Genomic DNA, 40540 nt, shown 5'->3' with positions numbered 1-40540 from the left:
GCCCGGCGGCTGCGCCGACCAACCAGACCCCCAGCCAACCCGCCAACCCGCACACGCGTTCACCGCCATCACAGCCGGCAGCGGCCATACGTGCGGGATCAGAGCCGACAACACCGTCGAATGCTGGGGCGCCAACTGGGAAGGGCAGGCGGACGCCCCCGCGGGCGCCTTCACCGCCATCGCAGCCGGCACCGCCCATTCGTGTGGGATCAGGGCCGACAGCACCGCCGAATGCTGGGGCCGCAACGACGACGGGCAGGCGGACGCCCCCGAAGGCGCCTTCACCGCCATCACAGCCGGCTGGAATAATTCGTGCGGGATCAGAGCCGACAACACCGTCGAATGCTGGGGCCACGTCGCCTGGAACTGGCACCACTACGGGCAGGCGGACGCCCCCGCGGGCGCCTTCACCGCCATCGCAACCGGCGACTTCCATTCGTGTGGGATCAGGGCCGACAGCACCGTCGAATGCCGGGGCGACATCTCCATCGGTGTTACCGAAGAATCCATAAGCGCCGGGGAGGAGGGCAAACACGAAGGCGCCTTCGCGGGCGCCTTCACCGCCATCACAGCCAGCACCAACCATGTGTGTGGGATCAGGGCCGACAGCACCGTCGAATGCTGGGCCGCCAGCCCCACCAGGGCGCTGGATGCCCCCGCAGGCGCCTTCACCGCCATCGCAGCCGGCCGCTACCATACGTGCGGGATCAGAGCCGACAGCACCGTCGAATGCTGGGGCGGCAACGACGACGGGCAGGCGGACGCCCCCGCAGGCGCCTTCACCGCCATCGCAACCGGCGAGAGGCATTCGTGCGGGATCAGAGCCGACGGCACCGTCGAATGCTGGGGCGGCAACAACTCCGGGCGGCTGGACGCCCCCGCAGGCGCCTTCACCGCCATCGCGGCCGGCGGCGACCACTCCTGTGGGATCAGGGCCGACAGCACCGTCGAATGCTGGGGCGCCATCGGCGGTTTCTGGCCGGCGGACGCCTTCGCGGGCACCTTCACCGCCATTGCGGCGGCCGGCGGCGCCAGCTTGTGTGGGATCAGAGCCGACAGCACCGTCGAATGCCGGGGCCAAACGGGCGACGCCCCCGCAGGCGCGTTCACCGCCATCGCAGCCGGCCAGTCCCATATGTGTGGGATCAGGGCCGACAGCACCGTCGAATGCCGGGGCCAAAGGCGCGACGCCCCCGCAGGCGCCTTCACCGCCATCGCAGCCGGCAGCTACCACACGTGTGGGATCAGGGCCGACAGCACCGCCGAATGCTGGGGCTCCAACTGGGAAGGGCAGACGGACGCCCCCGCAGGCGCCTTCACCGCCATCGCAGCCGGCGGCCGGTATTCGTGTGGGATCAGGGCCGACAGCACCGTCGAATGCTGGGGCCGCAACGACTACGGGCAGGCGGACGCCCCCGCAGGCGCCTTCACCGCCATCGCAGCCGGCGGCGGCCATACGTGCGGGATCAGAGCCGACGGCACCGTCGAATGCTGGGGCGCCATCGACAGCGTCGCCCCCGCGGGCGCGTTCACCGCCATCGCAGCCGGCGGCGGCCATACGTGCGGGATCAGAGCCGACAGCACCGCCGAATGCTGGGACTGGACGACGAGCCTTCCCGCCGGCGTCTCCTGGGCGTCCTGGAGCTGATCCCGGTGGCCAAGCCCGATCCCGGTGGCGTGGAACGCATCCAGGGCCGATCAGCCCAGCGTGTAGGCCCTGGAGCTGATTCCGTCGGCCAAGGCCGATCCAAGTGGCCGTGGAGCTGATGCCGGCCGGTCCACGTCGGCCACCTGGCGAATTGAGCCCAAGGGCATCGGCGCCCGCAAGATTCACATAACCGGATCGGCAAGCAGTCCACCCGAAAGCCCGGTACAGCTAGCCGCAGAGAGCGGGGCGCCGGTACCGTCGGCGCGAGCGCGAGAGCTTCTAGGCCGGAGGAGGTCCGGAGCGGAGGCAGAAGATGGCCCAAGCCATAACCAGAGTGAGCACGCCGCCTCCGGTGCGGTCGGAGCCCAAGGTGAGGCTCCCGTGGCCGCTCAACATCTACCAGACCGCGGTGGGCAAGAAATGGGTGATGGGCCTCACCGGGATTGCCCTCTTGGGCTTCATCGTGGTCCATATGATCGGCAACCTTCACCTGTACGAAGGGCCGCTGGAGATCCACGAGTACGCCGAGACGCTGCGGGATCTGGGCACCAAACTCCTGCCCCGCACCTGGCTGCTGTGGATCATGCGCATCGGGTTGATCATCGCCTTCGCCCTGCACATCCACTCGGCCTACTCGTTGAGCCGAATGAGCATTGCCGCTGATCAGCGCTATCCCGGCGGGCGGAACTACATCGCGGCCAACTTCGCCTCCCGCACCATGCGCTGGACCGGACCCATCATCGGGCTGTACCTCTTCTACCACCTGGCCGATCTCACCTGGGGCTGGTTCAACCCCGACTTCGTGCGGGGCGACCCCTACCACAACGTGTCGGAGAGCCTGAGCAGCATCCCGGTGGCGATCCTGTACATCGTGGCCAACACCGCGCTGGCCGTTCACATCTTCCACGGCACCTGGAGCATGTTCCAGAGCCTGGGGGTGAACAGCCCCCGCTACAACCACCTGCGCCGCTATCTGGCCGCCGGGTTGGCCGGGATCATCCTGGTGGGCAACCTGAGCTTCCCCATCTTCGTGCAGGCCGGGGTGATCGACGACAACGGCCGCTCGATCGTGGAAGAGCTCCAACACGGCACCGCCGAGGGGGAGGAGCACTGATGCTCGGCTCGCTCGACGCCCGCATTCCGGCCGGATCGCTGGACAGCAAGTGGACCGACCACAAGTTCTCCATGCGGCTGGTGAACCCCAACAACAAGCGCCGCTTCGACATCATCGTGGTGGGCTCGGGCCTGGCCGGGGCATCGGCCGCCGCCTCACTGGGCGAGCTGGGCTACCGGGTCAAGGTGCTCACCTACCACGACTCCCCTCGCCGGGCCCACAGCATTGCCGCCCAAGGGGGCATCAACGCGGCCAAGAACTACCAGAACGACGGCGACAGCGTTTACCGGCTGTTCTACGACACCATCAAGGGGGGCGACTACCGGGCCCGCGAGGCCAACGTGTACCGCCTGGCCGAGGTGTCGGTGGACATCATCGACCAGGCCACCGCCCAGGGCGTGCCCTTTGCCCGCGAGTACGGCGGGCTGCTCGACAACCGCTCCTTCGGCGGGGCCCAGGTGTCGCGCACGTTCTACGCCCGGGGCCAAACCGGCCAACAGCTCCTCCTGGGGGCGTATTCAGCGCTGATGCGCCAGGTGGCGGCTGGCACGGTGGAGCTGCACACTCGCTCGGAGATGCTGGAGCTGGTGATGCACGACGGCCGGGCGGTGGGTGTGGTGACCCGCGACCTCATCACCGGCGAGATCGTCTCGCACTCGGCTCATGCCGTGGTGCTGGCCACCGGCGGCTACGGAAACGTGTACTTCCTGTCGACCAACGCCAAGATGTGCAACGTGACCGCGGCGTGGCGGGCCCACCGCCAGGGGGCGCTGTTCGCCAACCCGTGCTACACCCAAATCCACCCCACCTGCATCCCGGCCAGCGACGACTTCCAGTCGAAGCTGACCCTGATGTCGGAATCGCTGCGAAACGACGGGCGCATCTGGGTGCCCCTGGCCCACGACGACGGTCGGGCGCCCGACCAGATCCCCGATGCCGACCGGGACTACTTCTTGGAGCGCAAGTACCCGGCCTTCGGCAACCTCGTGCCCCGCGATGTGGCCTCCCGCAACGCCAAGGGTGTGGTGGACGAGGGCCGGGGCGTGGGACCGCTGCGCAATGGCGTCTACCTGGACTTCTCCGGTGCCATGGCCCGCGACGGCGAGGAGGTGATCCGGGCCAAGTACGGGAACCTGTTCGACATGTACGAGCGCATCACCGGCGAGGATCCCTACCGGGTGCCCATGCGCATCTACCCGGCCACCCACTACACCATGGGCGGGCTGTGGGTGGACTACGAGCTGATGAGCAACGTGCCCGGCCTGTTCGTGATGGGCGAGGCCAACTTCAGCGACCACGGGGCCAACCGGCTGGGCGCCTCGGCGCTCATGCAGGGTTTGGCCGACGGCTACTTCATCCTGCCCTACACCATCGGCAACTACCTGTCGGACTTCTTGGGCGACCCGGCGCTGGGCACCTCTGAGCCAGCGTTCGCCGCCGCCGAGCAGGCGGTGGCCGACGAGATGAACCGCTGGCTGTCGACCGGCGGCACCCGCTCGGTGGACCACTACCACCGGGAGCTGGGCAAACTGGTGTGGGACTACATCGGCATGGCCCGCAACAAGACCGGCTTGGAGAAGGCCCTGTCGGAGATCCCCGCCCTGCGCGAGGAGTACCACCGCAACGTGCGGGTGCTGGGCTCGGCCGACACCCTCAACCAGTCGCTGGAGAAGGCCGGCCGGGTGGCCGACCTGTTCGAGCTGGCCGAGCTCATGGCCCGAGACGCCCTGACTCGAGAAGAGTCCTGCGGAGGCCACTTCCGGGAGGAGCACCAGACCGAAGAGGGCGAGGCCATGCGGGACGATGAGAATTTCACCCACGTGGCCGCCTGGGAGTGGAACGGCGAGGGAACCCCCCAAACCCGCCACCGGGAGGAGTTGGAGTTTGAGAACGTGGAGCTGACCCAGAGGAGCTACAAATGAGCACCGAGATCAACCTCACGCTCAAGGTGTGGCGCCAGCCCGGACCGCTGACCGAGGGCCGCTTCGTGACCTATGAGGCCAGCGGCATCAGCACCGACGCCTCGTTCCTGGAGATGCTCGACATCGTCAACGAGCGGCTCATCGAAATGGGCGACGAGCCCATCGTGTTCGAGTCCGACTGCCGAGAGGGCATCTGCGGCACCTGCGGGCTGATGATCAACGGCCAGGCCCACGGCCCCCAGAAGGGCACAGCCACCTGCCAGCTCCACATGCGCAGCTTCAGCGACGGCGACCACATCGTGATCGAGCCGTGGCGGGCCACTTCGTTCCCCGTACTGCGGGACTTGGCGGTGGACCGCCGGGCCATGGACGCCATCATCGGCGCTGGCGGCTACATCTCGGTGAACACCGGCGCCGCCCCCGACGCCAACCTCACCCCCGTGCCCAAGGAGACGGCCGACACCGCCTTCGACGCCGCGGCTTGCATCGGCTGCGGGGCCTGCGTGGCCGCCTGTCCCAACAGCGCGGCCCAACTGTTCACCGCGGCCAAGGTGCAGCATCTGAACCTGCTCCCCCAGGGCCAGGCCCAGCGGTGGGCCCGCACCGAGGCCATGGTGGAGACCATGGAGGAGTTCTTCGGCTCCTGTACCAACCACGGCGAGTGCGAAGAGGCCTGCCCCAAGGAGATCCCCATCGACTTCATCGCCTGGACCAACCGCGACTACATCAAGGCCAAGGTCAAGAATCGCAAACTGGCCGGCTAGGGGTCCGTCTGCAAAGCGGTAGCCTCGCGGCTTGATGTGGGGTCGCGCCAACGAAACTGTCCGCCATGCGGTGCGGGGGGTGCTGATGGGAGCGGCCGACGTGGTGCCCGGGGTGTCGGGGGGCACAGTTGCCCTGCTGCTGGGGATCTATGAACGGCTGATCGACACCGTGCGGGCCGGAGCCGGTGTGGTGGGCGCCTTGCTGCGGGGGAACTGGCGAGGCGCGTGGGAACGTCTGCGGAGATTTGACTGGTGGTTCGCCGTGCCGCTGGTGGCGGGAATCGTGGTCGCCGTCGCGGCCCTGGCATCGGTGATCGACGAGCTTTTGGTCGACGAGCCCGAAGCGATGGCCGGGCTGTTCTTCGGCCTAGTGGCGGCGTCGGTGGTGGTGGCCTGGAACATGGTGGACAAGCCCGGTGCGGGATTGGCGGTGACGGCACTGGCCGTGGGTGGGCTGTTCTTCTGGTTGCTGGGACTCCAGTCGGGGCCGGTGGCCGACCAGACGGAGATCGCCCTATTCGGCTCAGGAATCGTGGCGGTGTGCGCGATGTTGCTGCCCGGCATCTCCGGGTCGTTCATCCTGTTGATGCTGGGGGTGTACCCGGCGGCGATCGCCGCGGTGGACGATTGGGTTTGGGCTGACCTGGCCGCGTTGGCCGCAGGAGCAGTACTGGGATTGGCCCTGTTCTCACACCTGATCGACCGGTTGCTCCACCGCTGGCACGACCCCACCCTGGCGGTGATGGTGGGGCTGCTGCTGGGCTCGCTACGGGTGCTGTGGCCGTGGCCCGCCGGAGTGGGCGTGATCAGCCGCCATGCCGATGAGACCATCGACGGCACCGGCCTAGGCTGGGCCCCTGCTACCGACCTGTGGCTCCCCGTCATCCTGGCCTTAGCCGCCGCCTCCCTGGTCCTCGTTCTATCCCGCCTAACCCGCGCCAACGCCTAATCACCGCAGAATGCAGCGCTTCTGTCGTTTTGAGCGATCCGGCAGCCGTTGGCTAATCGCTGGTGTGGGGTTGGTCGGGCTCATTGCCGTCTTGAAGGCTGGATGACGTTGAATTCGCAGTTGGGTCCCGGAGCATTCGCCATTCTGGCGTCGGCGGTCAGAAGGGGGCAGTCGAGCATCTCGGCGAGTGCCGCATAGGCGGCGTCGTAGGGCGTGAGATTGGCGCGAAGTTCGTAGGCGCGAGACATGAGCGGCAGAGTGGGATAGCGGACAACATCCAGTGCGGTCAGGTTCGCGATGGCTTCTCGCATGTTCTCATCGCTCAAGTGTCCCTTTTGCCACCACTTGCGGAGCACAGACACGACTTCCACGTTTATGAGATCAGGGGCGGCAAGGTCGGGATCTGCCAGCAGAGCGGCCCGCGCCTGGTCGCCATCGGACGTGTTGTCGGCTAGGGCGTTCACCGCCACCGACGCGTCCACCACCATCATCGCTTTTGGCGCTCCTCGGCCAGATATTCGGCAGCTTCGGCGAGGCCGATCCGCCCACCACTCTGCTGGTTGGCCCGTTCCAGCACCTCTTGAACTGATGGCCGTTCGGCGAGCCGTTGCAACTCAGCCGCCAAGAACTGTTGGAGCGATTTCCCCTCGCGGGCGGCGCGCTGCTGGAGCAGCACATGCACCTCATCGGGCAGGTTGCGAACCAGCACATTCACCATGCTTGCATTATGCTATCGCCAGGAAGCCGCATGCAACAGGGCAGGCTGAGATTCGAGGTCGTTGCCTCAACTTGGTCTTAGCAGGGAATTCTGTTCAGACCAGGCGGAATCCGTGTGAGTAGCGACCAAGGTGCGCTCGAGGCGGGTGCGCTGGGCGGTGTCGGGATGGTCGACGGGGAGGGGGGCGGAGGCAATCTCGGTGCCGTCGGTCGGGCCGTTGGTCCATTCCCGGTCCCACCAGGCGGGCAGGCCTTCCCAGTGGAAGCGACGACCTCGGCCGTCCAGCTCGATTACCTCGTCGCCCACCAGCACTTGGCCGTGGACCACGTCCATCGACCCGGCCTCAGCCTCCCACTCCAGTTCCAGGCCGTAGGGAACCCGGTCGCCCCAGCCCAGCCCGAACACCTCTTCGGGATCGTCGAGGGCCACCGCGAACGCCTCCAAGTCCACGGTGAAGTGCTCGTCGGGGATCTGCTCGATGAACTCGGTCCACAGTCCGGGGGCTCGCAGTTCCAAGGTGGACGGCCGGGGCAGCGGGGCGTCGGTCTCCACCAGATACACCGGCAGTCGGTCGGGACCGACCAGCGCCGACCAGAACCAACTCCTCCCCAGATTGGGCCACAGCGTGAGCTGCGCGTAGCCCCCTAGCGAGCCGTCGGGCGCGGCAAAATCGCCGTACCACGATTCGGCCCACAGTCGGTGTGTCGGTGCTGCTGCCATGAGGGACACTCAGTACCGTAGAGGTTTGGTGCTGGAGTACTTGAGCGACGAGTGGATCCAAGAGGCTGACGCTGCGCTGGCGGCATCGGGGCTGCGCGCTCCGGATGGCGAGCGATTCGCAGTGGAACAGCGGGTAGGCGAAGTGGTGTTCCACATGGTGTTCGACAGCAACGGCGCCCGTGTCCGCACCGGAGCGGCCACCGATCCGGCGGTGGTTTTCTGCCAGAGCCGGAACACTGCGGTGGCCATTGCCCAAGGGGATCTGTCGGCTGAGGAGGCTGTTTTGAACGGCGAAGTCTCCTTTGAGGGCAACCCCATGGCCCTGTTATCCCACCGTCGACTGCTGACCAGGGCCGAAGACGTGTTCGCCGACGTGCGGGTCCGCACCGTGTGGGACTCATGACCGGCGCAGAGCCACTATCACATCTATCTCAACCAACATGTCGGGCTTTGGAAGCCCGGTTTGCACCGTCGTTCGAGCCGGGTACGGCTGCTCGAAGAACTCGGCAAAGACTGTGTTCATCTCGGTGAAGTTCGCCATGTCGGTCAGGTAGACACCAACCCGCACGGCATCTCGCAGTGTCGCGCCGCTCGCCTGCGCGACAGCTTCCAGATTTCGCAGTGTTTGCCTTGTCTGGCTGGCAATGTCCTCACCCGCAAGCGTGCCCGTTGCGTCGTATGGCCCCTGCCCGGACAAGAACGCGAACCCCTGCGAGATCATCCCGGCCGAGTAGGGGCCCGCAGCTTCTGGCACCTCAGTGCTTGCCACAGCTTGTCGCCTAGTCATCATCAATCCTTTCGTGCCGGCCCTCGATTCGGCCGACCTATGGGGTTCCTCCTCAAGCGAAGCGTGAACTCATCATGAGTCGCGTCTCAGTATCTGGCCTGCCCGCACGCCGGTGAGCTCGCCATCCAACAGCGCCTGCTGCCCATTGACGAGAACATGGCGAATCCCGTTTGGATCGGAACGCGAGGTATATGTTCCGCAGTCGGCGATCGTGGTCGGGTCGAACACCACAACATCTGCTGCGAAGCCGGGGCGCAAGAGGCCTCGATCTCGGAGGCCGTATCGAGTGGCGGGCACAGAGGTCATCTTCTTGATCGCAGCACTTTGCGACAGCACCGCCCTGTCTCTGGTGTAGTAGCCGAGAACTCGAGGAAATGTGCCCTGAAGCCGGGGATGGGGCACTCCCTCCTGCTGGGGAATACCGTCGCTGCCGACCATCGCCACTGGATGGGAAAGCGCCTCCAGCATGTCGTCTTCGTGGATCTCGAAAATATTGCAGAGCGTTTCGCCTGCGTTCGGTGCCGTGACGAGCCGCCGGGTGAGATCGCGCAGCGAAATGCCCTCTTCGCGCGCGATGTCTGGGAGTCGCCGCCCCTCGAAGTGAGGGTAGTCATCACACCGGATGATCTGGACCAATCGAGCCCTGGCCACGTCTATGTCATCGGGGGGGAAGTAGGTCGCCAATGGCCCCGAACCGGCGATATAGGGGTATACGTCAAATCCGATGTCGATACCTTCGGCTCGGAACCTGTCGATCTCGTCCAGTGCGGCGCCCAAGCTGCCCCAATTGCGCTCACCGATGACTTTGAGATGAGAGATCTGGAGTGCCGCGCCGGTTTCTCGAGACACGGAGGCGACTTCGGCGATGGCATCGAGAAGGCCGTCAGATTCGTCGCGCACATGGGTGCTGTGCATGCCGCCATAGTCGGCCACGGTCGCAACGATCCGTGAGAGTGCCGCGGTCGATGTGTTGCGCCCTGGGCGGTAGATGAGGCCGGTGGATACACCGAGGGCGCCATCGTCCATCGCACGGCGGATGTTGTCACACACGCGCGAAAGCGCCTGGGCGCTCGGTTCGGTGCTGTCAATCCCCAGAAGCAGGCGTTGAACGGTGTTGTGGCCGACGAAGGCCGCGGCATTTGTGCCGATGCCGTGACCGGTCACCACCTCTTGGTACTCCCGGTAAGTCCGCCAACGGCCGTCGACCGACAAGAAGTCTGGCGAACGTTGCCCCGGCATATGAGGGAACGCGCTGAATCCGCAACTTCCGCAGATAACCGTCGTCACGCCTTGCCGGAGTTTCGACGGATTGTCAGGGTGGGAGTGGAGTTCCATGTCGTCGTGAGTGTGGGCGTCAACAAACCCGGGGGCTGCGACCATCCCCTCGGCATCGATCTCTGCTCGGGCCGCGCCCACCGTTCCCGTGGCCGCGATGTGACCGCCGTCGACTGCGATGTCTGCCACGACCGACTGCCGACCTGAGCCGTCCTCGATCAATGCGCCGCGAATGGCGAGGTCGTACACGCCACCTTTCCTTCAATGTGCAATAAGCGCACTCTTGATGTGGATATTGCACTCTGGTCTACCATTTGATCTTATGAGAGTCCAGAAAGACTTCGCTGACCCGAGGAGCACGATATGAACCACTCGACCAGCGAGGCGAACCACCCCAGGCCACCCCCAGACGTGGTTGCTCTGGGCGAGTCAATGCTGACTTTGCGGACCCACCCCAACCAGGCAGCCTTCGAATGGGAGGTAAGCGGCGCGGAGTCCAACGTGGCGCGCTATTGCGCGGCACTCGGCATCCAGACCTCGTGGGTCAGCCAGGTAGGCACTGACCTTGCCGGAGACTTGGTGCTCTCGGTGATCGAGGGCGCAGGCGTCGACGTGAGCAGGGTAGGTCGGCTTTCCGATCACCAGACCGGGCTCATGCTCAAAGAGGCCGCCGCCGACGCCCTGCGGGTCCGGTATTACCGGGCGAGTTCCGCAGCAGCCGCAATGGCCCCGCCGATCGGCGCCGAGGTGGGCCGTGGACCGAAAATCCTCCACCTGACCGGGATCACTTTGGGTCTGTCGTGTACCTGCAACGAACTCGTCCGATCTCTGATCGAGGACCGATCCCGATCGGCCCTCATTTCGTTTGACATCAACTGGCGCCCCTCGGTTTGGGCGCAAGGAGATCCTTCAAATGAACTGCGAGAAATCGCAGACCAATGCGACATTGTCTTTGTCGGGCTTGACGAAGCCAACGACCTCTGGGGGGCCAACACGGCCGACGATGTCCGCGCCCTGCTTCCCCACCCCGAAACCGTCGTCACCAAAGACGCCGACAACGGGGCCCATGCCGATCTCAGCGGCAGAACCTACTTCGTTCCCGCGCTCAACGGCCCCGTGGTCGAGCCGATCGGTGCAGGAGATGCATTCGCGGCGGGATTCCTCGTCGGAGTGCTCCGATACGACAACGTGGAAATCGCTCTGCGGCTTGGCCACATCACGGCCATGAGCGCGCTCTCCCAGCAGAACGATGTGGGCCCCATTGCTGATGACGCCACGATTCAACGCCTGCTCGACTTGTCATCCGAAGAATGGCTCTCTGCGAGCCTGGACCTGACGGCAACCCGCGATGTCGTACTTTGAGACCTATCTTCGCCGATGCCCGGTGGTAGCAATCCTTCGGGGACTCTCCCCCGGGGCCGCGGCGACCGCGGCCAGGACGCTGTGGGACATCGGGGTCGAACTCATCGAGGTGACCGTGCAAGACGACGATGGTTTCCGGACGCTCGAACTCGTCGCCGAGATTGCCGCTGAGAGCGACCGACCCTTGGGTGCGGGCAGCGTCACCTCTGTCGCAGACCTCCAGCAGGCCATGGATCTTGGCGCCACGTTCGCCATCTCCCCTGGCCTTGACCCTGAGATCGTGCATCAAGCGAATGAGCAGGGAATCCCCTATTTGCCCGGAGTGGCGACGCCCACCGAGATTCAGTTGGCGCAGGTCCATGGCATCTCGGAGCTGAAGCTCTTCCCTGCCCGGGAAGTCGGAGGAACATGCTTTCTCGCGGCCCTGTCGGGTCCATTCCCCGGTGTGTCCTTCGTCCCGACGGGCGGCGTTGCGGTCTCAGACATCGATGACTACCTTGACGCTGGCGCCCTCGGGGTTGGGATCGGCGCCGAGCTTGTCCGTTCCAACGGTGTCGATTCGCTGAGAGACTGGCTCACGGACAGACGGAAACTCCCACGATGACAGACCAGCTTCGATTCAGTTCCAAGGCAATCCCCACCGACCTGGTGGGGTCGACGACAGACGAGTTGATCGGTCGCAACATTTTCGATGGAACGTTTCTGTCTCCCCTCGTCATTCTGCGTGCCGCTGCGATTGAGCACAATCTCGCAACGATGCGTGACTTCTGCCTCGCCAACCGCGTCGAGCTGGCACCGCATGCCAAGACCACCATGGCGCCGAGCCTGATATCGCGTCAGATCGCGCACGGTGCATGGGCAATCACCGTCGCCAACGCCGTGCAGGCGCGAATCCTCTTCGACAATGGCCTGCGACGCTTGCTGATCGCCAACCAGCTCGTCAACGAGGCGGCCATCGAATGGGCCTTTGAAGCCGCCGCACAGGGCCTGGAACTCTATTGCTTCGTAGACTCCCACGACGGCCTCGCTCGACTTGATCGTGACCATGCTGGGCAAGTGTCCGTGCTGGTAGAAATCGGCGGCAGCGGTGGCCGAAGCGGTGTGCGCGACATCGAACTGGCGCTCTCCCTGGCGGAAGCAGCAGCGGCCATGGAGACAGTGCGGTTTGCCGGTGTCGCCGGCTATGAAGGCGTGTTCCTCTCCGCCCGCAACCACGCCGAACGGCGGGGAGTGCGAGAGTACCTGCGGTTTCTCGGCGATGCGTTCGAGCGGATCGCAAGTTGCGGCCTCTGCGAACCGGCTGCCGGCCCAATCCTCACTGCGGGCGGCAGCGCCTGCTTCGACGATGTTGCCGACATCCTTGGCCCGGTGGCGGATGCCCACAATGCCAAACTGGTGCTGCGCAGCGGTTGCTACATCACCCACGACAGCGGGTTCTACCAGGAGGTCTCCCCGCTCCGAGACCACGCAGACCTCGCGGCGTTCCGACCCGCGCTCGAGGCGATTGCGCAGGTCATCTCCCGCCCTGAGCCGACCCTTGCGTTGCTCGACCTCGGAAAGCGGGACGTGTCTTTTGACGAAGGGCCACCGGTGCCGCTGTGGCGCTATGAGCAGAGCCGCCGACACCCCGCGCCTGATGTCTGGCAGGTTTCCCGACTCATGGATCAGCACACATTCCTTACCGTCGACGCGGCCGATGGGATAGCGGTGGGCGATTTCGTGTCCTTTGGGATAAGCCATCCCTGCACGACGTTCGACAAGTGGAAGCACATCCCCGAAGTAGACAACGATGGGACCGTCGTCGCCGTGGTCTCGACCGAGTTCTGACCGGGAGCCTTGCGGGTAGGCCCCGAGTCCCTAAGATCGACCAGAGGAACGATGAGCCAGACCGTGCAACGAGCCATCCAAGTGCTGGGACTGATCGGCGAAAAGCCATCGTCGATCGAACAGGTCGCGTCGTTCATGGGGACCCACCGCAGCACAGCCTTGCGAACCCTTCAGGTACTCGAGGCTGAACAGATGGTGGTCAGAGACAGCCACAATGTGTTCCGCCTCGGTCGTCGCATCATCAGCCTCGCCAACGCCGCACTGGAGAACATCGACCTCCGCTCGGTGGCGGCGCCGTTCCTCACCCAACTCAGCCATGAGGTAGAGCACACGATCCACCTCGCCATGCTCGAAGGCGACACCGTCGTATACATCGACAAGCGGGAGGCGAAGCAGGCCGTTCGCATGTACTCCCGGATCGGCAATACGGCGCCACTGCACTGCACCGGCGTCGCCAAGGCCATCATCGCGTTCCTTCCGCTCGGAGACCAACAGCGCATCGTGTCGGGCATCGACTTCGTGGCCCACACCGACAACACGCTGGCCAATGCCGACGCCTATCTCACGGAACTTCGAGCCACCGTCGAGCGCGGCTACGCGGTTGACCACCTCGAACATGAGCCTTGGGTCAACTGCATCGCCGCGCCGATCTTCGAGGCGTCAGGGCAAGTTGCCGGGTCGGTTTCAATCACCGCCACAACCCTGTCCTGTGACTACGAGACCCTGCTCACCATGGTGCCACAGCTTTTTGAAGCGAGTTTCGGCATATCCCGGGAGTTCGGGTGGACCGGCAACGGCCCCGGCAGCGGCCAGGAATGAGGCGAGTCCAGCCCCGCCCGCTGCCCCGCCCTTGATCACACCGCGGGGCTCTTCTCGATCAAGTCCACCCAGCTCTCATGCGCCCGGGTTTCGCCGACCGATGGGCAGAATTGGATCGCGCTTCCCTGATGCGGCGACTGAAGGGCAATGAGCTGATCGGTGTCGTCGAGCGTCACAAACAACGTACGCAGATCAGGCCCTCCGAAACACAGGTTGGTCGGGTCGCGCCCCGGAACGGCAATCGGATCGAGTTGCGTGCCGTCGGGCGCGAGAACACGGATGCACGCCGCGCCGAAATGGGCCACGTACAGATTGCCGTGGATGTCCCGCGCCATGCCGTCGGGGCCCTGCGTCTTGACCCCAGCCTGATGCGGCAGCTCAGCGAAGACCTCCGCTTCTCCTAGCTGCCCTCCGGCGAGGCGCCGATGCCGCCACAGCCGGCCCGTGCGCGTCTCCGCATACACCACCTCCTCTGGCGTGGCCACGATCCCGTTCGGAAACGCGAGACCGGATGCGACCTCTTCGAGAACCGCCGTTCCGGCGCGAAGCACATAAACCCCGCCAATCGCGTTGTGGATGCTGGAACCCCACGGATCGGTGAACCAGAGGTTCCCCTCCCGGTCGAAGCTGAGATCATTGGGCCCGTTCGGCGTCGGCGCGTACACCGACAGCACCCCCTGATCCGTGGCCCGCAGAATCGCCCGGTGGCCTTCGTCGGTGATGTAGAGGGCGCCGTCGGGCCCGAAGGCAAGCGCAGCAGGGATGCCCTCCACCCCGTTAGCGGACGTGTTGAACAGGCGCCGCGTGTCGCCCGGTCGATCGGGGTGCGTGGCCACAATGTCGCCACCAACGACGGCCGGGTTGCTGTCGCGGGTGAAGCTGCACACATTGAGAATCCACCTTCCCGGCCCAAGAGTCGGCCCTTCTGGAGCGGACACGCCGTTGGCGATCAGCTCCCAGCCCGCGGTCATCGCTCTCGTCGGCACACCGAAGCGCCGCAGATCCGCGCCCCCGCCTCGTCAAAGACATGGATGGCTCCCGGGTCGGCGTCCACGCGCACGGTGTCGCCGGGCCGCACCTCCGCATCAGCCTCCGCCCGCACCATGACCGATAGACCTTCTCCGAGGTCGACCTCGAGGTAGCTGTCGCTGCCGAGGTAGTCGCGTCGCTTCGCCTCGCCGACGAAGCAGGCGGATGCTGAGCTGGTTGTTCGCAGCGCGCTCGGCCGGAGGCCGACCGTGACCGATGCTCCCGGCGCCAGAGGGACATCGGCATCGCCGGTGAGGGTCACATCGGCAAACTGAAGGGTGCCGTCGTCGCGTACCTCCAAATCGTGGAGTGGCATGCGCGGGCTCCCGATGAACTGAGCCACGAATGTGTTCGCCGGGGCCGCGTACAGATCGCGAGGTCGTCCGATCTGCTGGATCCGGCCGGCATTGAGAACCACGACCCGGTCGGCCATCGTCATGGCCTCAATCTGGTCGTGAGTCACGTACAAGGTGGCCTTCTTGATGCGGGCGTGGACCTCCAAGAGGCTTGCCCGCATGTCCGCACGCAGCAGCGCGTCGAGATTGGACAGCGGCTCGTCCATGAGGAACACCGCTGGCTGGCGGATTATTGCTCGGGCCAAGGCGACTCGCTGCCGCTGCCCGCCGCTCAACTGCGCCGGCTTGCGGTCGAGGTAGGGCGTCAGGTCGACGATGTCGGCTGCCTCGACGGTGCGCGCCTCGATCACATCTCGCTTGAGTCGGGGCCGCCTGCTCATGGTGAGCGGAAACGCGATGTTGTCCCGCACCGTCATGTGCGGATACAGCGCGTAGTTCTGGAAGACCATTGCCACATCGCGGTCTCGAGGCCTGATGTAGTTGACGAGTTCACCTGCGACGTGAATCTCGCCGTGGCTGACCTCTTCGAGTCCTGCGATCATTTTCAGGATGGTGCTTTTTCCGCACCCCGAGGGGCCGAGGAGGACAACGAATTCGCCTTCGCCAACCTGGAAGTCGAATGGTTGCAGCACCTCGACGTCGCCGTAGGACTTGGCGACCTGGATCAGGCTCACGGCGACATCGGCCCGAGGTGACATGGCAGACATTTCCCCTATTCCTTGAGTGCGCCGGAGAGGTCGTTGAACACGAACGCCCTTTGCACGAGCAAGAACACGACCGTGATAGGGATGGCGGCGGCCAGCATGCCCGCCGAGAGCAGACCCCAGTCCTGCAAGAACGCGCTCTGAAGTCCAGAGATGCCCACGGCCAGCACTTGCCGGTCGGAGTCCTGGACAGCGATGAGGGGCCAGATGAACGAGGTGTACTGCAACATGAACGTGAACATGCCGAGCACCACCAAACCGGGCCGGACCAGAGGCAAGACGATCTTGCGATAGATCGTGAACTCTGAAGCGCCGTCGAGGCGTGCTGACGCCTCCAGATCGTCGGGGATCCCGACAATGAAGCTGCGGGCCATGAAGATCCCCAGCGGGTTCGCCAGCGGCGGCAGTATCAGCGCCCAGTAGGTGTTCAACAGCCCGAGGTAGCGCACCACGAAGAACATCGGAATGATCAACGCCGAGATGGGGATCGCAACCGACAGCAAGAGGAGGAGAGCGATGCCGCGCCGGCCGGCGAACTCCATCTTGGCCAATGCATAGCCCGCCATGGAATCGAACCACAGCTTCAAAGCGGTCACCGCGCCCGACACGAACAGGGTGTTGAAGGTCCACTGAGCAAACGGATGGTCGGCAAAAAGCGACCGGAAGTTGCCCCAAAAGACCGGTGACGGGATCCAGTCAGGCGGATAGCTGAACAGCGATGTCGATTCCTTGAACGAGGTGGACACGACGTACAAGAAGGGCACCAGGGCGATGGCCACGCCGACGAACAGGATCACGTACGACAGCGAGATCGCGGGCCGCGACCTTGGAAGGCCTGAGCGAGCCCTGCCCCTGGAAGTCTGAGCGCCGCGGGTCTTGTGCTCGGTTGTGCGCATCGCCGTCATTTGCGGTCTCGCAACAGGTAGGTCTGAAGTCCCGTCAGCAACAGCACAGTGATGACGAGCAGGAAGGACAGCGTCGCGCCGAAGCCGATGTCGCCGAACAGGAACAGACTCCGGTAGATGTACAGCGACACCGAGACCGTGCTATTGACCGGACCTCCATCGGTGAGCGCGAAAACAGAGTCGAAGAGTTGGAGGTTGACGATTGTGGCGAATATCACGGCGAAATAGAACGTCGGGCGCAGCAGGGGAAGCGTCAGGCGGATGAATCGCCGTATCGCGCCAGCCCCGTCAAGCTCGGCCGCGTGGTAGAGCTCGCCCGGCAGAGCCGTCAGGCCCGCGAGGAACATCATCGTCCAGAATCCGGTCCCGCGCCACACCTCGATCCCGGCGATCGTCGGAAGCGCGAGCGTCGTGTCGCCCAGAAAGTTGACCGGGTCGCCGCCGAGCCACCGAACGGCATAGTTGATGACCCCGAAGTCGGGATGCAGCACGAAGGTGAAGATGAACGCAGCCACGACCGCGGGCTGAAGCGTCGGGAGGTACAGGGCGACGCGGATCGGCGCACCGCCGCGGGGTATGGCATGCAGCGCCAGCGCGAGGATCATGGCGATGATGAACACGGCGGGAATCGCCATCGCGCTGTAGAGCACCGTGTTTCGGATACTCGTTCTGGCCAGCGGGTCAGAAAAGGTGTCGCGCCAGTTGTCGAGCCCGACGAACTCAGCAGGGCCAAGCACGCCCCCGGTCCTGAACGTGGACACGAGGAGCCATACGACCGGAATCAGGAGAAACACCACAAACGCCACAAGGTTCGGCCCCAAGAAGGCGTAAGCGGTGAGTGTGGTGCGTCGCCGGTAGCGCTTGGCGAGTCGGCGGTGTTCTTCCGGCGACAGCGTCATCTGCGCACCGGTGAGGCCTGCGTCGATGTGCGTCATTGCGTCCTGCCCCCTCGCCTTGAAGTTAGCCAATACCGGCGATTGCCCTTGAAAACAGCGAGTTCTGGTGCCCCGAATCCCATCTTCATGGGGCACCAGAACTCTTGAAGCGTTCGCCCACGGCCGCTACGGCGCTCTCCGAGGGGAGGGGAAATCCTCGGGGCCGCAGCGGTCCGTGGCGAACACGGCTTCCGCCTTTCCGCTATCCGGCGAGAACGCCGTCGATTGCCTCACACATCCCGGCGATGGCTTCCTCGCCGGTCCGGTTCCCGCGGAAGGCGTCTTCAACCACCGGCCAGGCGGCCTGGAGCGCTTCGAGGATCTGAGGGTGAGGCTGGAGCCCTTGGACTCGGGGCACCAACTCGGATTGCACCTTCTGCATCGCCGGATTGTCGGCGAAAAGATCGTCGATGATGTCAGTGCGGACAACTTGCAAACTCACCTGCTCCGCGAATCGTCCAACCTGCGGCGCAGATGCCCAATGCTTGATGAACTCCCAAGCCGCTTCTTTGTTGTCGCTCGCCTCCGCGATGCTCAAGATCCCGAAGTTGCCCATCACCGTATGGCCTTGCGGGCCGGGGGGTGCCGCGGCCACCGTCCACTCGAAGTCCGGCGGGTTCTCGTTCAGCGCTACGATGTTCGGCGTTTCGTGGTGGAGGATCGCGATGCGCCCTGCGGCGAACAGGTCGAACAGGCCCTGGTTGTCTACTGAACCGATTGCCGGCGTGACGCCCGCGGTGTGGATGTCGATCAGGAACTGCATAGCGTCGACGACGTCCTGGCCGACCAAGCCGCACTCAGTCCAATCGTCGGACAACACGTCACCGCCCGCATTGTGGATGTAGGGGTACCAATCCCACCAGGCAAAGTCAGCCGCGGAAGTGCGCGCCCCGAAGCCGAAGACCTCATCGGTTGTGAGCGCTTCGGCAGCAGCGAGCATCGACTCATAGGAGTCGTCCCAACTGTCGAGCAAACCCGCCTCTTCAAGAAGCGTCTCATTTATGAAGATGTTGTAGACCGCGCCGAGGGTGGGCACTCCCCACGTACCGCCTTGCTGTTCGGCGAGATCCCACGCGAACTGACTGATTTTGGCCCGCTCCTCGGCCCAGTCGGGATCGTTCACCAAGTCTGTCATGTCGTGCAAAACACCCTGTTCAGCGAACGCCGGATAGATGAGATCGACCAGATACTGCACGTCGGGCGGCGAGCCGCTCGCAAACAGCGTCGTCAGCTCAGCCACATGGACGGGCCAGTCATAGGTTGAGAACTCCACTTCGACGTCGGGCGCTACCTGGGCATTGAAGTCGGCGATGATCTGGTCGTTGAACTCCACCTCCATCGCCGAATGCGGTCCCTTGATAAAGCCGATCGTTCCAGACAGCTCTGGTTCCGGCTCAGCCGTCGGAGCGGGTGTCGAGCTGTCTTCTGCCATTCCATCAGAATCGCCAACCGGCTCAGACGAGCTGTCGCCAACCTCCGGTGCGGCCGGAACGGACGCGCCACCTGGATCGTCGTCGTTTCCACATGCGGCGGCGACGAGCGCGCACGCCAAAATAACCGCGATCACGCGCCAAAGGCGCCCTGAAGACGGTTGACGGTTGCTGTTACTGCTAGACATCAAAATCCCTCCGTTGTGCGTTATTTGCACAGTCAGTGCGAATACTACACAGTCACTCTATGGCCTAGTACTAGGGATGTCCAGAGCAAATGCAACAAGAAAGTCGGTCGCTTCGGCGCGCCGTAAACTGATTTCGAGTTACGCCTGACCGGGTTCGGGCAAGTCCGCCATGTCGGCCAGCGCCAGAGCTGCCGCTTGGACCAGGGGAAAGGCCAGACAGGCGCCGGTTCCCTCGCCTAACCGCAGGTTGAGGTCCAGCAGGGCATCCAGGCCCAGGTGGTCGAGGACGACGGACGCGGCCGGCTCGCTGGAGCGATGGCCGGCGATGGCACGGGCTGCGGTACCAGGGGCCAGAGCATCGGCGGCGCACAGGGCGGCCCCGGCGATCACCCCGTCCACGATGAAGGGAACCCGGTGCTCGGCGGCGGCGATGAACAGCCCGGCGAGGGCCGCAATCTCCAATCCCCCCACCGTGGCCAGCACCTCGAGGGGTTCAGTGCAGGCTTCGGCTCTCTCCATGGCAATGGCCACCAACCGACGCTTGTAGTCGAGCCCCCCGGCGGGAACTCCGGCGCCGACACCGGTGACTTCCTCGGCTGATCGGCCGGTGAATGCCCCGATTAGCGCGGCCGCCGCCGTGGTGTTGCCGATGCCCAAGTCGCCGCCGATGAGGCAGTCGGTGCCCGCTTCTATCTGCTCCGAGGCGATCCGCATGCCGATAGCGACGGCAGCCTCAGCTTGATTCGAAGTCATGGCCGCCCCCGAGGCGATGCTGGCGGTGCCGTCGGCCACCCGCTCGGTTCTCACACCGGGTAGGGGGCCGAATGTGGTCTTCACCCCGACATCAACGACCACCACATCTGCACCCACTGCCTCGGCAAACACCGAAATGGCGGCTCCGCCGTCGGCCACCGTGGCCACCATGGCCGCGGTGATCTCCGACGGCCACGCGCTGGCCCCGTCGGCCACCACACCGTGATCACCAGCGAACACAACCACGACCGGCCTGCATGGCGCGGGCGGCGGGCAAACCCCGGCAATCCCAGCCAAGTGGACGGCCACCTCTTGCAGGCGCCCCAGCGCCCCCGGAGGCATGGCCCGAGTGGCCCACCGGGCCCTCGCGTCTTCCATGGCCTGGACGTCCAGCAGGGGAACCGAAGGAAACGAGTGCGAGTCCACGTCAGCCACTGCCTTGGTCCAAGAGCCAGTCGACAAGCCCGGTAAGCACCAACAGTCCAACTGCGGCAATCTCTACCCGGTCGGCCAAGCGGACGGCGGCATCAATGTCATCGGGCTCTGGGCGGGAACCGCCGCCCAGAAACGGGCGCTCTTCAGCCACACCCTCGTAGCTGAGGGGTCCACCGAGTTTTCGATCCAGCGCGGCAGCCATGGCGGCCTCGGCAACACCGGCGTTGGGCGACGGGTGGGCAGGGGCGTCTCGGCGCACTGCATCGACAATCTGGCCCGCCCGTTCCTGATGCAGCACGGTAACCAGCGCCGCGAAGATTCGAGCCGGGATGTAGTTGGCGGCATCGTCAAGGCGGGCGGCGGCCCAGCCGAAGTTTGAGTACCGCTCATTGCGCCGACCGACCATGGCGTCCATGGTGTTGATCGCCCGATAGACCGCGGCACCGGGGGCACCGGCCACAGCCCCCCAGAACGCGGGAGCGATCACCGCGTCCACGCTGTTCTCCGCCACCGACTCAATGACCGCGGCGGCAATGCCGGAACCATCAAGTTCCGCGGGATCGCGCCCCACCAGGGTGGGCAGTTCGGCGCGGGCCGCGGGAAGATCACCACTGGCCACCGTCTTTCCAACGCGCATCGCTACCCGGCGCAGCTCCCGACCTGCGGTAGCAACCGCCACCGCTGTTGCGGTGGACTTCACCAGCCGGCCTCCGGCGACGCCGATGGCCACACCCACCGCGGCATAGGTCACTCCTGCCAAACGTCGGTCGGCCCAGAGTGCCTGCTCAACGCGTTTCATAGCCTTCCCAAACTCGGCTACCGGATGGGTGTCGGCGGGCGGCTCGCCCACCATTCGATCGATCACCAGGCCAGCGGCCGCACCCAGACAAGTCTGACTCAGCCGGCTCATGGATTGGCCACCAGGGTGAGTAGGGCGGCGGTTTCTGCCACCATGATCGCCGCGCCCAGCGCATCACCGGTGAATCCGCCCAGCCGACGCCACGCCAATGCCACCACACCACCGGATGCCACCACCATGACTCCGGCCGCTACCGCACCCGACACCCCTTCGATCAGCACCAGCGCGGCCACTGCGGGTGCCAACCACAACGCCAGCCACAACCGTGCCCCATCGAGAAACGGAGCAGCTAGCCCACCGGGCCGGGCGTAGGGGACGATGGCCGGGATCATGGCGACCACGGCACGGCTGCCAGCCCAGATCGGAATCAACGCTAACGACTCGATGCCGTCAATCGATAACGCCGCCCACCGGGCCGCCACCACAACCACAACCGCGGCAATGGCGAACGCTCCCACATCGGGTCGGGCCATCACCGCCAGCCGCCGATCCCTTTCCATGTGGGGCAGGAGGCCGTCGGCGCTGTCAGCCAGACCGTCGAGGTGCAGTCCGCCGGTGAGCACCAAGTCGGCGGCCACTACCAGGATCCCGACTACCAGCAGAGGCCACAGCTCACCCGCTCCCCAGTGGACGGCCGCCAGCACCCCACCAAGCCCGGCACCGACCAGCGGGAACCACCACAAGGCTCGGACTTGGGGGACCTGGCCGCGGCCAGCCACGGTCAAGAACGCCACCGCGCCCATCACCGCGGGCCGCTTCATTGCCCTCAAGCCGCCCCGTCGGAAGCGGGCAACTCAAGAATCCGCCCGGCCACCACCAGCAAGACTCGATCAGCCACAGCAGCAACCTGCTGGTTCAGCATCCCCAGCTCATCGGTAAAGCGACGGCCCAACTCGGTGGGAGCGTGGACCGAAAGCCCAACCTCTTCGGAAACGATGATCACAGGACCAGTCCGCCGGGCCAACGCGTCGAGGAGCCCGTCGGCCTCTACCGCCAGGTCGGGGTGACGGGCCACCCAAGTGCCCAGAGAGTCGACCAGAACCACGCCGTCGATATCCCCCAGAAAGCGGGGAAGATCTTCGGGTTCTTCGCATTCCACGGTGCTCCAATGTGTTGGGCGACGAGCCTGATGCGCGGCGACCCGGGCGGCGTGGTCCGCATCATCCGGGTTCACCGCAGCAGTGGCCACATAGGTGACGGCAGACCCCAAGGATTCGGCAATCGACTCCGCCACGCCCGACTTGCCCGAGCGGGTCCCGCCTAGCACCAACACGATCATGAAGAGCCGCCCGCAATCGACCCAGGCCCGCAGTCACCAGCCGTTATGCTCAATAATCGAGGCCCTTTTTGGCTCGGATCTGGCGATCAAAGGCGTGCTTGACCTTCACCATCTCGGTCACGGTGTCGGCCACCTCAACCACCTCGTCAGCCATATCTCGACCAGTCAGGATCACACTCACCGACTCGGGCCGAGACACAAGCGCCGAAGCCACGTCGGCGGCGTCAATCCAATCCCAAGTCATGGCGTAGCTGATCTCGTCCAAAACCACCAGCCGGTACTCGCCCCCTGCTATGAGCTGAGCGGAAAACTCCCAGGCGGCCACTGCCTTGGCCTTGGTCTCGTCGAGATCGTCGGATTCCCAGGTGAACCCATCGCCGGCCGAGAACCACTGCACGCCGAGCTCACGGCACACTTTCTCCTCACCGGTGTTCCAATTGCCGCTCTTGAGGAACTGCACCACCGCGGTGGGCCATCCTCGGGCGACGGCTCGAAGCACGGTGCCGAAAGCCGCGGTTGACTTGCCCTTGCCGTGACCGGTGTTGACCATCACCAGCGAGGGTGCCGACCTCAGTTCCGAAGTGTCGTAGGGGCGCTCTTCTCGAGGGGCGGATTCAGTGCTCATGATGTCTCCTCTAGAGGTTGAGCGCGACGTCGAGATGCGGGCAACACCACCAGCTCGCCGTTGATTGTTTGAACAGTAAGCGGTGTGCTGTACACCGCCGATAGCAGATCAGGCCTCAACACGTCGGCTGGGCTGCCTTGGGCCACAATCCGACCGTGATCGATGAGAATGAGGCGGTCGGCGAACCGGGCCGCCGCACTCAAGTCATGCATGGCGGCCAGCACGCTGAGTCCCTCGGTGCGGCGCAGATCGTCTACCAACTCAAGCACCGACACTTGATGGCCCAGATCGAGGGCGCTAGTGGGCTCGTCCAGCAGCAGTACCGGGCACTGCTGGGCCAATGCCCTGGCCACCACCACCTGCTGAGCCTCGCCGCCCGAGAGGGTGGACACAAAGCGTTCGGCAAAGGCCGAAAGCTCCAGCCTGTGCAGCACTGACGACACAATCTGCCGATCCCGCCGCGATTCACGGGCCAACCAGCCCAGGTGCGCGGTCCGCCCCAACAACACGTACTCGGCCACAGTCATTCCCTTGGGCATCACGGGGAACTGCGGCACCAAGGCCACATCTGCTGCCCCCGGTGCATGACCGCCGCCCAGATCGATTGTCCCGGAGTAGTCGGCCAGCCCCACAATCGATCGCAACAGGGTGGATTTGCCCGCCCCGTTGGGGCCGATGATTCCCAGCCATTCCCCCGGGTCCAACTCCAGATCGACGCCGCACACCACCTCGTGGTCGCGGAAGGAAACTCGGACATCCCGACACGACAGCGCGGGCAACGCCAGGGTTGACGATGGGGTCGAGGCCGCCAGAGCAGAACTCATGTTGTGCTCCACCGGTCGCGCCACAGCACCAAGGCGAAGAACGGCGCACCCACGAATGCGGTGATAACCCCAACCGGCAACTCCGATGGAGCAAGCAGAGTTCGGGCGCCGATGTCCACAAAGGCCAGGAACGCCGCCCCCACCAGCGCAGACAGCGGCACGATCACCCGGTAGCTGTGGCTGATGAGCAGGCGGACGATGTGAGGCACCACGAGGCCGACAAAGGCGATCAACCCGCTCACCGAAACGGCAGCCGCGGTCAAGAGAGAGGCGGCCCCGATTACCACGAGGCGGGAGCGAGCCGGATTCAGTCCCAACGAGCGTGCTTCGTCGTCGCCCACCCGCAATACATCGAGATGCCTGCGGTGGACGAAGAGCACTGCGCCGCACACTGCCGCGTAGGGCAAAAGCAGCCCAACCTGTTTCCAGCCGGTGGTGTTGAGCTGTCCGAACAGCCATGACAACACCTCTCGGGCTCGGGTTTCGTTCAATTGCTGTATAGCGTAGGTCTGCGCGGCGGAAAACAGAGCGGCCATGGCCACTCCGCCAAGCAGCAGCGTGGCCGGCGACGCACCCCCGCCCCGGGCGATGGCCATCGACGCCACTACGGCCACAAGCGCCCCCATGAACGCTGCTGCCGGCACGGTGTCGAACGGCCCCCAGCTCAAGTCGAGGCCGAATCCCAAGGCCAGCACCGCGCCGAAGCCGGCCCCCGCGGATACGCCCAGAAGGTAGGGGTCGGCCAGCGGGTTGCGAAAAACTCCCTGATAGGAAGCACCAGCCATGCCGAGGGAACCCCCTACCAGCATGCCGAGCGCCAGTCGGGGAAGCCGGATCTCGAACAGGATGTTCTCCTGGGTTGCCGACAGCGATGACTCGATGCCAATGAACGGGACCCAGTCGAACAAGGCGCCGAACACCCCGCCAACCGGCAGACCGGCGGCACCGCTGGAGGCGCTGAGCAAGCCCACCGCAACCAGCACCGCAATCCCGATGACGATGGCCCCGGCCGACATTCCGAATGCCCGTCGCACCGACATATGGGTGGCGTCGGGTTCCGATATTGCGGTCGTCGGGAGGGAGGCTTCAGCCATCGAAGTGCCTTGGAAACCTACGAAACCGGTGCAGCCACCGTTTGCAGGGCTTCAGCTACCGCGGCGATGAACTGGGGCAGTCGAGGCCCCCACCGGGATGCGATGTCGGCGTTCACCACCACGATGTTGCCGTTGCGCACTGCCGACACCTCGCCCCAACCGGGCCGGGCAGCCACGTCTTCGGCGGTGTAGGACACCTGATCGGTGATCACGATCAGTTCGGGGTCGGCTTCGACGATGTACTCCTCGGTGAGCTGGGGGAACCCGTAGCCGTCGACATCGGCTTCGTCGGCGATGTTGATGGCGCCCATGGCGGCGTAGACCGCCCCTATGAAGCTGTTGGAGCTGGCCGAGTAATGGGTCTCGCCCAACTCGTGGTACACCCGCACTTCCACATCAGGGGCCGCAGCCAGGGCGGCATCGATCTCCGCTCTCAGATCGGCCACCAGCGCAGCCGCCTCGTCCACTCGGCCAACGGCAATTCCCAATTCGGCGATTGAGGCATAGCCGCCCTCAAAATCCCCCGGTGCCGAATTCACATGCACTTCTACGCCGACAGCGTCCATGGCGGCCATAAGGTCGTTGGCGTCGTTGGAGATCACCACCATGTCAGGCTCATACGACAGCACGGCCTCCACGTTGGGGTCCCACCCCGACAAGTCGGTCACCGGAGTTTCCGGTGGGTAGTAGGAGTATTCGTCCACCGCTACCACCTGTTCTCCTGCGCCGATGGCAAACAAGATCTCAGTGGCAGTGGGCGAGAGCGACACGATCCGCTGGGGCCTGTCGGGGGCGGCTTCTGTCGGCTCCGGAGCAAGAGCAGGCGCTTCGGTTGGCGAGGGGGCAGTTTCAGTCGGTGCTGGCTCTGGCTCCGTCGGCATCTCGGTCGGAGCCGACTCAGGCTCAGGCGCCTCCGTGGACGCAGGTGCCGGTTGCGTTGGGGCCTCGGTTGGCGCTGGCTCAGGCGCCTCGGCCGCCTGGGGCGCGGGGGCATCGTCATCGTTGCCGCAAGCAGTCACCAGCAGGGCGAGGGCGAGCAGCATCGCAGTCAGAAGACGGAACTTACGTCGGGGCATCTAGCACCTCCTGTAGATCGAGGAACGGAAGCTCGATCGGCAGGAGCCCTGCCCTCGAGCCAACCCAACCCTCGGGGCTTTATGGCTCGTTTCGGCGCAAAGCTCGACCGGACTCGCTGGCTCAGGGCCAGTTCACCGTTGCGGGACAGTGCCGGAATCTAACCGGACTTCGCCTCCACGCCGCTCCGCAGCATAGCTGACTCCAACCGAGCCAGCCCATCAGAATCAGGCACACCAACCCGCGTGTATCCCAGCATGCCGAAGCTAGAGCAATCCCGCACCACCACCCCGTAGGGGGCCAAGCGCTCCCGCAATCCGGGGGCATGAACCAAGACCCAGGGTGCATCGGCCGCCTCCACCGTGAAGCCGAGGCGTCGAAACATCTCGGCCAAGTCCCTGCGGGCGGCGGCGATGGCCTCCGACCAAGCTGGCAAGTCGGCCAATTCCAGCAGCTCCGGCAGCACGGAAACCCCCAACGAGTTCACCGACCACTGCGGCTGATGACGGGCGAACCGCTCCACGTCGTCGGAGATGATGTAGCCGAGTCGTAGCCCGGGAGAGGCGAACACCTTGGTCAGCGACCCCACGACTACGCCGGACCGACCGGCCGTCCACCGTCCGGTGGCCAGCGGGTAGAACGCCTCATCCCACACATCAGCCGACTCTTCAGCCCCAGCCAAGTGACCACTGGGATTGTGCGGGTCGCTGCGCCAGATCGGCCCAGCGAGATTGCGGGGGTGCAGCCCGAACTCAGGCTCAGAGCGCACCCGCCCCCCTATCTCCCGAGCCGCCAGGGAGATCGCCTCGCTTCCCCCATTGGTAAGAATCAGTCGCTCGGCTTCTACTCCGATGGCGTCGGCCAATTCCCGGGCCACATCGGCTGTCTCGGGATACCGGCGTACCGAATCCAGATGGCCAGCCAACATCGAAACCACATCGGGGGCGAACGGGTTGGGGCTCTGCGACAGATCCAGAATGGTTCGGGGGTCGATGCCCAAAGCTCGGGCAATGCGGGGGCCGTCTCCGCCGTGACGACCGGCGGGAGGGATATCGGCCAACTAGATCAAGCCCAGATCGGCCACTGTGTCGCGCTCTTCGACCAGTTCGGCCACGGTGGCGTCGAGGCGGGCCCGGGAGAATTCGTTCAGGTCCACACCGTCCACAATCGACCACTGGCCGTCAGCGGTGGTGCAGGGGAACGACGAGATGAGGCCCTCGGGCACGCCGTAGGAACCGTCAGATGGCACGGCCATGCTCACCCAATCGCCCGGTGCAGTGCCGTGGACCCAGTCGTGGACGTGGTCGATGGCGGCGTTGGCGGCTGAGGCTGCGCTGGACAGGCCCCGGGCCTCGATGATGGCCGCTCCGCGTTGCTGTACGGCGGGAATGAACTCATCGGCGATCCACGCCTGATCGCCCACCGCGTCGGCGGCCGACTGACCGCCAACTTGGCAGTTGAACAGATCGGGGTACTGGGTGGCCGAGTGGTTGCCCCAGATGGTCATGCGGCTCACCTCGCCCACGGCCACCCCGAGCTTGGCCGAGAGCTGGGCCACCGCCCGGTTGTGGTCGAGCCGGGTCATGGCGGTGAACCGCTCGGCACCGATCCCCTGGGCGTTGTTCATGGCGATGAGGCAGTTGGTATTGGCCGGATTGCCTACCACCAGCACTCGCACATCGGATGCCGCACCGGCGGCCAGCGCCTTGCCCTGGGTGGTGAAGATGGCGCCGTTGGCCTCCAGCAGGTCGCGGCGCTCCATGCCCTTGCTCCGGGGCCGAGAGCCCACCAGCAGGGCATAGTCCACACCGTCGAACGCCTCATTGGGATCGTCGGTACACACCTTTCCGGCCAATAGTGGGAAAGCGCAGTCGTCCAATTCCATGGCCACGCCGGCCAGGGCGTCCATGGCCGGGGGGATTTCCAGCATCTGGATCACCACGGGCACGTCGGGGCCGAGCATCTGCCCGCTGGCGATGCGGAACAACAGGCTGTAGCCGATCTGGCCCGCCGGCCCGGTTACCGCCACTCGTTTGGGATCGCTCACCGACAGGTCTCCTTTGGTCTGAGTGCGGAACTGAGGAGTGTGGTTGTGTTCAGGCGGCTAGAGCCGGTCGACGATGGCCGACGCGAACTCCGAGCACTTCACCTCGGTGGCCCCGTCCATGAGGCGGGCGAAGTCGTAGGTCACGATCTTCTCGCCGATGGTGGCCTCCACGGCGTTGATGATGTCTTCAGCCGCATCGTCCCAGCCCAGGTGCTCGAACATCAGCACGCCCGACAACAGCACCGACGACGGGTTCACCTTGTCCTGTCCGGCGTATTTGGGGGCGGTGCCGTGGGTGGCCTCGAACACGCCGTGGCCGGTCACGTAGTTGATGTTGGCCCCCGGAGCGATGCCGATGCCCCCTACCTGGGCAGCTAGGGCGTCGGACAGGTAGTCGCCGTTGAGGTTCATGGTGGCGATCACGTCGAACTCAGCCGGGCGGGTGAGCACCTGCTGGAGGGCGATGTCGGCGATGGCGTCCTGCACCAGGATCTTGTCGCCAGCGTCGCCGCCGCAGTCGTCCCAGCCCACGGCCACGTCGGAGAACTCCTCGCGCACCAACTCGTATCCCCAGCCGCGGAAGGCCCCTTCGGTGAACTTCATGATGTTGCCCTTGTGGACCCAGTGGATCCGCTTGCGGTTCCGCCGGACGGCATAGTTCAGCGCGGCCCGCTGGAGGCGCTGCGACCCGGTCTTGGACACCGGCTTGACACCGATGCCGGCGTCTTCGGCGATGTCCCAGCCCAAGGCGTCGTGGAGCAGGTCGCGGAGCTTGGCCGCCTCGGGAGTAAAGGCCTCCACTTCGAGCCCGGCGTAGATGTCCTCGGTGTTCTCCCGGAAGATAACCATGTCCACCAACTGGGGGTTCTTCACCGGAGACGGCACATTGGTGAACCAGCGCACCGGGCGCAGGCACACGTACAGATCCATGATCTGGCGGATCGACACATTGAGGCTGCGGAAGCCGCCCCCCACCGGGGTGGTCAGAGGGCCCTTGATGCCGATGAGATACTCGGTGAACTTCTCAATGGTGTCCTGGGGAAGCCAGTCGCCGGTCTCGTTGAACGCCTTCTCGCCGGCCAGCACCTCTATCCAGTCGATCTTGCGCCCGTGCTTGCCCGCTGCGGCATCCAAAACGTGCTTGGCCGCCGGCCAGATGTCCACCCCGGTTCCGTCGCCCTCGATGAACGGGATAGTGGGATTGTCAGAGACATTGAGCTTGCCATCAGCTCCGATTGTGATCTTGTCGCCCATATAAGGCGAGCATACCGACGAGCCTTCGCACCCAACGAAGCCAAGAAACAAGTACCAGCAAGGGCTGGTGGGCAGCGGCAAACAATGCCGACTCACCAGGAACCGAGCCATACGCTGCTCCTTGATGACGCGGATTGTCGACTTGCTGGGTGCCCAGACCACGCTGTCGTTCGAGTTTTTCCCCCCGGCCGACGAGGTTGCCGCCAAGCAACTGGAGAAGACACTGGATGAGCTGGCTGGGTTGTCGCCCTCATTCGTGTCGGTGACCTGCGGGGTGGGGGGCGATGGCCACGACCGCACCCGCGACATCGTGACCGACATCTGCCGGGATCGGCCCTTCCCGGCCATGGCCCATCTGACCTGCGTGGGCCATACCAGACAGGGTGTCGCCGCCCTGCTGGACGACTATGCCGCCGCCGGGGTGGTAAACATCTTGGCCCTGGCCGGCGACCCGCCCGACGGGTCAGCCATCAGCGGCGACTTCCGCTACTCCTTCGAGCTGGTGGAGGTGATCCGGGAACATCCGGCTGACTTCAGCGTGGGAGTGGCCGCCCACCCCGAGGTCCACCCCCGGTCGACTGATCGAGCCTCCGACCGGGCGTTTCTGGCTAGCAAGTTGGGCCAGGCCGACTTCGCCATCACCCAGTTCTTCTTCGACCCCGCCGACTACACCCAGCTGCGCAACGAGCTGGCCGACTTGGGGTGCCATCGCCCAGTGATCCCCGGCGTCATGCCCGTGATCTGGCCCAAGAGCATCCACCGCTATGCCGCTATGAATGGCTCCACGGTTCCCGAGGATCTGTTCACCCGACTCGAATCGCTGCCCGCCCCCAACCGCATAACCGCCGCCGCCGAAGCCGCCGCCGAGCTAGCCCAATCGCTGCTAGACGCCGGCGCCCCCGGCATCCACCTCTACACGCTGAACCGGGCAGAAGCAACAACCCTGATTGCCGAGTTGCTCAGCCACTAGTGGCGGAAGTGGCGCTCGCCGGTGAACACCATTGACATGCCGTGCTCGTTGGCGGCGTCGATTACTTCTTGGTCGCGTACTGAGCCGCCGGGTTGGATGACGGCGGCGCAGTCGGCTTCGGCGGCGGCATCGAGGCCGTCGCGGAAGGGGAAGAAGGCGTCGCTGGCGCAGGCACCACCGGCGGCCCGGCCGGCGGCCTTCTCAGCCGCGATGCGCCCGGCGTCACGGCGGTTCTGCTGGCCCGCGCCGATGCCCACCGCCTGGCGGTCTTTGGCCAGCACAATGCAGTTGGATCCCACCCGGGCCGCCACCCGCCAGGCCAACTCCAAATCGGCCCACTGTTCGTCGGTAGGAGCCCGCTCGGTGACCACCTGCCAAAAAGAGCGGTCCATGGTGACGATGTCGGGGGTTTGCACCAGGGCAGTGCCCCCGAGGGTGCGGACTTCTAGCTCCGCAACCTCGGGCGGCGGGGCGTGGAGTACCCGCAAGTTCTTCTTCTTGCCCAGCAGGGCCAGCGCGGCCTCCTCGTATTCGGGGGCGATGAGCACCTCGGTGAACACGTCGGCCATGGCCTCAGCCATCTCGACAGTGACCGGGCGGTTCACGGCCACGATCCCCCCGAAGGCCGACACCGGATCGCACTCGTGGGCCCGCCGATAGGCGGTGGCGATGTCGTCGGCCACGACCGCCCCGCACGGGTTGGCATGCTTTATCACCGCGGCGGCCGGGTCGTCGCCCAGCGAGTGGGCCAAACGCCAGGCGGCATCGGCGTCGAACACGTTGAGGTACGACATGGCTTTGCCCTGAAGCTGGGTTGCCTCATCCCACCAGCTCGACTGGCCGGCGATCCGATAGCGGGCCCCGGCCTGGTGGGGGTTCTCGCCGTAGCGCAACACCTCTTGGCGCTCCAAGGTCAGCGCCACGGTGGGGGGAAGCTCCTCGTCGTCGGCGTCTGACAGCCAGTCGGTTATGGCCGCGTCGTAGGCGCTGGTGTGAGTGAACGCGATGCGGGCCAGCCGCCGCCGGGTCGCATCAGAGAGCGTGCCGTCAGTCTCCAATTCGTCGAGCACTGCTAGGTAGTCGTCGGGTCGTACCACTACGCCGACCCGCTCGTGGTTCTTGGCTGCGGCCCGGACCATGGCCGGTCCTCCGATGTCGATCTGCTCAACCGAGGGGTCGGAACCGAAGGGGTAGAGGTTGCTCACCACCAGATTGATGGGGACAATCCCCCGATTATCCATGTCCTCAACGTGACCGGGATTCGTCATGTCGGCCAACAGGCCCCCGTGGATCGCGGGATGGACGGTCTTGACCCGGCCGTCCATCATCTCGGGAGCCCCGGTCACTTCCTCCACCGGGATGACCGGGATCCCGGCGTCAGCCAGCGCTCGTGCGGTTCCACCGCTGGAGATGATCTCCCACCCCAGGGCCACCAGCCGCTGGGCCAGATTGATTACTCCGGTCTTGTCATACACCGACACCAACGCCCGAGGAGGGCGCTCAGCTCCCTGGCTCATAAGACATGCCCTCGGTTGATGATTTCCTGGATAGTGCGAATGTACAGGTCGCGTTCCACCGTTTTGATGCGCTCATGCAGCGTGTCCACCGTGTCGTCGGGCTCCACAGCAACGGGGTGCTGGGCCAGGATCGGCCCGGCGTCCACCTCCAGAGTGGCCACGTGTACCGTGCAGCCGGTGACCTTCACCCCGTACTCCAGGGCGTCCTCCACCGCGTGCCAACCCGGAAAGGCGGGCAACAGCGACGGGTGGGTATTGAGTATGCGCCCCCCATAGGCGTCCTGCATCGGCTGATCCAACACCGTCCCAAACCCCGCCATGGCCACCAACTCGATCCCCTCGGCCTGGAGGCGCTCGGTCACCCTCCGGGTGTAACCCACCCGGTCGAAATCAGCCTCAAAGCAATCCCGCTCCACCAACACACACATCAGCCCATGATCGGCGGCCACCTTCTCCGCCCCACAAGCCCGGTCCACCATCACCAACGAGATTGGCAGCCCCCTGCGGGCCATGGCATCAAGAATCGTCCCACTCCCCGACGCCAACACCGCTAGTCGCATCGGGCCGAACCTACCACCCGCCTCGTGGGCTGCTCGGGATGTCTTTTGGCCAGTCGTTTCGCCCCTTCGGTCAGAGGGCGGCGACCACCTCGTCCATGATGTCGCCGGCCTCGCTGGGGCTCTGGCCGATGCGGACTCCGGCGGCGGCCAAGGCGTCCATTTTGGCCTGGGCGGTGCCTTTGCCCCCCGACACGATGGCGCCGGCGTGGCCCATCTTCTTGCCCGGCGGAGCGGTGAGACCGGCGATGTAGGCCACCACCGGCTTCGAGACATTGGCGGCGATGAACTCAGCGGCCTCCTCCTCGGCCGAGCCGCCGATCTCGCCGATCATCATCACCGCTTCGGTCTCGGGGTCTTCCTCGAAGGCGGCCAGGCAATCGATGAACGAAGTGCCCGGCACCGGGTCGCCGCCGATACCCACGCAGGTGGTGCAGCCGATGTCCTTTTGCTTCAGCTCATACAGTGCCTGGTAGGTGAGGGTGCCCGAGCGGCTCACTATCCCCACCGGGCCGCCCTCCTTGGCGATGTGGCCGGCGGTGATGCCGATGTTGGCCTTGCCGGGGCTGATGAGACCGGGACAGTTGGGGCCGAGCAGCCGCACACCCGGGTAGTCGGCCTTGAGCTTGTTGTAGAAGTAGGCCTCGTCGTGCATGGGCACGCCCTCGGTGATCACCACGATCAGTTCCACCCCGCCCTCGGCGGCCTCGAGCACTGCGCTGCGCACCCCGGCGGCGGGGATGAACACGCACGACACGTTGGCCCCGGTGGCCTCAACGGCATCGGCCACTGTGGCGAAGATGGGCACGCCCTCCACGTCGGTGCCCGCCTTCTTGGGATTGGTTCCGGCCACCACCTGGGTGCCGTAGTCCCGGTTCAGCATGCCGTAGTACCGGCCCTGGCTCCCGGTGAGGCCCTGGTAGACCACCTTGGTGTTCTCGTCGACGAAGATGCTCATGACCCGGCTCCTTCCGCCAGGGCGACGGCTTCTCGGGCTGCTTCCAGCATGGTGGGCGCCATCATGAGCCGATCGCTCAGATGAGGCTCCAGCAGCGCTCGGCCCTCATCCGCGTTGGTGCCGTCGAGGCGGATAACGATGGGCGAGGCGATATCCACCCGGTTCATGGCCTCGATGATGCCGTTGGCCACCTCCTCGCCCCGGGTGATGCCCCCGAAGATGTTGATGAAGATCGACTGCACGTCGGGGTCGTTGTTGATCACTTCCAGCGCCCCGGCCATCACATCGGCATTGGCGCCGCCCCCGATGTCCAGGAAGTTGGCCGGTTTGCCGCCCACCTGGTTCACCACGTCCACCGTGCTCATGGCCAGTCCGGCGCCGTTGGCGATCACCCCAACCGAGCCCTCCAGACCCACATATTGGAGGCCCTTGGCGTGGGCAGCAGCCTCCCGCTCGTCGCGGGGCTGGGTGGCGTCGAACGGGGCCAGGTCGTGGCGGAATCCGGCGTTGCCGTCGAGGGTTACCTTGGCGTCGAGCACATGCACCTTCCCCTCGGGAGTCACGATCAGCGGGTTGATCTCCACCAGGTCGGCGTCGCCAGAGGTGTAGGCCTCGTACAGCTTCAACAGCATCTCTACCGTTTGGTCAGTGACGTCGGGGTTGAGGTTGGCGGCCAGCACCCACTGGCGGCACTGGTCCTCGGTGAGGCCGTGTACCGGGTCGACCCAGATCTTGGCGATGGCGTCGGGGGTCTCCTCGGCCACGGCCTCGATCTCCACCCCGCCCTCGGCCGACAGCATCCCCAGGTGCTTCTTGGCCGACCGGTCGAGGGTGAAGCTCACGTAGTACTCCTCGGCGATGTCGGAGGCCTTCTCGATCCACAGGTTCTCGACGATGTGGTCCCGGATGTCGAGGCCCAAGATGTTCGACGCATGGGTGCGGACGGCGTCGATGTCGGCAGCAAACTTCACACCCCCGGCCTTGCCCCGACCGCCGGTGTGTACCTGGGCCTTCACCATCACCGGCGTTCCCAATCGCTCCGCAGCAGCCACCGCGTCGTCCACGGTGGTGACCGCCTCACCGGGCGACACCGGCATGTCATACGACGCGAAGAACTGTTTTCCCTGATATTCGAATAGATCCACGGGCTCCCCAATGCAGCGCGATGGCCAAGTTTGCGGTGTGATTCGACGATGGTTCGTACCGCCGTTGCTTCGCCGCGATACTAGGAGCAACACCGTCTGTGGGAGCGAACCGAGGAAGGACTCGTGCCTGTCGCATCTGGCCCCAAGATCACGCCGCTGCGAGCGGTTGTCTACTCCGTGATCAGCATCGGGCTGGGGGTGGGCTTGGTGTTCGCCGTGGTGTCGCTGGCCGGGTCCGATCAGATCGAGGTGAAGTTGGGCGACGACGACTTCAACGCCGGCGACGCCGAGAACCTGGCCGCCGAGATCACCGAGCGGGGCCCGGTGCCGTGGGCCCCGCTGAGCCGGGGGCGCAGTATCTGGATCAACCACATCGGCCACAATCCCGAGAAGGGCTGGTTTGCTTTCGACGTGCAGTCGCCCGGGGCGAGCGGCGACTGCGTGGTGGATTGGGACGCCGACCGACGGCTGTTTGTGGACACCTGCGATCCCATGCTGGTGTACTCGGCCACCGGGGAGGGCCTGACCCAATTCGGGGTGTGGGTGGACGACGGCGACCTCATCGTGGACGTGAACGCCAACGACGGCCCCTGAGCAGTATCCGCAAAACCTGCCGCTTTTACACCCTCACCGCAACCCTGTCAAGCGTCAAAACACGACAAAACTTGTCGTGTTTTGACACCCATTTTGCTCCCATGCGAATTCGACTCCCGGTATCTTCAAATGACAGCTACACCTGGTCGGAGTCCTGCCCGCAGGATTCCGCCGCACAGCCAAGACACAGGAGGAAAAGATGAGAATCCACCGCCATTTCCGACAAGCCAAGACGAGGGCCATGGCCGCTATTGCCCTTTGCCTGCTCGCAGCCATATTGACCCCCGTGGCTTCTGCGGAACCCGCTCTGGACAACGCGACCAGTTGCGGCAGTGTCGGAAGCGCCAGCGACAGCGCTGGCGGCAACGGCCCCGGCCCGACAGGACCGGTTGATGGCAGCTCTGTTGCAACGAATGGATCTGTCGGGCAGGTCGCAGAAAAATCCACCTACGACGATGCCGCGCTGAAGATCTTGGACGAGCATACCGAGTTGTTGCGCCAGTCTGACGGCACAGATCCGGCCACCGTTGAGGGCAAGCTGGAATCCGACTGCGGAGTGGCTTTCATACTCGAAGGCACTCAAAAGCAAATCGGCGCCGTCGGGATAACCGGGCTTCAAATCTAGGGAATACGGACATCACTGGAACCAGCTAGGTATTGGGTTCAACGATGGTGTCGACAAAAGCGAGAGTAATCGCTCTTTACTCTAGTGCATTATTAGGTGCTTCTTTGAGTGAAATAGAGGTTTGCAGGATTGGTCTGTGGGGATGCGAACCGCTTCGAGGGGCTTGGGTCGTTGTCGGAGGAGCGGCACCTATGCTTGTCATCTTGATTCTCACTCCAATGAGCAAAAGACTGCTTGTATTCACCAGCTTAGCGGTCGGGCTAACGTTGCTACTTCTTGGAATCAGGTCTGCACATTCTGAAGGATCGCTTACCTGGGCCGGGCATCATCTCGCACTACTTTTGTTTGGAACTAGTGGCGCAGTTGTCATAATGGTCTGCCTTTTACCCAATCGAGAAGAAGCAACACCCATTCCTGCAACGTTGAATCATCCGGAGCCTCACATTCGTTCCCCGATTCCTCGATTACTTTCGTTGAAAGAGAAAATTCTTTACCTCTTCACTGGAGCATTGACAGGAGGCTTTTTGGGGGTACTTTTGATTCGAGGTTCCGAAAATAATAGATCGTCATGGGATTATTACGTAATTTCAATGAGCGATTTACCGCTTCTATTGATTAGCATAGTTGGCGGCAGTGCACCTCCAGTGCTCATACTTCTTTCACAACTTAAGCTGTACAAAACTGGAGCGATTCTGTTGAGTTTTGTAGTTGCTTCTTTCGTGCTGGGATTGAGTCTTATATATGGAGAATTTGATTCATTGTTTGGCCATTATAGACTAGGATATTTTGGCCTTTGGTTTGCAGGAATTCTCATCGCTCTTGCCGCACTGTTCTTGCAGAACTACTCTGCAAGGCGCGCTCTTAAGCAGGATACGATCTCGACGCGATGTCGCGATGGGTGGTGACCCAGCCTTGGGCGACGGCGAATGCCACGCCTTCGGTGGTGCTAGCGACACCGAATTGGTGCCACATTTCAGCGAGTATACGCTGGACGTGACGCTCGGAGTATCCGAGGCGTTTGGCGAGGCTGGCAAGTCTCTCGCCGTTGGCAAGGCCTTGCAGGCAGGCAAACTGCATGTCGTCGGGTGCAATCGTCGAGTTGAATCGGCAATACCGAGCCACGGCGGATGCCGCAGCGCGCAACTGCTCCACAGCATCTGGGCGCATCAGCTCGACGAGCTTCTCGTAGTGGATCACTTCCGGTATGTGTCCGATATGAAAAGGACTCGCTGGTATTTCCTGTTTCGCGCAATCAGGATCTTCGCCGATCGCGGCAGCAACCGTACTCAGATACCTAGCCATATTCTCCCAATCGCCAAGGATCGATTCATCGGGCAGAACAGAGTGCATAAGCCAAGCACAGCGCTCATAGGAGTCGGCCACCTGCCGCAGTAATTGCGCGGGCAGCGTCTCTTTCCACACCTTCTGGGCCTTGCGCTGTAGCTCCGCACCCCAGATATCGCTCTGCTCGCCGGGTCCATGCCCCAATCGGTGAGCATCCGCAACACACCCTGCGAAACGGACAATCCTCACCGCAAACGAGCCGACCGAACCCCACTGCGCCCGGCTCAACTCCACGACGCCACCGTAACAAGCCCGCGCACGCCAAGTCCCTTGCGACAGGGGGTCAGTGCGATTGACCGTCAGACCTTTTCGAGGCGGGCGAAAGAGGCCATGAGCACTTTGGAGCCGGCGGTGGTGAAGTTGACAGTGATCTCGGCGTTGCCGCCGGTCCCCTTCACGTCGGTGACCACCCCGAGGCCGAAGGTGGCGTGGTTCACGTCGTCGCCCACCACCAGGTGGACCGGGTTGGGGTCGGCTTCAACCGGGGTGCGAGCGGCCAGGGCGGCGTCCACCACCCGTTCCCGCCCGGCGAAGGTACGGGCTTCCTGGTCGGTGTCTTGGCCATAGCCAGACTGGCGATAACGGGTTCGGCTGCTGCCCCGATTGTCAACCAGCTCTTCGGGAATCTCCTCCAAGAACCGCGACGGCGCGTTGTACATCGAGGCGCCGTGGACATTTCGGGTCCAGGCATGGGTCAGATACAGCCGCTGGCGAGCCCGGGTGATGCCCACATAGGCCAGGCGGCGCTCCTCCTCCAGTTCGTCGGGCTCGGTGATCGAGCGGATGTGGGGGAATATGCCCTCTTCCATGCCGATCAAGAACACCACCGGATACTCCAGGCCCTTGGCCGAGTGCAGGGTCATAAGCGTCAGCATGGAATCGTCGGCCATCTCGTCGGTGTCAGACACCAGGCTGACCAGCTCGAGGAAGTCGCTCACGTTGTCGCTTTCTGAGGCCACGCTTATCAGCTCGTCGAGGTTCTCAAGCCGACCCTGGGCCTGCACGCTGACATCGGTTTCCCCCGTGGTCTCGCTGGCCGCCTCGGCCTCCAGCTGGTCCAGGTACCCGCTGGTTTCCAGCAGATGCTCCAGCACCGCCACCGGTCCGTCGTCCAGCTTCTCGCGGGCCTCGGCGATCACCTTCAGAAACGCGTTGATGCCGCTCAGCGCCCGCCCCTTCACACCGGCTTCCGGGGCGTGGGTCAGGGCGTCCATCAACGTGAGTCCATGGGCATCGGCCCAGGCCGCCAGCTTGGCCACCGAACCGTCGCCCACTCCCCGCTTGGGGGTGTTCAGCGCTCGGAGCAGGCTGACTGCGTCGCCGGGATTGACCGTCACCCGCAGATAGGCCAGCGCGTCCTTGATCTCCCGGCGGTCGTAGAACCGGGTGCCGCCGATTAGCTGGTAGGGCACACCGGCCTCCATGAGCAGCTCCTCCACCACTCGGCTCTGGGCGTTGGTGCGGTAGAAGACGGCCATCTCATCCCAGCGGCACTGCTCGTCGTCGTGGAGTCGGTATGCCTCCCGCACCACCCAGCGGGCCTCATCGTACTCATCGGAGGCGCAGAAGCGGACGATGCGCTCACCGTCGGATTGGTCGGACCACAGGTTCTTGGGCTTGCGAGCCAGGTTGTTGGCGATCACTGCATTGGCCGCGCTGAGGATGCGCTGGGTGGAGCGGTAGTTCTGCTCCAGCAGCACCACGGTGGCGTCCTCGAAGGCCCGCTCAAACTCCAAGATGTTGCGGATGTCGGCTCCCCGGAAGCGGTAGACCGACTGGTCGGCATCGCCCACCACGAACACGTTTCGGTGCTCTCGGCCCAAGAGCAGCACGAGCTGATTCTGCACGCTGTTGGTGTCCTGATATTCGTCCACCAGCACGTGCTCGAAGCGGCGGCGGTAGCGGTCGAGCACATCGGGCTGTTGGCGGAGCAGGTTCACGGTGGTGCCCAAGAGGTCGTCGAAGTCCATGGCCCCGGCCCGGCGAAGGCGCTGCTGGTACTCGTCGTAGATCTCGCCGATGCGGCGCTCGAACACATTGGCCGCCTGGTCTTTGTACTGGGATACGCCGATCATCTCGTTTTTGGCCGCGCTGATGGCGGCGTGAATCGACCGGGGGGGCATCTGCCTGGGGTCGAATCCGAAATCGTTGAGGATGTAGCGGGTGAGCCGCACCGAATCGGCCTGGTCGTAGATGGTGAAGCTGGAGGGGAAGTCGATGGCCTCGTGCTCGTAGCGCAGAATGCGGGCGCAGGCCGAGTGGAAGGTGCTCACCCACATCTTGTCGGCCACCGGGCCGACGAGGGCGCCCACCCGGTGCTTCATCTCATGGGCCGCCTTGTTGGTGAAGGTGATGGCCAAGAGGGCGAACGGGGAAACGCCCAGTTCGTCGATGAGATAGGCGATGCGGTGCGTTAGCACGCGGGTCTTGCCCGATCCGGCGCCGGCGACCACCAAAATGGGGCCGCCGGGATGGGTGACCGCGTCGATTTGGGCCGGGTTCAGGCCCTCGGTGAGCGCGGTCGACGGCATTGACTCACACTACTGACAGCCCGGGCCTCGACTACATCACGAAGTTCTGCGCTAGGAAAATGGCCCACACGCTCATCAAAAAAGCCGCCAAGGTCCCATAATGCAGTCGGGCCTGTCGGGCCAGCTTCATTTCCACAAAGCTCCGCAATTCCACATTCGCGGCCCGAAACTCGCTGGCCAGCGCCTCCAACCCGGCCTTCAGGACTTCAATGTCGGCCTTCATAGCCAACTGGTCAGCCCGCAGGACTTCAATGTCGGCCTTCATAGCCAACTGGTCAGCCCGCAGGACTTCAATGTCGGCCTTCGTGGCCAACTGGTCGCGGCCCTCGGGCAGTGTGCATGCCATCAGCGTCTCCGCTGCCTCTTTGCCGATCGTTTCCGACAACCTGCCCACCAACTCCATCCGCTCGATCTCGCTCACCGGCATCTCGATGCTCCTTCACTCGTATAACCAGGAAGGGCACCCCTTTGAGCCGGTGCCGAATGCTCTTCGCACCCTACCTCTGCCCCTGCACCATCACAACCACTCAATGCCATCGCGCGCCGTTCGACCCTGCTCACGGTCGACCACGGGTAAGGTCGCTCGGATGCGGAAGTTTCGAT

The 40540-nt window shown here is 64.5% G+C and carries 43 protein-coding genes and 1 riboswitch (1 of these 44 only partly in view); of the genes, 15 read left to right on the top strand and 28 right to left on the bottom strand.

Features of this window, described 5'->3' with window-relative positions; translation table 11 throughout:
* The 5 genes from OXG30_15645 to OXG30_15625 all read left to right on the top strand — a co-directional run.
* Positions 1–1648, top strand: a 1648-nt coding sequence (locus OXG30_15645; protein ID MCY4136322.1) for a hypothetical protein, incomplete at its 5' end; no start/stop codon positions are given.
* Between the two features lie 313 nt (positions 1649–1961).
* Positions 1962–2762 carry a succinate dehydrogenase cytochrome b subunit gene (locus OXG30_15640; protein ID MCY4136321.1) on the top strand — a complete coding sequence of 267 codons (801 nt, stop codon included), beginning with the start codon at positions 1962–1964 and terminating at the stop codon, positions 2760–2762.
* Positions 2762–4684, top strand: coding sequence for a fumarate reductase/succinate dehydrogenase flavoprotein subunit (locus OXG30_15635; protein MCY4136320.1), 1923 nt, complete (start codon positions 2762–2764; stop codon positions 4682–4684). The genes OXG30_15640 and OXG30_15635 overlap by 1 nt, the downstream gene beginning before the upstream one ends.
* The gene (locus OXG30_15630; GenBank protein ID MCY4136319.1) at positions 4681–5448 is read left to right on the top strand and encodes a succinate dehydrogenase/fumarate reductase iron-sulfur subunit; all 768 of its coding nucleotides are present in this window, start codon (positions 4681–4683) and stop codon (positions 5446–5448) included. The genes OXG30_15635 and OXG30_15630 overlap by 4 nt, the downstream gene beginning before the upstream one ends.
* A gap of 34 nt (positions 5449–5482) precedes the next feature.
* Positions 5483–6397: a DUF368 domain-containing protein gene (locus OXG30_15625; GenBank protein ID MCY4136318.1), complete on the top strand. Its 915-nt coding sequence runs from the start codon at positions 5483–5485 to the stop codon at positions 6395–6397.
* Between the two features lie 80 nt (positions 6398–6477).
* On the opposite strand, the gene OXG30_15620 is transcribed toward OXG30_15625, so the two are convergent.
* From OXG30_15620 to OXG30_15610, 3 genes are all read right to left on the bottom strand, one after another.
* Positions 6478–6888: a type II toxin-antitoxin system VapC family toxin gene (locus tag OXG30_15620; protein ID MCY4136317.1), complete on the bottom strand. Its 411-nt coding sequence runs from the start codon at positions 6886–6888 to the stop codon at positions 6478–6480.
* A complete protein-coding gene (locus OXG30_15615) occupies positions 6885–7115 on the bottom strand; it encodes a hypothetical protein (protein MCY4136316.1) in 231 nt (76 codons plus the stop codon). The genes OXG30_15620 and OXG30_15615 overlap by 4 nt, the downstream gene beginning before the upstream one ends.
* A 66-nt stretch (positions 7116–7181) precedes the next feature.
* A complete protein-coding gene (locus OXG30_15610; protein ID MCY4136315.1) occupies positions 7182–7835 on the bottom strand; it encodes a hypothetical protein in 654 nt (217 codons plus the stop codon).
* 28 nt (positions 7836–7863) lie between these two features.
* Here OXG30_15610 and OXG30_15605 point away from each other — a divergent pair, with 28 nt between their 5' ends.
* Positions 7864–8238: an SCP2 sterol-binding domain-containing protein gene (locus OXG30_15605; GenBank protein ID MCY4136314.1), complete on the top strand. Its 375-nt coding sequence runs from the start codon at positions 7864–7866 to the stop codon at positions 8236–8238.
* Here OXG30_15605 and OXG30_15600 read toward each other — a convergent pair.
* Complete coding sequence (locus OXG30_15600; protein ID MCY4136313.1) at positions 8233–8622, bottom strand: RidA family protein; 390 nt, start codon at positions 8620–8622, stop codon at positions 8233–8235. The two genes, OXG30_15605 and OXG30_15600, sit on opposite strands and share 6 nt — an antisense overlap.
* A gap of 72 nt (positions 8623–8694) precedes the next feature.
* Positions 8695–10146, bottom strand: a complete 1452-nt coding sequence (locus tag OXG30_15595; protein ID MCY4136312.1) for a D-aminoacylase — start codon at positions 10144–10146, stop codon at positions 8695–8697.
* A 114-nt stretch (positions 10147–10260) separates the two neighbouring features.
* On the opposite strand from OXG30_15595, the gene OXG30_15590 reads away from it, so the two are divergent.
* The 4 genes from OXG30_15590 to OXG30_15575 are packed head-to-tail and all read left to right on the top strand — an operon-like array spanning position 10261 to position 13905.
* A complete protein-coding gene (locus tag OXG30_15590; GenBank protein ID MCY4136311.1) occupies positions 10261–11259 on the top strand; it encodes a sugar kinase in 999 nt (332 codons plus the stop codon).
* Positions 11246–11863: a bifunctional 4-hydroxy-2-oxoglutarate aldolase/2-dehydro-3-deoxy-phosphogluconate aldolase gene (locus tag OXG30_15585; GenBank protein MCY4136310.1), complete on the top strand. Its 618-nt coding sequence runs from the start codon at positions 11246–11248 to the stop codon at positions 11861–11863. Before OXG30_15590 ends, OXG30_15585 begins: the two co-directional genes overlap by 14 nt.
* Positions 11860–13086 (top strand): alanine racemase, encoded by a 1227-nt coding sequence (locus OXG30_15580; GenBank protein ID MCY4136309.1) that lies wholly within the window; start codon positions 11860–11862, stop codon positions 13084–13086. Before OXG30_15585 ends, OXG30_15580 begins: the two co-directional genes overlap by 4 nt.
* 51 nt (positions 13087–13137) lie before the next feature.
* Positions 13138–13905, top strand: a complete 768-nt coding sequence (locus OXG30_15575) for an IclR family transcriptional regulator (GenBank protein ID MCY4136308.1) — start codon at positions 13138–13140, stop codon at positions 13903–13905.
* 35 nt (positions 13906–13940) lie between these two features.
* On the opposite strand, the gene OXG30_15570 is transcribed toward OXG30_15575, so the two are convergent.
* From OXG30_15570 to icd, 16 genes are all read right to left on the bottom strand, one after another.
* Positions 13941–14876, bottom strand: coding sequence for an SMP-30/gluconolactonase/LRE family protein (locus OXG30_15570; GenBank protein MCY4136307.1), 936 nt, complete (start codon positions 14874–14876; stop codon positions 13941–13943).
* The gene (locus tag OXG30_15565; protein MCY4136306.1) at positions 14873–15988 is read right to left on the bottom strand and encodes an ATP-binding cassette domain-containing protein; all 1116 of its coding nucleotides are present in this window, start codon (positions 15986–15988) and stop codon (positions 14873–14875) included. The genes OXG30_15570 and OXG30_15565 overlap by 4 nt, the downstream gene beginning before the upstream one ends.
* 14 nt (positions 15989–16002) lie before the next feature.
* Positions 16003–16791, bottom strand: a complete 789-nt coding sequence (locus tag OXG30_15560; GenBank protein MCY4136305.1) for a carbohydrate ABC transporter permease — start codon at positions 16789–16791, stop codon at positions 16003–16005.
* 104 nt (positions 16792–16895) lie between these two features.
* Complete coding sequence (locus OXG30_15555) at positions 16896–17834, bottom strand: sugar ABC transporter permease (protein MCY4136304.1); 939 nt, start codon at positions 17832–17834, stop codon at positions 16896–16898.
* A 202-nt stretch (positions 17835–18036) separates the two neighbouring features.
* Positions 18037–19482: a sugar ABC transporter substrate-binding protein gene (locus tag OXG30_15550; protein MCY4136303.1), complete on the bottom strand. Its 1446-nt coding sequence runs from the start codon at positions 19480–19482 to the stop codon at positions 18037–18039.
* 108 nt (positions 19483–19590) lie between these two features.
* Positions 19591–20640, bottom strand: a complete 1050-nt coding sequence (gene cobT / locus OXG30_15545; protein ID MCY4136302.1) for a nicotinate-nucleotide--dimethylbenzimidazole phosphoribosyltransferase — start codon at positions 20638–20640, stop codon at positions 19591–19593.
* Positions 20633–21550 carry an adenosylcobinamide-phosphate synthase CbiB gene (gene cbiB / locus OXG30_15540; GenBank protein ID MCY4136301.1) on the bottom strand — a complete coding sequence of 306 codons (918 nt, stop codon included), beginning with the start codon at positions 21548–21550 and terminating at the stop codon, positions 20633–20635. Before cbiB ends, cobT begins: the two co-directional genes overlap by 8 nt.
* Positions 21547–22260, bottom strand: a complete 714-nt coding sequence (locus tag OXG30_15535) for an adenosylcobinamide-GDP ribazoletransferase (GenBank protein MCY4136300.1) — start codon at positions 22258–22260, stop codon at positions 21547–21549. Before OXG30_15535 ends, cbiB begins: the two co-directional genes overlap by 4 nt.
* Before the next feature lie 5 nt (positions 22261–22265).
* Entirely contained in the window at positions 22266–22778 is a 513-nt protein-coding gene (locus tag OXG30_15530; protein ID MCY4136299.1) for a bifunctional adenosylcobinamide kinase/adenosylcobinamide-phosphate guanylyltransferase, read from the bottom strand.
* 49 nt (positions 22779–22827) lie between these two features.
* Positions 22828–23403, bottom strand: coding sequence for a cob(I)yrinic acid a,c-diamide adenosyltransferase (gene cobO / locus OXG30_15525; protein ID MCY4136298.1), 576 nt, complete (start codon positions 23401–23403; stop codon positions 22828–22830).
* Complete coding sequence (locus tag OXG30_15520; GenBank protein MCY4136297.1) at positions 23400–24227, bottom strand: ABC transporter ATP-binding protein; 828 nt, start codon at positions 24225–24227, stop codon at positions 23400–23402. Before OXG30_15520 ends, cobO begins: the two co-directional genes overlap by 4 nt.
* Entirely contained in the window at positions 24224–25267 is a 1044-nt protein-coding gene (locus tag OXG30_15515; protein MCY4136296.1) for an iron ABC transporter permease, read from the bottom strand. The genes OXG30_15520 and OXG30_15515 overlap by 4 nt, the downstream gene beginning before the upstream one ends.
* A 71-nt stretch (positions 25268–25338) precedes the next feature.
* The gene (locus OXG30_15510) at positions 25339–26397 is read right to left on the bottom strand and encodes a helical backbone metal receptor (GenBank protein MCY4136295.1); all 1059 of its coding nucleotides are present in this window, start codon (positions 26395–26397) and stop codon (positions 25339–25341) included.
* Between the two features lie 107 nt (positions 26398–26504).
* Positions 26505–26565, bottom strand: a riboswitch (cobalamin riboswitch).
* A complete protein-coding gene (locus OXG30_15505; GenBank protein MCY4136294.1) occupies positions 26556–27455 on the bottom strand; it encodes an aminotransferase class I/II-fold pyridoxal phosphate-dependent enzyme in 900 nt (299 codons plus the stop codon). (Overlaps the previous riboswitch by 10 nt.)
* Entirely contained in the window at positions 27456–28442 is a 987-nt protein-coding gene (locus OXG30_15500) for a malate dehydrogenase (protein ID MCY4136293.1), read from the bottom strand.
* A 57-nt stretch (positions 28443–28499) separates the two neighbouring features.
* Entirely contained in the window at positions 28500–29807 is a 1308-nt protein-coding gene (icd, locus tag OXG30_15495; protein ID MCY4136292.1) for an NADP-dependent isocitrate dehydrogenase, read from the bottom strand.
* A gap of 13 nt (positions 29808–29820) precedes the next feature.
* Between icd and OXG30_15490 the strand changes: the two genes are divergently transcribed.
* Entirely contained in the window at positions 29821–30666 is an 846-nt protein-coding gene (locus tag OXG30_15490) for a methylenetetrahydrofolate reductase (GenBank protein MCY4136291.1), read from the top strand.
* Here OXG30_15490 and purH read toward each other — a convergent pair.
* The 4 genes from purH to sucC all read right to left on the bottom strand — a co-directional run bounded on the left by purH (position 30663) and on the right by sucC (position 34843).
* Positions 30663–32183: a bifunctional phosphoribosylaminoimidazolecarboxamide formyltransferase/IMP cyclohydrolase gene (gene purH / locus OXG30_15485; protein MCY4136290.1), complete on the bottom strand. Its 1521-nt coding sequence runs from the start codon at positions 32181–32183 to the stop codon at positions 30663–30665. The two genes, OXG30_15490 and purH, sit on opposite strands and share 4 nt — an antisense overlap.
* Positions 32180–32743, bottom strand: coding sequence for a phosphoribosylglycinamide formyltransferase (gene purN, locus OXG30_15480; protein MCY4136289.1), 564 nt, complete (start codon positions 32741–32743; stop codon positions 32180–32182). The genes purH and purN overlap by 4 nt, the downstream gene beginning before the upstream one ends.
* A gap of 70 nt (positions 32744–32813) precedes the next feature.
* The gene (gene sucD / locus OXG30_15475; protein MCY4136288.1) at positions 32814–33698 is read right to left on the bottom strand and encodes a succinate--CoA ligase subunit alpha; all 885 of its coding nucleotides are present in this window, start codon (positions 33696–33698) and stop codon (positions 32814–32816) included.
* Positions 33695–34843 carry an ADP-forming succinate--CoA ligase subunit beta gene (sucC, locus tag OXG30_15470; GenBank protein MCY4136287.1) on the bottom strand — a complete coding sequence of 383 codons (1149 nt, stop codon included), beginning with the start codon at positions 34841–34843 and terminating at the stop codon, positions 33695–33697. Before sucC ends, sucD begins: the two co-directional genes overlap by 4 nt.
* A gap of 123 nt (positions 34844–34966) precedes the next feature.
* Here sucC and OXG30_15465 point away from each other — a divergent pair, with 123 nt between their 5' ends.
* The 3 genes from OXG30_15465 to OXG30_15455 all read left to right on the top strand — a co-directional run bounded on the left by OXG30_15465 (position 34967) and on the right by OXG30_15455 (position 36967).
* Positions 34967–35437: a hypothetical protein gene (locus OXG30_15465; GenBank protein ID MCY4136286.1), complete on the top strand. Its 471-nt coding sequence runs from the start codon at positions 34967–34969 to the stop codon at positions 35435–35437.
* Between the two features lie 241 nt (positions 35438–35678).
* Entirely contained in the window at positions 35679–36062 is a 384-nt protein-coding gene (locus OXG30_15460) for a hypothetical protein (protein ID MCY4136285.1), read from the top strand.
* 191 nt (positions 36063–36253) lie between these two features.
* Positions 36254–36967 (top strand): hypothetical protein, encoded by a 714-nt coding sequence (locus OXG30_15455; GenBank protein ID MCY4136284.1) that lies wholly within the window; start codon positions 36254–36256, stop codon positions 36965–36967.
* Here OXG30_15455 and OXG30_15450 read toward each other — a convergent pair.
* From OXG30_15450 to OXG30_15440, 3 genes are all read right to left on the bottom strand, one after another.
* A complete protein-coding gene (locus tag OXG30_15450) occupies positions 36924–37640 on the bottom strand; it encodes a hypothetical protein (protein MCY4136283.1) in 717 nt (238 codons plus the stop codon). The genes OXG30_15455 and OXG30_15450 overlap by 44 nt on opposite strands.
* 65 nt (positions 37641–37705) lie before the next feature.
* Positions 37706–39937 (bottom strand): UvrD-helicase domain-containing protein, encoded by a 2232-nt coding sequence (locus OXG30_15445; protein MCY4136282.1) that lies wholly within the window; start codon positions 39935–39937, stop codon positions 37706–37708.
* A 31-nt stretch (positions 39938–39968) separates the two neighbouring features.
* Positions 39969–40364, bottom strand: a complete 396-nt coding sequence (locus OXG30_15440; GenBank protein MCY4136281.1) for a hypothetical protein — start codon at positions 40362–40364, stop codon at positions 39969–39971.
* 160 nt (positions 40365–40524) lie between these two features.
* On the opposite strand from OXG30_15440, the gene OXG30_15435 reads away from it, so the two are divergent.
* On the top strand, positions 40525–40540 hold the beginning of the coding sequence (locus tag OXG30_15435; GenBank protein MCY4136280.1) for an LLM class flavin-dependent oxidoreductase. The gene runs 338 nt beyond the window's last position; the window shows 16 of its 354 coding nt (coding positions 1–16); it begins with the start codon at positions 40525–40527; the stop codon falls past the right edge of the window.

Source organism: bacterium (assembly GCA_026708015.1).
Lineage (GTDB): Bacteria > Actinomycetota > Acidimicrobiia > Acidimicrobiales > Bin134 > Poriferisocius.
This window is presented reverse-complemented; position numbering and strand designations above follow the sequence as displayed.

Bases quoted from the DNA above. Each gene is read 5' to 3' on its own strand.
- OXG30_15640 (MCY4136321.1), top strand. From the start codon at position 1,962: ATGGCCCAAGCCATAACCAGAGTGAGCACGCCGCCTCCGGTGCGGTCG.
- OXG30_15635 (MCY4136320.1), top strand. From the start codon at position 2,762: ATGCTCGGCTCGCTCGACGCCCGCATTCCGGCCGGATCGCTGGACAGC.
- OXG30_15630 (MCY4136319.1), top strand. From the start codon at position 4,681: ATGAGCACCGAGATCAACCTCACGCTCAAGGTGTGGCGCCAGCCCGGA.
- OXG30_15625 (MCY4136318.1), top strand. From the start codon at position 5,483: ATGTGGGGTCGCGCCAACGAAACTGTCCGCCATGCGGTGCGGGGGGTG.
- OXG30_15620 (MCY4136317.1), bottom strand. From the start codon at position 6,888: ATGATGGTGGTGGACGCGTCGGTGGCGGTGAACGCCCTAGCCGACAAC.
- OXG30_15615 (MCY4136316.1), bottom strand. From the start codon at position 7,115: ATGGTGAATGTGCTGGTTCGCAACCTGCCCGATGAGGTGCATGTGCTG.
- OXG30_15610 (MCY4136315.1), bottom strand. From the start codon at position 7,835: ATGGCAGCAGCACCGACACACCGACTGTGGGCCGAATCGTGGTACGGC.
- OXG30_15600 (MCY4136313.1), bottom strand. From the start codon at position 8,622: ATGACTAGGCGACAAGCTGTGGCAAGCACTGAGGTGCCAGAAGCTGCG.
- OXG30_15590 (MCY4136311.1), top strand. From the start codon at position 10,261: ATGAACCACTCGACCAGCGAGGCGAACCACCCCAGGCCACCCCCAGAC.
- OXG30_15585 (MCY4136310.1), top strand. From the start codon at position 11,246: ATGTCGTACTTTGAGACCTATCTTCGCCGATGCCCGGTGGTAGCAATC.
- OXG30_15580 (MCY4136309.1), top strand. From the start codon at position 11,860: ATGACAGACCAGCTTCGATTCAGTTCCAAGGCAATCCCCACCGACCTG.
- OXG30_15575 (MCY4136308.1), top strand. From the start codon at position 13,138: ATGAGCCAGACCGTGCAACGAGCCATCCAAGTGCTGGGACTGATCGGC.
- OXG30_15570 (MCY4136307.1), bottom strand. From the start codon at position 14,876: ATGACCGCGGGCTGGGAGCTGATCGCCAACGGCGTGTCCGCTCCAGAA.
- OXG30_15565 (MCY4136306.1), bottom strand. From the start codon at position 15,988: ATGTCACCTCGGGCCGATGTCGCCGTGAGCCTGATCCAGGTCGCCAAG.
- OXG30_15555 (MCY4136304.1), bottom strand. From the start codon at position 17,834: ATGACGCACATCGACGCAGGCCTCACCGGTGCGCAGATGACGCTGTCG.
- cbiB (MCY4136301.1), bottom strand. From the start codon at position 21,550: ATGAGCCGGCTGAGTCAGACTTGTCTGGGTGCGGCCGCTGGCCTGGTG.
- OXG30_15535 (MCY4136300.1), bottom strand. From the start codon at position 22,260: ATGAAGCGGCCCGCGGTGATGGGCGCGGTGGCGTTCTTGACCGTGGCT.
- OXG30_15530 (MCY4136299.1), bottom strand. From the start codon at position 22,778: ATGATCGTGTTGGTGCTAGGCGGGACCCGCTCGGGCAAGTCGGGCGTG.
- cobO (MCY4136298.1), bottom strand. From the start codon at position 23,403: ATGAGCACTGAATCCGCCCCTCGAGAAGAGCGCCCCTACGACACTTCG.
- OXG30_15520 (MCY4136297.1), bottom strand. From the start codon at position 24,227: ATGAGTTCTGCTCTGGCGGCCTCGACCCCATCGTCAACCCTGGCGTTG.
- OXG30_15515 (MCY4136296.1), bottom strand. From the start codon at position 25,267: ATGTCGGTGCGACGGGCATTCGGAATGTCGGCCGGGGCCATCGTCATC.
- OXG30_15510 (MCY4136295.1), bottom strand. From the start codon at position 26,397: ATGCCCCGACGTAAGTTCCGTCTTCTGACTGCGATGCTGCTCGCCCTC.
- icd (MCY4136292.1), bottom strand. From the start codon at position 29,807: ATGGCTCGGTTCCTGGTGAGTCGGCATTGTTTGCCGCTGCCCACCAGC.
- OXG30_15490 (MCY4136291.1), top strand. From the start codon at position 29,821: ATGACGCGGATTGTCGACTTGCTGGGTGCCCAGACCACGCTGTCGTTC.
- purH (MCY4136290.1), bottom strand. From the start codon at position 32,183: ATGAGCCAGGGAGCTGAGCGCCCTCCTCGGGCGTTGGTGTCGGTGTAT.
- purN (MCY4136289.1), bottom strand. From the start codon at position 32,743: ATGCGACTAGCGGTGTTGGCGTCGGGGAGTGGGACGATTCTTGATGCC.
- sucD (MCY4136288.1), bottom strand. From the start codon at position 33,698: ATGAGCATCTTCGTCGACGAGAACACCAAGGTGGTCTACCAGGGCCTC.
- OXG30_15460 (MCY4136285.1), top strand. From the start codon at position 35,679: ATGGCCGCTATTGCCCTTTGCCTGCTCGCAGCCATATTGACCCCCGTG.
- OXG30_15455 (MCY4136284.1), top strand. From the start codon at position 36,254: ATGCTTGTCATCTTGATTCTCACTCCAATGAGCAAAAGACTGCTTGTA.
- OXG30_15445 (MCY4136282.1), bottom strand. From the start codon at position 39,937: ATGCCGTCGACCGCGCTCACCGAGGGCCTGAACCCGGCCCAAATCGAC.
- OXG30_15440 (MCY4136281.1), bottom strand. From the start codon at position 40,364: ATGCCGGTGAGCGAGATCGAGCGGATGGAGTTGGTGGGCAGGTTGTCG.